Source organism: Pseudomonas gingeri (assembly GCF_013385425.1).
Taxonomy (GTDB): domain Bacteria; phylum Pseudomonadota; class Gammaproteobacteria; order Pseudomonadales; family Pseudomonadaceae; genus Aquipseudomonas; species Aquipseudomonas gingeri_D.
The window spans coordinates 55,610-103,455 of record NZ_JACAQA010000013.1; the positions used below are offsets into that span (position 1 = coordinate 55,610).

The 47,846-nt window shown below is 60.5% G+C and carries 40 protein-coding genes and 1 tRNA gene; 19 read left to right on the top strand and 22 right to left on the bottom strand.

All coding sequences use genetic code 11. The features are described 5' to 3' along the window. Positions 1–5: 5 nt before the first annotated feature. The 4 genes from HX830_RS17775 (at position 6) to HX830_RS17790 (ending at position 10,948) form a co-directional block, all read left to right on the top strand. Positions 6–326: a DUF883 family protein gene (locus HX830_RS17775; RefSeq protein ID WP_177101587.1), complete on the top strand. Its 321-nt coding sequence runs from the start codon at positions 6–8 to the stop codon at positions 324–326. A gap of 165 nt (positions 327–491) precedes the next feature. Next, positions 492–5,678 carry a hypothetical protein gene (locus HX830_RS17780; RefSeq protein ID WP_177101589.1) on the top strand — a complete coding sequence of 1,729 codons (5,187 nt, stop codon included), beginning with the start codon at positions 492–494 and terminating at the stop codon, positions 5,676–5,678. 102 nt (positions 5,679–5,780) lie between these two features. After that, positions 5,781–10,040, top strand: coding sequence for a dermonecrotic toxin domain-containing protein (locus tag HX830_RS17785; RefSeq protein WP_177101591.1), 4,260 nt, complete (start codon positions 5,781–5,783; stop codon positions 10,038–10,040). Positions 10,041–10,084: 44 nt separating this feature from the next. Next, positions 10,085–10,948, top strand: coding sequence for a hypothetical protein (locus tag HX830_RS17790; RefSeq protein ID WP_218171321.1), 864 nt, complete (start codon positions 10,085–10,087; stop codon positions 10,946–10,948). 48 nt (positions 10,949–10,996) lie between these two features. Here the strand turns inward: HX830_RS17790 and HX830_RS17795 are convergent, their stop codons facing one another. Both HX830_RS17795 and HX830_RS17800 read right to left on the bottom strand, forming a co-directional pair. Next, positions 10,997–12,025, bottom strand: a complete 1,029-nt coding sequence (locus HX830_RS17795; protein ID WP_177101595.1) for an Ldh family oxidoreductase — start codon at positions 12,023–12,025, stop codon at positions 10,997–10,999. A 72-nt stretch (positions 12,026–12,097) separates the two neighbouring features. Next, the gene (locus tag HX830_RS17800; RefSeq protein WP_152737053.1) at positions 12,098–13,048 is read right to left on the bottom strand and encodes a LysR family transcriptional regulator; all 951 of its coding nucleotides are present in this window, start codon (positions 13,046–13,048) and stop codon (positions 12,098–12,100) included. 138 nt (positions 13,049–13,186) lie between these two features. On the opposite strand from HX830_RS17800, the gene HX830_RS17805 reads away from it, so the two are divergent. Next, entirely contained in the window at positions 13,187–13,933 is a 747-nt protein-coding gene (locus HX830_RS17805) for a 3-oxoacyl-ACP reductase family protein (RefSeq protein ID WP_103497321.1), read from the top strand. On the opposite strand, the gene HX830_RS17810 is transcribed toward HX830_RS17805, so the two are convergent. Next, entirely contained in the window at positions 13,923–14,816 is an 894-nt protein-coding gene (locus HX830_RS17810) for a LysR family transcriptional regulator (RefSeq protein WP_177101597.1), read from the bottom strand. The two genes, HX830_RS17805 and HX830_RS17810, sit on opposite strands and share 11 nt — an antisense overlap. A 105-nt stretch (positions 14,817–14,921) precedes the next feature. Between HX830_RS17810 and HX830_RS17815 the strand changes: the two genes are divergently transcribed. Continuing rightward, positions 14,922–16,124 (top strand): MFS transporter, encoded by a 1,203-nt coding sequence (locus HX830_RS17815; RefSeq protein ID WP_152737055.1) that lies wholly within the window; start codon positions 14,922–14,924, stop codon positions 16,122–16,124. 12 nt (positions 16,125–16,136) lie between these two features. Here the strand turns inward: HX830_RS17815 and HX830_RS17820 are convergent, their stop codons facing one another. Continuing rightward, a complete protein-coding gene (locus tag HX830_RS17820; protein ID WP_103497324.1) occupies positions 16,137–16,838 on the bottom strand; it encodes an HAD-IA family hydrolase in 702 nt (233 codons plus the stop codon). Positions 16,839–16,994: 156 nt separating this feature from the next. Here HX830_RS17820 and HX830_RS17825 point away from each other — a divergent pair, with 156 nt between their 5' ends. Next, a complete protein-coding gene (locus tag HX830_RS17825) occupies positions 16,995–17,294 on the top strand; it encodes a DUF6388 family protein (protein ID WP_177101599.1) in 300 nt (99 codons plus the stop codon). Between the two features lie 270 nt (positions 17,295–17,564). On the opposite strand, the gene HX830_RS17830 is transcribed toward HX830_RS17825, so the two are convergent. Further along, positions 17,565–17,846, bottom strand: coding sequence for a DUF1652 domain-containing protein (locus HX830_RS17830; protein WP_177101601.1), 282 nt, complete (start codon positions 17,844–17,846; stop codon positions 17,565–17,567). Between the two features lie 224 nt (positions 17,847–18,070). Next, the gene (locus tag HX830_RS17835) at positions 18,071–18,589 is read right to left on the bottom strand and encodes a DUF4142 domain-containing protein (RefSeq protein WP_177101603.1); all 519 of its coding nucleotides are present in this window, start codon (positions 18,587–18,589) and stop codon (positions 18,071–18,073) included. A 289-nt stretch (positions 18,590–18,878) separates the two neighbouring features. Here HX830_RS17835 and HX830_RS17840 point away from each other — a divergent pair, with 289 nt between their 5' ends. After that, a complete protein-coding gene (locus HX830_RS17840) occupies positions 18,879–19,373 on the top strand; it encodes a DUF1543 domain-containing protein (RefSeq protein WP_177101605.1) in 495 nt (164 codons plus the stop codon). Positions 19,374–19,390: 17 nt separating this feature from the next. Here HX830_RS17840 and HX830_RS17845 read toward each other — a convergent pair whose 3' ends face one another. Continuing rightward, on the bottom strand, positions 19,391–20,308 hold the full coding sequence (locus HX830_RS17845; RefSeq protein ID WP_177101607.1) for a LysR substrate-binding domain-containing protein: 918 nt from the start codon (positions 20,306–20,308) through the stop codon (positions 19,391–19,393). Between the two features lie 115 nt (positions 20,309–20,423). Here HX830_RS17845 and HX830_RS17850 point away from each other — a divergent pair, with 115 nt between their 5' ends. Next, a complete protein-coding gene (locus HX830_RS17850) occupies positions 20,424–21,059 on the top strand; it encodes a LysE family translocator (protein WP_177101610.1) in 636 nt (211 codons plus the stop codon). A 96-nt stretch (positions 21,060–21,155) separates the two neighbouring features. Then, the gene (locus tag HX830_RS17855) at positions 21,156–22,124 is read left to right on the top strand and encodes an alpha/beta fold hydrolase (RefSeq protein ID WP_177101612.1); all 969 of its coding nucleotides are present in this window, start codon (positions 21,156–21,158) and stop codon (positions 22,122–22,124) included. Here HX830_RS17855 and HX830_RS17860 read toward each other — a convergent pair. Continuing rightward, positions 22,094–23,338, bottom strand: a complete 1,245-nt coding sequence (locus HX830_RS17860; protein ID WP_218171322.1) for an MFS transporter — start codon at positions 23,336–23,338, stop codon at positions 22,094–22,096. The genes HX830_RS17855 and HX830_RS17860 overlap by 31 nt on opposite strands. A gap of 414 nt (positions 23,339–23,752) precedes the next feature. Here HX830_RS17860 and HX830_RS17865 point away from each other — a divergent pair, with 414 nt between their 5' ends. The 5 genes from HX830_RS17865 to HX830_RS17885 all read left to right on the top strand — a co-directional run bounded on the left by HX830_RS17865 (position 23,753) and on the right by HX830_RS17885 (position 31,296). After that, entirely contained in the window at positions 23,753–27,682 is a 3,930-nt protein-coding gene (locus tag HX830_RS17865) for a response regulator (protein WP_177101616.1), read from the top strand. A gap of 2 nt (positions 27,683–27,684) precedes the next feature. Next, a complete protein-coding gene (locus HX830_RS17870; protein ID WP_177101624.1) occupies positions 27,685–28,626 on the top strand; it encodes a diguanylate cyclase domain-containing protein in 942 nt (313 codons plus the stop codon). A 308-nt stretch (positions 28,627–28,934) separates the two neighbouring features. Further along, the gene (locus HX830_RS17875; protein ID WP_152737063.1) at positions 28,935–30,176 is read left to right on the top strand and encodes a type II and III secretion system protein family protein; all 1,242 of its coding nucleotides are present in this window, start codon (positions 28,935–28,937) and stop codon (positions 30,174–30,176) included. A gap of 124 nt (positions 30,177–30,300) precedes the next feature. Next, on the top strand, positions 30,301–31,011 hold the full coding sequence (locus HX830_RS17880) for a tetratricopeptide repeat protein (protein ID WP_152737064.1): 711 nt from the start codon (positions 30,301–30,303) through the stop codon (positions 31,009–31,011). An 18-nt stretch (positions 31,012–31,029) separates the two neighbouring features. Beyond that, entirely contained in the window at positions 31,030–31,296 is a 267-nt protein-coding gene (locus HX830_RS17885) for a DUF3613 domain-containing protein (protein WP_152737065.1), read from the top strand. A gap of 29 nt (positions 31,297–31,325) precedes the next feature. Here HX830_RS17885 and HX830_RS17890 read toward each other — a convergent pair whose 3' ends face one another. The 12 genes from HX830_RS17890 to HX830_RS17945 form a co-directional block, all read right to left on the bottom strand. Continuing rightward, a complete protein-coding gene (locus tag HX830_RS17890; protein WP_152737066.1) occupies positions 31,326–32,294 on the bottom strand; it encodes a type II secretion system F family protein in 969 nt (322 codons plus the stop codon). Between the two features lie 29 nt (positions 32,295–32,323). After that, positions 32,324–33,310: a type II secretion system F family protein gene (locus tag HX830_RS17895; RefSeq protein ID WP_152737067.1), complete on the bottom strand. Its 987-nt coding sequence runs from the start codon at positions 33,308–33,310 to the stop codon at positions 32,324–32,326. Continuing rightward, positions 33,307–34,749: a CpaF family protein gene (locus tag HX830_RS17900; RefSeq protein ID WP_152737068.1), complete on the bottom strand. Its 1,443-nt coding sequence runs from the start codon at positions 34,747–34,749 to the stop codon at positions 33,307–33,309. The genes HX830_RS17895 and HX830_RS17900 overlap by 4 nt, the downstream gene beginning before the upstream one ends. A 3-nt stretch (positions 34,750–34,752) precedes the next feature. Continuing rightward, positions 34,753–35,973 carry an AAA family ATPase gene (locus HX830_RS17905; protein WP_152737069.1) on the bottom strand — a complete coding sequence of 407 codons (1,221 nt, stop codon included), beginning with the start codon at positions 35,971–35,973 and terminating at the stop codon, positions 34,753–34,755. After that, positions 35,967–36,461: a TadE/TadG family type IV pilus assembly protein gene (locus tag HX830_RS17910; RefSeq protein ID WP_152737070.1), complete on the bottom strand. Its 495-nt coding sequence runs from the start codon at positions 36,459–36,461 to the stop codon at positions 35,967–35,969. Before HX830_RS17910 ends, HX830_RS17905 begins: the two co-directional genes overlap by 7 nt. Beyond that, positions 36,461–36,940 carry a TadE/TadG family type IV pilus assembly protein gene (locus tag HX830_RS17915; protein ID WP_152737071.1) on the bottom strand — a complete coding sequence of 160 codons (480 nt, stop codon included), beginning with the start codon at positions 36,938–36,940 and terminating at the stop codon, positions 36,461–36,463. Before HX830_RS17915 ends, HX830_RS17910 begins: the two co-directional genes overlap by 1 nt. A gap of 8 nt (positions 36,941–36,948) precedes the next feature. Then, on the bottom strand, positions 36,949–38,298 hold the full coding sequence (locus tag HX830_RS17920; protein WP_152737072.1) for a TadE/TadG family type IV pilus assembly protein: 1,350 nt from the start codon (positions 38,296–38,298) through the stop codon (positions 36,949–36,951). A 56-nt stretch (positions 38,299–38,354) separates the two neighbouring features. Then, positions 38,355–39,161 (bottom strand): Flp pilus assembly protein CpaB, encoded by an 807-nt coding sequence (gene cpaB, locus HX830_RS17925; protein ID WP_152737073.1) that lies wholly within the window; start codon positions 39,159–39,161, stop codon positions 38,355–38,357. Between the two features lie 15 nt (positions 39,162–39,176). Continuing rightward, complete coding sequence (locus HX830_RS17930) at positions 39,177–40,505, bottom strand: AAA family ATPase (RefSeq protein WP_152737074.1); 1,329 nt, start codon at positions 40,503–40,505, stop codon at positions 39,177–39,179. 2 nt (positions 40,506–40,507) lie between these two features. Continuing rightward, positions 40,508–41,038 (bottom strand): A24 family peptidase, encoded by a 531-nt coding sequence (locus tag HX830_RS17935; RefSeq protein ID WP_152737075.1) that lies wholly within the window; start codon positions 41,036–41,038, stop codon positions 40,508–40,510. 28 nt (positions 41,039–41,066) lie between these two features. Continuing rightward, the gene (locus HX830_RS17940; RefSeq protein ID WP_152737076.1) at positions 41,067–41,261 is read right to left on the bottom strand and encodes a Flp family type IVb pilin; all 195 of its coding nucleotides are present in this window, start codon (positions 41,259–41,261) and stop codon (positions 41,067–41,069) included. 158 nt (positions 41,262–41,419) lie between these two features. Next, entirely contained in the window at positions 41,420–41,611 is a 192-nt protein-coding gene (locus HX830_RS17945) for a Flp family type IVb pilin (RefSeq protein ID WP_152737077.1), read from the bottom strand. Positions 41,612–42,025: 414 nt separating this feature from the next. Here HX830_RS17945 and HX830_RS17950 point away from each other — a divergent pair, with 414 nt between their 5' ends. After that, on the top strand, positions 42,026–42,895 hold the full coding sequence (locus HX830_RS17950) for a helix-turn-helix transcriptional regulator (RefSeq protein WP_152737078.1): 870 nt from the start codon (positions 42,026–42,028) through the stop codon (positions 42,893–42,895). A gap of 177 nt (positions 42,896–43,072) precedes the next feature. Here HX830_RS17950 and HX830_RS17955 read toward each other — a convergent pair whose 3' ends face one another. Then, complete coding sequence (locus HX830_RS17955; protein ID WP_177101627.1) at positions 43,073–44,701, bottom strand: methyl-accepting chemotaxis protein; 1,629 nt, start codon at positions 44,699–44,701, stop codon at positions 43,073–43,075. 710 nt (positions 44,702–45,411) lie between these two features. Here HX830_RS17955 and HX830_RS17960 point away from each other — a divergent pair. Together HX830_RS17960 and HX830_RS17965 are read left to right on the top strand one after the other, a co-directional pair. Continuing rightward, positions 45,412–45,879, top strand: a complete 468-nt coding sequence (locus HX830_RS17960) for a BRO-N domain-containing protein (protein WP_152737080.1) — start codon at positions 45,412–45,414, stop codon at positions 45,877–45,879. A gap of 353 nt (positions 45,880–46,232) precedes the next feature. Continuing rightward, positions 46,233–46,475: a CopG family ribbon-helix-helix protein gene (locus HX830_RS17965; protein WP_370868247.1), complete on the top strand. Its 243-nt coding sequence runs from the start codon at positions 46,233–46,235 to the stop codon at positions 46,473–46,475. A 214-nt stretch (positions 46,476–46,689) separates the two neighbouring features. Here HX830_RS17965 and HX830_RS17970 read toward each other — a convergent pair. Beyond that, positions 46,690–46,779, bottom strand: a tRNA-Ser gene (locus tag HX830_RS17970). Positions 46,780–47,099: 320 nt separating this feature from the next. On the opposite strand from HX830_RS17970, the gene HX830_RS17975 reads away from it, so the two are divergent. Beyond that, on the top strand, positions 47,100–47,789 hold the full coding sequence (locus tag HX830_RS17975) for a crotonase/enoyl-CoA hydratase family protein (protein ID WP_152737083.1): 690 nt from the start codon (positions 47,100–47,102) through the stop codon (positions 47,787–47,789). Positions 47,790–47,846 lie beyond the last annotated feature (57 nt).

Below are 47,846 nucleotides of genomic sequence, written 5' to 3' on the forward strand. Positions count from 1 at the left end.
TCATCATGGCCCGCAAATCCACCGTACAAGCCGCCGAAGACCAGATCAAGGACCAGGCCTTCAGCGAGCTGCAAGCGCTGATCCAGGACTCGGAAAAACTGCTGAAGGAAAGCGCCTCGCTGGTGGGCGAGGAAGGCGAGAACCTGCGTACCCAGATCAGCCACAAGCTCAAGCAGGCGCTGGACTCCGTGAGCCATGTGCGTGACAGCACCAAGCCGGTGGTCGAGGCGACCGAAACCTACATCGGCGGGCACCCATGGCAGACCGTGGCGATTTCCGCCGGCTTCGGCCTGGTGGTCGGCCTGCTGCTGGGCCGTCGTCACTGATCGGTCGCTGTTTGAACGCGCCCTTGCCGCCCGGCAAGGGACGCGGCCCCCGAAGCACTATCTACCACCTCATCTGCCCGCCACCCGATAGCGTTTTTGCCATTCTCCGCGAAGCCTGGCCTGCCAGCGCCCCGCGATTCGTCAGTACGTACGAAGGCAAACGCCATGACCCTCGATTCATATCCCTACGAGTTCTCCGAAGCCCTGGAAGCACGCGACGCACCCAATGAGCGGGAAAGCGCGCGCAACATCACCCAGGCCGACCGACTCTGGTTGAAGAACATCCTGCTTCCCAACCAGGACGCCCGCCAGGCGCTCGAAGATCCAATGACTGTCGAAAAAATCCTGCTCAGCGCCTACGGTGTGACACTGGTGGAGCTGGTGGGGGCCTTCCTGATGAGGCCCGGCACCCGGGACTGCGCGTATCTGTATACGCCGGGCTTCGGCCTGGAGCATTTCGACACACAAGCCGCCGCCCTCGACAGCGTGCTCGAGCGCCTGAGCGACAAGACCCGGCGCGACGAACTGCTGCGCTTCGTGTTCCTCGATATCAAGAGCCGAATCCAGTTCGGCGCTGATCTGCAAGTCAAGACAGAACCCATCAAAGGCGCGGTGTTCCTCGACCGGCGTCGCTCGATCGATCTCCATGAGAGGCTCAACCTGGAGGCCTTGGGCGAGGAATTGCTCAAGCTGCCCAGCCTCGCCGCGCTGCTCGACAAAATGCTCGGCGATGAACTGGATCGATGCTTTGCCAACGTCAACCTGGCGACCGTCAGGATGATCAGCTATGTGAGCGATGGCCGAAACGACAACGATGACGACAGCAAACCGAAACACCCGCCCGCCGCGACTCACTCGCTGAGCGATGCGCTGCTGGCGCACTATCGCGCCGGGGCCTGGCCCGCCGACCAGCGCCGCGCCTTCGTCGCCCCCGGCTACAACGCGGTGCCGGCGGATGTCGAGGCCTGGGAAGGGGCCCTCGCGAAAATCTCCGGCAGCCTGAGGATCCGCTTGCAAAACGAGCTGGAAAGCTACTGGAACGAGAAGATGGACAACGGCTACTCACGCCGATCTTTTTTTGCCGAGGTCATGGGCACCTGCTGGCGAACCGAACTGATCAAACAATTGCAATGGGACAGCATCGGTTCCCGAACGCAGTACTGGCTGGCCGGGCTCTATCCCCACAGGCCGGCCCGATTGCCACGGACCCAGATCAAGAGCCTCGGCTACAGAACCACCAAGCCTTCCCAGGCCGCACTCGCCAATGCGTTCCTGGTCAGCGACGGGGCCGTCAGCCCAGGCTCGCTGTTTGTCTATGCCTTCGGCCGGCTTGTCGAACTCAACGGCCAGAATGCCCTGGACAACTGGCTCCTGCATGAGCTGCGCGGCAGCCAACGCAGTGGCGAACTCTTGGAAACCCTTTCGCTGACGGAGTTCACCGATCTACAGCAATACCCCACGTTGACCACGGAACTGGACCCCCTCGCGCAGCCGCTCTTCGAAAACGGGTTGGAATCGATCATCGCCAAACAACGGGAAAACATCGAATACGTCCTGGCTCGCTACAACAGGAGCAACGGGCAACTGAATCTCCCCGCGGCCTTCGAGGCAGCCCTGGACATACGCGCGATGATCAACAGCAAACTGTTGTCGATCAATACCCGTGAGCGCTGGAGCATCCGCCTCGATCTGTCAGCGGACGCCCATGCCCAGCCGTCGACCCAGCCCCCGATCACGACGCCGGCCAGCGCCAGTGAACAGTGGCACACGCTCAACACCTTGAAATTCCGTCTCGCCAACGAACTGGCCAAACGTCCGGATCTCCTGACTTTTGCGCAAAGCTCGCTGCACGATGAGTTGCTCAACGCAAAGCGGACAGACCTGGACGCGACGAACATTTACCTCAACCAGTACGAGAGCGCCTCCGACCAGCAGCAGGCACTCCAGCCGAGCACCTCGATCAGCCTGGCCAAACATCTGCTGGAGCGCTCGGTCGGCCTGGTCCTGCCACTGACAGAGCGTATCGACAGCGGCCTGTTCAGTCGCGGCGAGGACGGTTATTGGTCAAGGATTGCCAACCTGGACATGGCCACCGCCAACGAGTTCGTCGACGCCGCGCTGGTGGATTTCCTGCCACGTTTCCTGCACCAGCATCGAGCGATCTATTCACAACTCAGCCCCCTGATCGGCAAGGCCCTGGAGCAGGGGCTGCGCCACGAAGCACGGCAACGGGTGCTGACTGGAACACTGGATGACAGCGCCCGGGAACTGCTTGAAACGGTCCTCGACAGCCCGGACAGCGCACGGCGCAAAGGCTTGCGGGGGTTTATCCCGGATGCTTTCGGTCTCACGCTGAAAACCACCGGGCAGTCGCTGCCGCCCCACACGCTGTTCAACTGTTTCCTGATCACCGAGCGTGGCGGGCTGGATCCGCTCAATTCCGGAAGAGCACTGTTCTGGACACCGGCCGGTGGACTCGAAGCATTCGACTCATTGCACAGGGCCGAAGCCGAGCTCAACCGACGCTTGCACGCCCCGGAGCAACGTCTGTCCCTGTTGGAAAACCTGATAGCCACCCCGCCCCCCGCGCCGCTCTCGGCGGATCATCAGCTCAATGGCATCAGCATCGGCTTCGAACGTACCCGCAACAACTTCCTGAACGACCGAATCCACTCCCTGGTCGAGAAGGCTCTGGGAGACATCGCCGTGGCGGCCTCAGCGCAACTGCCGGCCGCCGGACTGCAAGGCCACGTGCAATCCTGCCTGCTACGACACGCCTTGCTGGCGCCCCTGGAAAAAGCCCTCGCAGCGACACGGCACGCCCGCTTCCATAGCGCGCTGCCCGCCTGGCTGGCGAGTGCCCGAGCCGACGAGCAACTGGCCCTGGCCGAATTATTGGACCAGCACCGACAACACATCGATGCCCCTCTCGATTACCATCACGACATCCCCGACATCCGGCACTTCGCCCGGACAAAGATCGGCAGCCTGCTGATTCGCGACTTTCCGACATCAGGCTTGAGTCCGGATGACGTGCACCTCTCGGTACGCAGCAGCACGCAGACCCTGACGGACTACGCCCTGCGCCATTTCGACGAAATCGACGGGGCTTCGGCGACACTGATAGACGCCCACAAACTTCCGGATGATTTGACGGTTGCGCGCCTCAATGCCCTGATCAAGGAAGCGCAGATCGGCACGCATTACGCGGCGCTGCTGGAGTCCCATCTGTCCCACGGCGAGAACCGGGTGCCCGAGCGCCGAGCCCTGTTCACCCCGCACCTGATCTGGCAAAGCCTCGAACATGCCCTGCGCCAGTACCTGCAACGATCGATTTGCGCCCAGGCCCACGGCTTTATCACGCATCTGCTGGGCATGCCCGACGGCGTGGCCCGACTCCCCCTCGCCGGCAGCGATATCGTCGTACGCCCACTGGAACTGCTGCGCCAGGCCCGGGCGAGCGCGGACCGGGCCCTGGGCCTGTATCTGATCGGACGCTCCGATACCCAGGGGCCCCTGCTGCTCTTCAGCCCGTATGGCGAACAACCGGTCTTTCGCGAGTACGGCAACGAATCGCTGCTCATAAGCGAACTGGGTCGTCCCGGCCCCTTGCGACAACTCGTGCTCGGCAGGCTTTCCAGTAGCGTGCGCCCGCTCTACAGCGAACAGGTTTTCAGTACCCAGACCGTCAGCGCTACCTGGAACATCATCAAGGGTCATTTCCTCAACCAGTTATACAACGACATAACCGCCCTGTTGAAAGAGCAATTGGGACTACAAGGTACCCAGGGGCAGCAGTCGGCCTGGAGCACGGTGGTTCACCTGCTCGGGAATCAGTTGCACCAGGACACCCGCCTCATGCTCGGCCGCTTGCGCATGCCCTGGGTGATCTGGCAAACCCTGCCGCGCTTCAAGGACGCCATGGACAATGCCTGGCAAGGTCGCTGGGCATTGGCGATGGAAGAATTCACTGGCGCCCTGGCGCAACTGGCATTGTCCCGTAAAGCCCCGACTGCCAGCGCTCTCGTCGAATGGCCGAAACCCGCGCAGACACCCGCCCCGCCAGAAACCCCGGTCGAGTCAGCGTTTCCACACTGGCCTGCCTGGGGAGACATGCACCTGACCCGGGAACAGCAAAACCGCCTGCTCGGCTACGAAGCCCGGGATATTGCCTTGAGCGATCTGGAGCATGACGCCGCCCTGGGCATCTATACCGACCCAAGCACAAATCGCCGTTACGCAGCCGTACGCGGACGGGTGTTCCAGGTGCGGTCCGAGGACCGGCGCTGGCGGATCGTGACCGACCAGGAACCCGGACCGTGGCTGCGAAAAGACACCCAAGGCCAGTGGGAGATGGACCTCAAGGGGCGCTTGCTGGGAGGCGGGGATGGTAATCGCCTGCTGGACCGTATCACCACCCGGCAGACCGTGAACCGTGAAGTCAAGGTACTGGCGGCGGGCATGAAATCGATCAAACACCTTTATCCGGACAAGGCCCGACAAATCAAACAGGCCCATGCATTGGCCGTCACCTACCTGAGTAACGCCAGGCAACGCTTGAAATCGCTGGCATCCGGCACTCGACTCGACAGCCAGCGACAGCTTTACCTCCAGGAACTCTTCGGCCTCAAGAGCATCAGCCGGGGCCTGAACAACAGAATCATCAGAATGCTCGACAAGCTGCTTCTGGAGCTGCTGTCCCCGGAACGCTCCCCCGATCTCTCGGACCTCTATGTAGTCGGTGCCGCCCGGATACCTGAGCGCAGGTGCCCGGCCTTCGTGGTGACCTGCGACCGCACCCGTAAAATCTATTTGAATGAGCTGTTCTTCGAGCCCGAATTGAAGGTCTATGAGCCCATCCGACCCAGGACCTTCAACAGCGTGTTGCACAACATGGCGACCATCTTCCTTCATGAGTTCAGCCATATCGTCCTCAATACCGTGGACATCGCCTACCTGGATTCCTTCCGCCCCTTCCACGACCTGCTCGACAACAGCACAAGCGAGGCGCGTGAACGACTCCAGGAATTGAAGGAGTTGCAGGAAAAGGCACTCTCCGCACGCACACCCAGCGAGCACTTGTTCAGGGTTGAAGACCGGGTCACCGGCACATGGCACGATATCGAAGATGACCCGTACAAGCGGGTTCTGGAACTGACCCGCAGCCGCCATCTGCAAGACGCCCGGCGAAAATTCCAGGACGACGAAGCCCGGAGAATCGATGTCATCCTGGCCAACGCGGACTCCCTGGCGCTGCTTATCAGCTACCTGGGGCGCCCCACGGAGTTCTATCCGATTTTCACAGGGGCACCCCAGCCTGGGCAAGCGCCCACCCCCACCAGCACTATCTAATGCAGCCTGTCGGGCCGCCCCCTGTAGCGTTGATGTCCTTCAAGCGCGATGCCCCGCCCCGGCGGGCCTCGCCCCTCGTCAACACGAACGAAGGCACAGCCTATGTCCGACCATCCCCCTGTCTATTATTTGTCCCAGGCCATGGAACTGCGTGATACCCCCAGCGCGCTGGAAATATCCCTGCGGATCGGAACCACTGAGCGCAACTGGTTGCGCAACCTGTTCCTGGCCAGCCAGGATGCCCGCCAGGCACTCGATACCCCGATGTCCGTCGATAAACTCTTCATCGTCGCCCAAGGCTCTCCGGCGACCGAGCTGGCCGGAGCCTTTCTGGTCAGCGGCCCTCGGGGGCAGCGGGTGTTCCTCTGTACCCCGGGGTTCGGCCTGGAGCCCTTCGATCATCGCGAGCTGGCGCTGAAAAAACTGCTCGAACGCCTGGGCCTGCCCCCGCAGCGCGACGAACTGCTACGCTTCGTCGCACTCAGGATCAAGGCGGCCATTCGCTTCGAGCCGCCGCCCATCCTGGTCTCGGAACCGATCCGGGGTGTCGTACTGGTCGATCGACGCCAGTCCATCGAAACCTGCCTCGACTACAGCCTGAAGAATCTGCATGACGAATTGCTCAGGTTGCCGACACTCAAGTCCCTGCTCAACCGACTGTTCGAGAACCATCTGGGCCGGCACTTCCCCCACGTCAACCTGACGGCCCTGAGGGTGATCAGCTACGCCACCCCCCTCTCCGGCGACGGCACGGCGACGCTCCCCCTCCAACAGCTCTCCACACGACAGCTCAGCGAAACCTTGCTGGAACACTACAACCGGGGTGTCTGGCCCGAAGGGCAAAGCCGCGAATTCGTCGCCCCCGGCTACTCCTCCTCGGCGACGGATACCGTCGTTTGGGAAGCAGCACTGGCGAGTCTCTCCGGCCAGTTGTACAGCCATCTGGAAAGCACACTGCGAGACTTCTGGAAAGAGCCCCTCGACAACGGGCAACCACGCCAGGAACTGTTTATCGATGCCATGGGTACGCGCTTTCGGGCCGAGCTGCTCCAGCAGGAACAGGACTGGAATATCCTCAGTCCCGAGGACTACTACCCGCTGTGCGGGTTCTACCCCCTGGAGGCTTCAAGACTGCACGAACTGACGCCCTACACCCTGAGCGTGAAAACCAGCCGGCTCACCGGCGCATTGGCCAATGCCTTTGTCGTACGCAGCGACCGCCAGCAACACCCGGCTTTTTTCTGTTATGCCGCCGGTCGACTGTTGGCCTTCGAAAGCGAGAGTTCACTGCTGGCCTCGGTCAAGCCCCTGCTTCAAGACCCGGACCACGGCAATGACCTGCGTCATGGCCTGTCACTGCGCGAACGCGCCGACCTGAAGGATTCGCAGCCCCTCGATATCGCACTGACAGTGGGCAACCCGGAGGTCTTCGAGGCGCTGTTCAATAGCGTCGTCGCCAAACAACTGGATAACGTGGCGTATGTGCTCGCACGCTATCGCAGCAGCAACGGCGCGCTGGCCCTCGCCGCGGCGTTTGAACGGGCACTGGATGTCCGCGCCTTGATCGACCCGCGATTGGTTGCGCTCGCCCCCCTGGGTCGATGGAGCCATCGCCTGGATCTCTCTCCCAGCGAGAGGTTCGTCACACCGGGCTCGCGACGGGTATTGACGCCCGTGCTGGACACCGTCAGATACCAGCTGAAAACCCTGAGCGAACTCAAGGAGAGCATCGCCGAAGCCCTGAACAAGCGTCCGTCCCTCAAGGACTTCATCCAAAGCGAGCTGTCCAGGGAACTGAACCTCGTCCATCGAGGTAACCTGTCACCCGGCAATCTCCACATCAATCAGTATACGTCCGCCCTTCCGGCCCTCGGCGATACGACGCTGCTGCCGAGTAGCTCACAAAGCCTGGTGGAACACTTTCTCGAACGTCTGACCCAGCACTCCGGCGCGCTAGTAAAGACCGCCCACGGCGGACTGTTCAGCAAGGATAGCGAGGGTCACTGGGCACGGGTTTCAGACCTGGACATCACGCGGCTCAACACGATCGTCGAGAAGGTCCTGCCGGATTTTCTCGGGCACTATCTGCGCCAGCAGCGCTCGGTGTACAGCGAGCTGTCCGAACGCTTGAGCGAGGCCGTCACCAGTGGGTTGCGCCGCGAAGCGCAGTTCAAGGCGCTGCAGAATACCTTGAGAGAAACCGACCTGGAGGTGCTCGACAACCTGCTCGACAGCCATCGAAGGGACCAGCGTCCGGGCTTGCGCGGCTTCATTCCGGATGCCTTCGAGCTGACGCTCAAGACTGACGGGGCGGCCGCGCCGATCAAACTGCGCAACTGCTACCTGCTGACCGAACGCGGCGGCCTGGACAACGAGCATTCCGGGGCGGTGCAGCTATGGACCCCGGTTCAGGGGGCAGAAACCTTTCACTCCTTTCACGCCGCCGAAGTCGAACTGCAACGGCGCCTGCATGACCCCGTGGAACGTCTGTCCCTGCTGGAGAATATCGCCCGCAGCGAACAACCGGCCCATTTGCCCCTGCCCCAGAACCACCACACCAATCACCGGGCTTATCCGGCCCTGGGCTTTGAACTCATTCACAACGGTTTCCGCGGCAATCGACAAAACTCGCTGGTGGACAAGGCGATGGGCGATCTCGCGCATGCCGTGGCATCCCCTTACTCGGGCGAGCACTTTCACCAGCACCTGCAGTCCTGCCTTGATGCCCGCTCGACGGTTCCGACTCTTGAGAAGGCCATCCAGGCCGCGCAGAACGCCACCCTGCACCTGGCGCTGCCAACCTGGTTGGCGGACGCCAGCGACAGCCGGCAGTTCGCCCTGGCGAGCCTGCTCGACCGCTATCGCCAGGATGCCGCGACGACGGGGGACTACCACCAGGACATTCCCGATATCCGCGACAATGCCAGGACCAAGGTCATGAGCCTGCTGTCCCGGGACTTTCCGGCGGCCCGCCTCGACCCCGACAAGATCAACGTCTCGCTGACGCTACGCAATGCGACCGAGATCATCCGTGAATCGCTGACCGACTTCGCCCTGCGGCACTTCGACCACATCGACCAAAGCTCGATCGTCGCCAGCACTCCGACGGGCTGGCTGCCCGAGGGCCTGACCAGCGACCGCCTCAAGAGCCTGGTGAAAGAGGCCGCCGTGGGCAGCCACTATGCAAACCTGCTCGACTCCTATCTGTCGGCCAGCGAAAGTGGCAGCGCACAACGCCAGCGCGCTTTTCAAAAACACTTTTTCTGGCAAAGCCTGCTGCACGCCTTCACCCAGGTCATCGGCAACAGCCTGTCCGCCACCGCCCACGGCTACATCAAGCACCTGCTGGCGATGCCGGACGGTCTTGCCAGGAAACCCCTGAACGGACAGAGCATCGACGTTCGCCCGCTGGAATTGATCAGCGGCGCCCAGGCGAAAGCCGACCCCGTGCCCGGTTTCTATCTGATCGGTCCCAAATCCGCCGAACGCGGCCCGCGAATTCTGCTCAGCCCACAGGGGCCGCTGCCGATTTTCCAGGAATACACCGATGAAGCCGCCTTGCTGGCCGACCTCAAGGACTCGGACAGCCTGCAACAGCGAGTCCTTGAAAGACTGGCCCATGAGCGGCGCGCCCATTACGCGCAACAGGTGTTCGGCGCACAGCTTAGGCCCCTGGGGATCAGCGACAATCCGCTGCGCGGCAATTTCTTCCAGCGGCTCTATCAGGACACCACCGCGCTACTCAAGAACATGCTCGGCAGGCAGAACGTACAAGACCAGCACTCGGCCTGGAGCAATGTCCTGTCCTGGCTCAAGGCGGGGCTTTACCAGGGCGCGATGTTCATGCTCGGGCGGTTGCGCTTGCCACTGCTTATCTGGCAAACCCTCCCGCAGCTCAAGGATGCGACGCAAAAGGCCTGGCAGGGCCGCTGGGGCGAGGCGATCGAGGAGTTCGTCATCGGCCTGGCGCAACTGGCAGTGGCACGCCGCGGCTGGAGCCGATCGAGCCTGACCGGCCCCATGCCAACAGAAACCGAAGCGCTCATCGAATCGCCCTTTGCCGACCCGGCCTGGGGCGACGCCCGCCTGACGCCCGGACAAAAGGCCGCGATCCTCGGCCATGAAGCCCATGAGGTTGCCTTGGCGGACATGACCCCGGATCTGGCCACCGGCCTGTATCGGGATACCGCGACCGGCAAGACCTTCGCGGCGGTCGGCGGAAAAGTCTTTCAGGTCCAGGAAGACAATCGGCGCTGGCGCATCGTCAAGGAACAGGCTCGGGGCCCCTGGTTGCAACAGAACCCGTACAAACAGTGGTCATTCAACCTGCAAGAACACTGTCTGGAAGGGCTGTCGCAATGAAACTATTCGACTCTTGCCTGAACCGAAGAGCGATCCGCGAGGAAATGCGCGTGCAGGCGATCGGGATTGACAGCATTCGCCGGCTCTATCCCAACCGGGCACGTATGATCCGCCATGCCCATGAACAAGCAGTGGCCTATCTGGCAGATACCCAAAAAAACATGGACAGGCTTTTTTCCGAGGCGCCCCTGGATCGGAAACGCCGTCAGTTCGTGGAAAAATTCTTCGATATCGCTTCAGTGAGTGAAAGCACGATCCAGAAAATCAAATTCCGCGCGGACATGCTGCTCGGGGAACTGCTCAAGCCATCGCTCAACCCCGAGACCTCGTCACGCTATATCGTGGGCTCGGCCCTGCACCCGGAGCACGGTATCCAGGCATTCACCTTGCCCAAGGACGCGACCAGGAGAATCTATTTCACCGAGCGTTTCTTCGATCCCGGCTTCGAACCCTACCTGCCCCTGCGCTCCAGGGCCTTCGACATGCTGGGTCACAACATGGCCACGGTCCTGTTGCATGAAACCAGCCATCTGGTGCTCGACACGATCGACCTCGCCTATCTGGAGTCGAGCCGGCCCTTCGTCGATCTGCTGGATACCCGATCGCTGCTGGGAAGGCTTCGTCATGACGACCTGGAACACATCCAGCAGCATGCGTTCTCCAACCGCACTCCCTCCAACGAATTATTCAGGGAGCGCGACGATTACGACCTGCACTGGTACGACGTGGTGGGCAAACCTTTCCAGCGGGTGTTGCAACTCACCGGGACGCAAAACCTGGATGAGGCCCGCAGAGTGTTCTTCTCGGACGAGAACAAAAGAATGGATGTCATGCTGAACAACGCCGACTCACTGGCATTGTTGCTCGCTCACCTGGGCAGACCGCCCGAGTACCATCCTCAGTACTAGACGGGGGTCCACCCCGTACCTGGAGTGTTCCCATCCCAGGCGCAACGCTTACTGCTCGGCCAGCTCACGCAACTGTTGCAGATCGCCCTCGGCCAGGACGATCCCGTCGCGTAGCGACTCGGCCCGCTGCTGGTGCCGTCGGTCACCCGGCAGGCGTTGCAGGCCGACACCCTGCATCTGGCTGACCAGCGTCCGGGCGCGCTCGGCGAAGTCCTGCCCTGCCGATTTGGCCGGGTCGATGACAATGATCAACTGCCCGGTCCAGGGAGTCTTGGCGCCGGGATGTTTCGACCAGTCGAACTCGAAGGAAAAATTGCCGCCGGTCAGGGCCGCCGCCAGCAGTTCGACCATCATCGACAACGCCGACCCCTTGTGGCCACCGAACGGCAGCAGCGCGCCGCCGTCGAGGATCGCCTTGGGGTCGCAGGTCGGCTGACCGTCGCGGTCCACGCCCATGCCGGGCGGCAGGCTGCGGCCCTCGCGGGCGGCAATCTGCACATCGCCATGGGCCATGGCGCTGGTGGCGAGGTCAAAGACGATCGGATCGCCACCGGCCCGCGGCGCGGCGAAGGCGATCGGGTTGGTCCCGAACAGCGGGCGCTCGGCGCCATGGGGCACCACGCAGGTCATGCTGTTGACCACGCTCAGGGCCACCAGCCCCTCGTAGGCAAAGGGCTCGACATCCGGCCAAAGCGCGGCGAAGTGATGGGAATTGCGGATCGCCAGCACGGCGATCCCGGCACTGCGGGCCTTCTCCAGCAACAACCCGCGGGCGGCGGCCAGGGCCGGCTGGGCGAAACCGTTGGCGGCATCGACCCGGACAAAGCCGGAGGCGACATCTTCGACCCGGGGAATGGCCTTGCCATCCACCCAGCCGCTGGCGAGGGTGGAGACATACCCGGGAATCCGGAAGATACCGTGACTGTGGGCGCCATCGCGCTCGGCGCTGGCGCAGTTCTCGGCCAGGACCCGGGCGACTTCCGCCGAGGTGCCATGGCGCTGAAAGACCTGGGCAAGCAATGCCACCAGATCGCTGTAGGAAATCGTTTGAGTAGCCGTCTCGCTGGGTACAGACATCCGAAGCTCCGATTCCGATTTATTTATTATTGGATCGATGAGAGAAAAGCAGTGCTTGGGCAGGCGTCCAGACTATCCGGCGACAGGGGACTCCTTGTCAAACAGGGCATCGAAGCGGCTGGCCAACTGCTGCTCGGCGAACTGCTCGCGGATGAAGTCGACAAAGGCCCGGGTCTTGCCCGGGAGCAGCTTGTGTTCGGCGTAGTAGATCGAGATATGGCCGTCGTCGACGTACCAGTCGGGCAGCACCCGCTGCAAGGTCCCGGCCTGCAACCAGGGCACCGCGAACGGCATGCTCACCAGCGCCACGCCCAGGCCCTGGGCCGCCACGGCGCAGGCGGCTTCCGAATCGCTCATGGTCATGCGCGGGCTCAGGTTCAGCGGCTGATGTTCGCCGTTGCGCGCGGTCAATTGCCAGGAACGCACGCGGCCAGTCTGCGGCGAACGGATCAGGATGCCGTCGCAGCGGCGCAGATCCTCGGGGGTGCTGACCCCAGGCTGGCGTGCCAGGTAATCCGCCGACGCCACCAGCACCCGATGGGCCACCGTCAGCTTGCGCGCCACCACCCCCTGGGGCAGTTCGAAACCGCCACCGATGGCCGCGTCGAAACCCTGGCCGATCAGGTCCACCTGGCGGTTATCAAAATGCCAGTCCGGGCGGATATCCGGAAAACGCCGCAGGAACTCGCCGAGCAGCGGCACCACATAAAGACGCCCGAACACCGTGCCGACGCTGACCTTGAGGGTGCCGGCCGGACGGCCTTCGGCACTGGCCAGGTTGGCGACGGCATTCTGGATGGTGTGCAGGCTGGCGCTGACCTCACCGAGGAACACCTGGCCGGCCTCGGTCAGGCTCAGGCTGCGGGTGCTGCGCTGGAACAGCCGTACCCCCAGCCGCGCCTCCAGCTTGGCGACACTTTTACCGACCGCCGCCGGGGTCAGGCTCAGGCGCCGCGCCGCCTCGGCAAAGCTGCCGACTTCGGCGCTGCGGACAAAACATTCGATACTGCTGAAGGTTTCCATGCTCACCACTATAAACTTTTGGTTTACACAGACTGTAGCAATTACCGTCTACACAGTCAGCAATCCGAGGTCGATACTCGGCTCCAACAACAAGGCCACCTCCCCACCCTTCCACGGCCTTGAACTTTGGAGAACGACATGACCGAACACAATCTGACTGGCAAAGTAGCTTTGATCCAAGGTGGCTCGCGCGGCATCGGTGCCGCCATCGTCAAGCGCCTGGCGGCCCAGGGCGCAACAGTAGCCTTCACCTACGTCAGTTCCGACGCCAAGGCCAGGGAATTGCAGGACAGCGTGATCGCCGACGGCGGCAAGGCCCTGGCGATCAAGGCCGACAGCGCCGATGCCGTCGCCATTCGTCATGCGGTCAGCAGCACCGTCGAAGCCTTTGGCCGAATCGACATCCTGGTCAACAATGCCGGCGTGCTGGCCATGGGACCACTTGACGAGTTCAAGCTGGAAGATTTCGACCGGACCCTGGCAGTCAACGTGCGCAGTGTCTTTATTGCCACCCAGGAAGCCGCCCGGCATATGGGCGAAGGCGGTCGGGTGATCAATATCGGCAGCACCAACGCCGAACGCATGCCGTTCGCCGGCGGCGCCGCGTACGCCATGAGCAAGTCCGCGCTGGTGGGCCTGACCAAGGGCCTGGCGCGGGATCTCGGGCCACGGGGCATCACCGTCAACAATGTGCAGCCCGGCCCGGTGGACACCGATATGAACCCGGCCGACAGCGATTTTGCCGGCAGCCTGATCAGCCTCATGGCCGGTGGCCGTTATGGCCGGGTCGAGGAGATCGCCAGCTTCGTCGCCTATCTGGCAGGGCCGGAAGCCGGCTACATCACCGGGGCCAGCCTGACCATCGATGGCGGGTTCAGCGCGTAACACGCGGTTGCAGTGCCAACGCCTGCTCCAGCAACAGCAGAAATGCTGCGGCCGCAGGCGTCGGCGTATGCGACCACACCGCGTACAGGTACCGCGACGGCGCGTCGGACACCGGCAGCGTCACCACCCCTTCGAAGCCCTCGGCGATTTTCTTCGGCACCAGGCCCAACGCCAACCCCCGGCGTACGAACTCCCCCACCAGCATCACATTGCCCGCCTCGAACTGCACCCGATGGCGCAAGCCCGCCGCGGCAAAGGCCTCATCGGTCTGCCGGCGCCCCGCCGTGCCGGCCTGGAAATCCACCAGCGGCTGGTTCTCCAACTCCGCCAACGGCAGACGCTTGAAGCGGGTCAGCGGATGCCCCAGCGGCAGCACCGCCACCAACTCCTCCTCCGCCAGCAGCCGCTGCGCCAGGCCCTCGATCTTTTCCCCCGGCCATAAACCGACAAACGCCAGGTCCAGCCGCCGTTCGCGCACATCGAGCATCAGCGACTCGCTCTTGCTCATATTCAGGTGAATGTCCACCTGTGGATAAAGTCCGTGGAAACGCGCGAGCAAGCCCACCAGGTCGACTTCGGTCAGGGACGAGATCTTGCCGATGGACAGGCTGCCGCGCACCTCCCCGGAAGCCGCCGCCACTTCGGCGACAATCCGTCGGGTCGCCTCCAGCGCCGGCCGGGCGCTGCGGACAAAGGCCTCGCCGGCCGCGGTCAGGCGCACCTTGCGCGAACTGCGCTCGAACAGCGCCGCGCCCAGATCCTCTTCCAGACGGGCGATCTGATGACTGAGGGCCGACTGCACCACATGGCAGCGCTCGGCCGCACGGGTGAAGCTGCCCTCATCCGCCACCGCCAGGGCGTACTCGATCTGCTTGAGGTTCATCGGCTGTATCTCGTTTCAAGATGGATAGAATGAAAACAATGCATTGGTGTCATGCTAAGACATTCCAGATAATTCGTGCATCGAATTCACACAACGAGACAGTCAATGTCCGACACCAACGCTATACACAAACCTTTGAGTTCTGCCCTGATCCTGCTGATGTCGATTGCCACCGGCCTCGCGGTTGCCAGTAACTACTACGCCCAGCCGCTGCTGCACACCATCGCCCAGCACCTGGGCCTGAGCACCGGTACCGCCGGCACCATCGTCATCACCGCGCAACTGAGTTACGGCGCCGGACTGTTGCTGCTGGTGCCGCTGGGGGACCTGTTCGAACAACGCCGGCTGATTTTCATCATGACCCTGCTCAGTGCCCTCGGACTGCTGATCAGCGCGTTCTCGCCAAGCCTGCCCTGGCTGCTGTTCGGCACCGCGCTGGCCGGCCTGTTCTCGGTGGTGGCCCAGGTGCTGGTGCCGATGGCCGCCAGCCTGACCGCACCGGAACAACGCGGGCGGGTGGTCGGCACGCTGATGAGCGGCCTGTTGCTTGGCATTCTCCTGGCGCGCACGGCGGCGGGCCTGCTGTCCGACCTTGGCGACTGGCGCAGCATCTACCTGCTGGCGGCCGGCCTGATGTTTATCTGTGCCTTCGCCCTGCTGCGTGCCCTGCCGGAAAACCACCAGCATGCAGGGCTGAGTTACCCGGCCTTGCTCGGCTCTGTGTTTCGCCTGTTCGTCGAGGAGCCGGTGCTGCGGCTGCGCGCCGTCATGGGCCTGCTGACCTTCTGCCTGTTCGCGTTGTTCTGGACGCCCCTGGCCTTCCTGCTGGCGAGCCCGCCCTATGGCTATTCGGATGGGGTGATCGGCCTGTTCGGCCTGGCCGGTGCCGTCGGTGCCATGGCGGCGAACCTCGGCGGGCGCATGGCCGATCGGGGCAAGGGCGAGTTCGCCACCACCCTGGGCCTGCTGGCGTTGCTGTTGTCATGGCTGCCGCTGGGCTTTGCCGGACATTCACTGGCGGCGCTGCTGATCGGCGTGCTGGTGCTGGACTTTGCCGTGCAGCTGATTCACGTCAGCAACCAGAACGCCGTGTTCAAGATCCGCCCCCAAGCGCGCAATCGTCTGAATGCCGGTTATATCACCTGCTATTTCATCGGCGGCGCGCTGGGCTCGCTGCTCGGGGCGCAGTTGTACGGGCCCTATGGCTGGAACGGCATCGTCACCGCCGGCGGCTTGATTTCCGCCCTGGCGCTGGGCATCTGGGTGGTGATGCAGCGCCGCAGCGGACTGTCGGTGTCCGCTGCCTGAAAGACCACGCCGTCAGACAAGGTCCCAGTCAATCGTCGGTAGCCCGACCGGCGCCAGCGGGAAATGCTTGAGCGACTGCACGATCCGATCCGCATGGTGGTATTTCTCCGCCGCCATCGCCGGATCGGGCACCGCCACCGCATACATGCCCGCCGCCTTGGCCGCCGTCACGCCAAACGGCGAGTCCTCGAACACCAGGCAGTCCTCGGCCGCCACTCCCAGGCGCTTGGCCGCCAGCAGGAAAATATCCGGCGCCGGCTTGGCTTCGCCGACTTCGGGGTCGTCGGCGGTGACAATGGTATCGAACAGCGCAAACCATTCCCGGTGCAGGGTGGTCTTCAACTCGAACGAGCCCCGCGAAGAACTGGTGCCCACCGCAATCGGAATCCCGTGGGCCGACAGATGCCGCACCAGCGCCTCGGCGCCGGACATGGAACCGGCCTTGGGGAAACGCTCGCGCATCAGCGGCTCGCGCACCTCCAGGAACTCCTGGGGGCTGATCGGCAACTCCATCGCCTCGACCACGTAACGGGCCAGGTCTCCGGCACCACGACCGATGATGTGCTGCTTGTGATCCCAGCCGAAGGTCCGGCCGTAGCGACCGACGATAAGCTGCGTCACTTCGGAATAGATGCCCTCGGTGTCGAGCAGCAAACCGTCCATATCGAAAATCACGGCCTTTACCGGGCCCGGGGTAGAGAGTGCTGCGGTCATCGCATCCGCCGTATACAGGGTTGAAAGCCTGCTAGCGTCGCAGAGCCGGGCGATTCTTTCCATCCGAGAGTGAAGCCGCTAGCATGGCCGCAGTATTTTCCAGGCCCACGGGCCCGCCGACGGCTTGCCGCCCGGCCATCCGACAGAGACGCCAGCATGATTGCCAAAGAATCCCGAACCGAGGCCGCCCTTGCCAGGTTCCTCGACGCCCACCCGCACCTGCGCGAAGAAACCCGCGACCTGAGCCCGAAGGAACAGCAGCAACAGTTCCAGTGGGCCTTCGAGGACGAAGCCGAAAACCAGGGGCTCGAACCCTGGGAACTGACCTTGCAACTGGTGGCTGAAACGCCTGAGGAGCTCAAGGCCATGCGCCTGGAAGTCCACCGCGAAGTGGCCGAGGCCCTGGGCATGGATTGGGACGAGTATTGCTCGTTCAACGAGATCAGCGAGGACTGAGCCGTTCGTCGCGCCAACGGCACTCGAGCCGGCGGCTGGGGACCGATATCAGGTAAGGACTCTTTAATCGACAAGGAGACTCACCATGAATCCGTCCCCCCTCGCGCGGCCCGACCGATCCGCTCGAAAGCCCGCAGCAAGCCCGGTGGCTCCCGCAGTTCCGGCGGCACCGAAAACAACCTTCCAGGTCTCGGCAGCGGTTCCCCACAGAAATGACCTGGAGTGAGAAGGGCCGGTTCAAGTCCTTGAGCCGGCCCTTCTGACAGGCGCCTAGAGCTTGGCGGGTATTTGCCTCGCCAGTTGTCCCCCTCCAATGAAGAACGCCTGTTGATTGGCCACCAGTTCGGAACGCAATTCGCCCACGAGGTTGGAAATGGCCCTGGCACTGGTCAAGCGGACCGTGGAAATCCCCGTCACCAGCAAATCCACCCTCCCCGAATCCGGGTCGAAGACCTTCACCGTCAGCGAGCTGTCATGGCTCACCGTGCATTGGCAACGAAGGGGTAAAAAGCCGAGTTCAATGATGTTGCGCAGTTCAAGAATGGAAATCACATCAATACGTCCCTATAGAGTGATGGAAAAGCAACCGCGCAAGGCAATCCGTGGGTTCTTGTCGGCACCAGGAGCCTCGCGCTTCTGGCGCCGGCCTTCGATAGAGGCCCTGGCAGACATCGTAGCTATGTGACGCCACTTAGTCGTCAGCACCGATCACTTTTCCTTACGTACGCCATCTCTTACACCGACTCCATCATTCCGACAGCGCCCAGGGCACTCGCTCAATTGCCCTTGTGATGGCTCATTTCCAACTTCCTCGCCATGTCCAGATGCATCTGCAACTTGGGCAGGGTTTGTATGGCGAAGGCCTTCAACTCCGGGGACGCGGAATGTTCAGCTTCATCCTTGAACAGCTGGATCGCGTCCTCATGGGCCTTGATCTGGTTGGCCACATAGGCGATATCGAAGGATTCACCTTCCTGCACCTGCAACATCAGCTTGCGCGCCCGGTCGAGGATTTCCGCCTCCGGGGCCATGGGCAGGTCGTGATGGGCGGCGATGGCCTTCAGGTCGCGGTTGGCGTCGGTGTGGTCCTTGATCATTTCCACGGCAAAGCTGTTGATGTCCGTGGACGTGGTTTTCTGGATCGCCAGGCGGCTGGTCTCGATCTCGGCGATCCCGGACGCCGAGGCCGTATCGATGAACTGCGCGGGGGTACCGGCATTGACCGGCCCGGCGAGGCTCGCACCCAGCAGCAGGACAAGAGAGGTGAGACGTAACAGGGGGGTCTTCCGGCTCATGGGCGTTCTCCAGCACTTTAAAAAAAACAGGTGGGCTGAAGGGTTGGAAATAATCGGGCGGGCAAGGTTTAGAAAAAAACCGCGGGACTGACGAACGGTGATCGGCACAGCAGGTATCCTGCAGACTTGCGCCCCCCCATGACCCGCTCAATTCACAGGCAAAAAAAAGCCCGCGGGAGGGCGGGCAAGGGAAGCTTTTGAACGAGCGCGATTACTATAGACGCTGCTTGGCAAGCGAATTATGAAACATTTTTCATCTGCGCTCGGCGGCTGACAGAAAGGAACAGGCATGCTTTGGGTGGTCATGCTCGGCGGAAAACATCCCCGGGCGAAAATAGAAGTGCACGATGTGGCCTTTGTACTGGCCGACAACCTGGAGGCCACCTATCCGCAACTGCGCCAGGCGTGGTTCGGCAGCCCCGCCGGCCTGCATATCGATGCCTGGATGCAGGTCGACGGCGTCGACGGTTGGAAGGTCGAACTGAGCAACCTGGCGCCCGCCCCCGGCTCGCCGCGCCTGTACTTTATCAACCTGGGCGGCTACGAAGCCCGGGCCTTCGGCGAAGCGCATCATTACCTGCTGGTGGTGGCCCGCGACAAGGCCGAGGCCAAGCGCCTGGGCATGCGGCAGATGCTGGCAGGCTGGGAGCAGGCGCACACCGATGCCCTGCTGGATATCGACGACTGCCTGCCCATCGACCTGGTCGGCGGGCGTTATATCGAGCTGGTGCAGGCGCCGAATCGCGGCATTGTGCAGGGTAATGACTATATCGTCCTGCCCTGAGCATCACCTGATCCCGATCAACGAAACTCGATGCCCGGCAGATCCATTTCGGGCACGTCGCCCAACAGGAAATCGCGAAAGGCCAGAATGCGTTCCTTGCGCAGGCTGCTTTTCAGCCAGACCAGGTAGTAAGCCTCGCCCGAGCCGACGGCGGTCTTGAACGGCAGCCCGAGCAAACCGCCACGGACATCCTCGAGGATCAGGTACAGGTCACCGATCGAAACGCCGTGCCCGCGCATGGCGGCCGAGATCCCCTGGTCCAGGGTACTGAACAGCTTGCCACGCTCCACCCTCGCCCGCCCTTCCCAGCCCATACCCGCCAACCAGCGCCGCCAGTCGCGCCGGTCCGTGGACGAGTGGATCAGTTCGTGCTGCTCCAGGGTGTCGAGACTCCAGGGTCCGGCCCCCAGAAGCTGACTCGAACAGATCGGAATCAGCCACTCGTCGAAGAGCTTGCAGCACTCGACCTGGGCACCAAAACGCCCGTCGCCGAGCAGAATTGCACAGTCATAGGGTTCGGTGTGGAGGTCGACGGTGTCGATATCCATCCACACGCTGGACAGTTGCACCGGCAAGTCAGGGTTCACCTGCTTGAGGTTTTCCAGCGACTGCAACAGCCAGCGCATGGTCAGGCTCGACGGCGCCTTCAGCCGTAGCTGCTCGGCATTGGCGCGAAAAGGCAGACAGGCCTCCTCGATCACCTTGAACCCGGTTTTCAAGCCATGGGCCAGGCGTTGCCCGGCTTCGGTCAATTGCAGCTTCGGGCCATTGCGCTCGAACAGATGACAGCCGAACAGCGCCTCCAGATTGCGAATATGTCGACTGATGGCGCTCTGGGTCAGCGACAGTTCCTCGGCGGCGCGGGTAAACGAAGAGGACCGGGCCGCCACCTCGAAAGCACGCAGGGCATAGAGCGGTGGGATACGTTCGGCCATGGGCTCGCCTCACTATGATTAATAATCATAGTGAGGCACAGATTTATCCATTTTTCAAACCCGCGGCACTCCCTCAGGCTTGCCGGACTCGATTCTCCCGCGCAGGCGCTCCTCCATGAACCTCTCGTTGCTACTGCTTTACCTGCTGAGCATTTCCCTGCTGATCGTGACACCCGGCCCGGTGGTCGCGCTGCTAGTCAACACCAGCCTGGGGGCCGGCAGTGGCCGGGCGCTGCTGACGATGCTCGGCACCAATGGGGCGTCGCTGGTACTGGCGCTGCTGGCGGCGCTGATCCTGAGCGGCGGCCTTTCGCTCAACCTGCAATGGATCAATGTCGTCAGCCTGAGCGGCTGTCTGTTTATCGGTTACCTGGGGGTAAAGAGCCTTCAGGAAGCCCTCTCGACAGCTGTCGACGACGGTGTGCAAGCCACCAGGAGCGAGCGCCGCACCGGTTTCGTCAATGGCTTCCTGGTGGGTATTTCCAATCCCAAGGAGATCATCTTTTTCGTCTCCTTCTTCCCCCAATTCATCCAGGTCACGCCGTCCTTCGGCCATAGCGTGGCGTTGCTCGCGGTGCTCTGGGCGGTGATCGACCTGGCGGCCATGACCTTCTATATCCTGCTCGCCCGCCAGGCTTTTGCGGTCAGGCACAAGGCCAAGATCACCTTCGCTTCCGGCACCCTGCTGCTGATGATGGCGATATTCGGAGTGCTGTACGCCGCCCGCGCGCTGCTCTCAAGCCTGAATTGAATGGCGTGTTTTAGTCATGATTCGGTCAATGAATGATGATTAGCAGCGCGCCGCCGTTCTGCTAGGGTCTTTTACCTGGGTCAGGGAGAGCGGCGGATGAACGAATTCGAACAACAGATCTTGTCGGTCAATGGGATCGAACTGAGCGTGCATGTGGCGGGGCCGCTTGACGGCCGGCCGGTGTGGCTTCTCCACGGCTTCCCGGAATGCTGGCATTCCTGGCGTAACCAGGTGCCGGCGCTGGTGCAGGCGGGTTATCGGGTGTTTGTCCCGGAGATGCGCGGCTACGGGCGCAGCAGTGCCCCCGCCGATGTGAACGCGTACGACCTGCTGACACTCTGCGCCGATATCCAGGCCGCCATGGATGCCTTCGGGCACACGCAAGCCTGCATCGTCGGCCACGACTGGGGCGCGCCGGTGGCCTGGCACCTGGCGTTACTGGAGCCGCAGCGGGTCAAGGCGCTGGTCACCTTGTCGGTGCCTTTTGGCGGACGCCCCAAGCGCCCGGCGACCGAACTGATGCGCGAGCACTATGCCGATCGCTTCAACTACATCCTCTATTTCCAGGAACCCGGGATCGCCGAACAAGAACTCGATGCGGATATCGACCGGAGCTTGCGGGCGTTTATGGGCGACACCGAAGTCTTCCTGCAAACCAAGGCGGTCGATGCACGTTTGTTTGACGGCGTGGCAGTAGCCACGGAGTTACCCGATTGGTGTGCGCCCGCGGATTACGAAATCTACCGGCAGACCTTTGCCGGCCAGGGCTTTCGTGGCGCGCTGAACTGGTATCGCAACTTCGAACGCAACTGGCAGCGCACGGAGTTTCTGGCAGGTTTGCAGGTCCGGCAGCCGACATTGTTCCTGATCGGCGATCGCGACCCGGTGGGTGTGCTGGAAGCCCACACCATCAAACGCATGCCGGGGCTGGTGCCGCAACTCGAACAGCAGCTGATCGAGGATTGCGGGCACTGGATACAGAGTGAGAAAGCCGAGGCCGTGAATGCGGCAATGCTCGGGTTTCTTGGGCGGGTTTATGCCGAGGGGGCCGGAACAGCGAGCTGAGACAACGGGCGACTGGCAATCAGGATAAACAGCACCGACAGCAGCGCACAAAGCGCTCCCAGCAGAATCGAAGCCACGTAGCTCTGATAAAGGTCAAACAGCAGCCCCGCGACACTCCCGCCGATCAGGGCAGCGACCCCGACGGACATGTACAGGGCACCCAGAATGGCGCCCAGGTTCGCCGTGCCGAACCAGTTGGCCGCCACCGCCGGGTAGAGGGAAATGCAGCCCCCATTGGCCACGCCGAAACACACGGCGAACAGCGCCAGCGTGGTGAAGGTATGGGCACCGAGCCACAGCAGATTGAGCAACACCAGCGCGAAGGTCAGCAGCATCAGCAAGCGCCGTGCGCCCATCCGGTCACCGAGGCTGCCCAGGAACAAGCGGCCGGCGACGTTGCCGACGCCGATAAGGCCGATCAGCAAATTGGCTTGGGTAGCGGAAATACCAAACTGGCGCGCGTAGGGATTGATGTGCACCAGCGCAAGAAACAGACCGACCGATCCAAAGAAAATCGCCCCGAAATACCACCAGAATCGCGCCGTTCCCGCGGCTTCGGCCAAGCCCATGCCGTTGGCGGCCACATGATGCTGGGGGCTTGAGGAAGAAGGCACGAGACCATCCGGAAAAAGACCCAGCTCCTGTGGATGACTCCTGACCAGCGAAGCCACCAACAGACCGACCACAAGAATGGCCCCGGCAAAGATCTGCAGGGTCGACTCCCAGGAGAAATACTGCATCAGCAATCCGGCGACCGAGGGGCCGACAAAGGTCCCGACCCCGGTGCCCGCCAGCGCAATACCCGAAGCCTGGCTGCGGTTCTTCACAAACCAGCGCTGCACCGCCGTCACCGTCGGCACATACACCAGACCGACACCCAATCCGACCAGCACACAGAAGCACACCAGGAACCACTGCAAAGAGTCGGAGGCCAGGCTGCTGAGGAAAAAACCCAGCGCCAGCAAGACGATGCCAAGGCCGATCACGACCCGGGCCGAGATGCGATCGGCCAGAGAACCGGAGAAGACCCCGACCGAGTAATAGATCAGGGCCGTCAGCGAAAACACCGAGGCCACGGAAAAACGTCCCACCTCGAAGTTGGACTGGATCTGTGAGAGGAACGCCCCGAAGGAGTAGGCACCGCCAAAGATAAGGGCCAGCAACACATGCGCCGCGAACACGACGTACCATCCCGGGAATACCTTGGTTTTCATCACAGTCAGCTCTCGGATCCTGCTTATGGTTAAGCGCAACATCCATTTCAGGTCCGGTCATGGCTGCCGCATGCTCTTGTATATACATGAATATGCAACTTTACAGCCAACCTGCATCCGCGCGTATCAAAAACCCCATAAAAAACGTAATACATTGAATTTTATATAAAAAATATAAAACCACAGACCCGGTCGGCTTTTTTCGGCCGCCGCGTTCGGAATTCTTTTGCCGCACGACGATACATTCAGTAACGGCCTGTCTAGGCTTGGAACAACGTCGTTCGGATGGGCATCATTTCTTCCCAAGGACAAGTTGCCGCACCATCAGGTTTAATCCAGACTGCTTGATCAATAGTTGTTCCACTACTTCTCGGGAAGGCAAACGTGGCATACCGGTTTTCGCTCACATCCCGAATGACGCTGCTCATTGTCATCATGTGCACAGTGCTCGTTGGCTCCGATATCTGGCGCAGCTTTACTGCTCGCTCGGTACAACTGGGCGAAGTGACAACCGCCACCGCGAACCTTTCCCGCGCGATGGCTCAACATGCCGACGACACGTTCAAGGAAGCCGACCTGGTACTGAGCGGAGTTGTCGAGCGTGTCCAACGCGACGGCACCACCGCACCGGCACTGGAGCGCTTGCACCAGCTCTTTGTCTCGCGACTCAGCGAACTCTCGCAACTCGATGGCCTCTATCTGTTCGACCGCAATGGCGAGTTGCTGGTCAGTTCGTTACCCGGGCCTTTGCGCAGCTACAACAACTCTGATCGTGAGTATTTCATCTTTCATCAAAATCACCCTGATCAGGGCGTGCGGATATGGCCTCCGCTGCGCAGCCGCTCTACGGGAAAGTGGACGATTCCGGTGTCGCGACGCATTGACAATCCAGACGGCAGCTTTGCCGGTATCGCCGCCGCCACGATCGATCTTGATTTTTTCTCGCAGTTTTATAATCGCCTCGAGATCGGGCAGGAAGGAGCCGTTGCCCTGGAATTTGACTCAGGCGTCATGGCCGTCCGGCGTCCATTCGAAGAACGCCTGATCGGCGCAGACGTGACCACTACCCGGCTTTTCCAGGAGCACAAACTACAACCGCAAGGCGGTACCTTTTCCATTGCCTCGGCTCAGGACGGCGTGGTCCGCCTGAATAGCTATCGCAGCCTGAATGACTATCCGCTGTTCGTCGCCGCGGCCCTCTCGAAGGATGAAAACCTCGCCGCCTGGTGGTCGGATACGCTGTGGCATGCCGCGGGAGTGGGGTTGCTGGTCTGCGTGCTGATCATTTTCGGCCTGCGCCTGATTCGCCAGGTAAACCTGCAAAGCAAAACCGAAAAAGAGCTGGCCGCGAGCCTGGAAACCACCCGGGCGATCCTGGAGACAGCCGCCAACCCGATTATCACGGTCGATGGCGCAGGCAAGGTACGATCACTCAACCCAGCCGGCCAACGGGCGTTCGGCTACGACACAGAGGAAATACTCGGGCGCAATATCAGGACGCTTGTCCCGGAATCTCACCTCGCGGCGTACAACGCTTATACCGCAGAATTCTCACAGCAGAGCTTCACTGAAACCGGTAGCAGCGTGGAATTGTCCGGCTTGCGCAAGGACGGGTCGACCTTTCCACTCTACGCCTCCACCAGTTCAATGAAAGGCACCGACGAACGCTGCTTCGTCTGTGTCATGACCGATATCACCGAACAGAAGAAACACCGCAGCGATCTTGCCGCCACCCGTGACCACCTCCTGTTGGCCGCCGATATCGCCGAGCTCGGCATTTGGTCATGGAACCTGTGCGACGGTACGCTGCATTGGAATGATCGTATGTTCGAGATCTATGGCTACTCACAGGCGCTGGTCGAGAATGGCCTGAACTTCGAACATTGGCGCTCGCGTTTTCACCCGGATGACCTGGAGATAGTCATCGCCGCACTCAACGCGGTGATCGATGATCGCGAACAGCGCCTGCCATCGTTCCGGATCGTCCTGCCCGACGGGCGAGTGCGCTACCTGGAAACCCGCGTCCGGGTCGAACGTGATGCCAGCGGTACACCGACCCTCATGACCGGGATCAATCATGACGTGACGGCCCAACATGAAATGGAAGTGAGCCTGCGCCATGCCAAGGAGCAGGCCGATGCGGCGAGCGCAGCCAAATCATCCTTCCTGGCGAACATGAGCCATGAAATCCGCACGCCCATGAACGCCGTATTGGGGATGTTGCATCTGGTGCAGTTCACGCCGCTGAACCTGCGTCAGCGCGACTATGTGAGCAAGGCCCAGACAGCCGCCCAGTCGCTGCTTGGGCTGCTCAATGACATTCTCGATTATTCGAAGATCGAGGCGGGCAAGCTCCAGCTGGATCCGCATCCATTCGACTTCGAACCCTTGATGCAGGACCTGGGTGTCGTATTGGCCGGCAACCAGGGCCAGAAGGATATCGAAGTGTTGTTCGATATCGATCCGGCCCTCCCCAGTGGCCTGATCGGCGACAGCCTGCGCTTGCAGCAGGTCTTGATCAATCTCGCCGGCAATGCCCTCAAATTCACCTTGAAAGGACAGGTCATCGTCAGTCTTGAGCTCCTGGAGCGCACGGCCTCCAAGGTCCAGGTCCGAATTGCCGTAACGGACAGCGGCATCGGCATGAGCCCCGAACAGATAGAACATATCTTTGAAGGTTTCAATCAGGCCGAAGCCTCGACCTCACGCCGCTTCGGCGGCTCGGGTCTCGGCCTGGTCATCTGCAAGCGCCTGGTCAAACTGATGGGGGGCGATCTGCTGGTGGAAAGCCGCCCTGATGTGGGCAGCCGGTTCTGGTTCGATGTCTGGCTGAAGGTGGACGCAGGCGCAACGACAAGGACCCTCCCCGCCAACCATTCAATGCGGGTGCTGGTGGTCGACGACAACCCGATTGCCGCCGAGTTGCTGATGCGCACGGTGGCCGCCCTGGAATGGCAGGCCGACCTCGTCTCCTCGGGTGTCGAGGCCGTGAACAAGATAAGCAAGGCCCTCCATGAGGGAGAGCGTTATGACGTGGTCCTGATGGATTGGCGGATGCCGGATTTGAATGGCATGAGCGCGGCCAAGTTGATTCGCGAACTGAAAGGACGGCTACCGCCGCCCGTGGTCGTCATGATCACCGCCTATGGGCGCGAAGTCCTCGCCGAGAGCCATGATCGCGGCGATGCCCCTTTTGCCGGGTTCATTACCAAGCCCGTGACGCCCCGACAGCTGACCGAGGTCATTTTGCGGGCGTTGCAAGGCATCGACACACCGACTGAGACTCCAGCGCTTGAGCACAAACCTTCAAGGCGTCTTGCGGGTCTCAACTTCCTGGTGGTGGAAGACAACGCCTTGAACCGTCAGGTCATCGAGGAGCTGCTGAAATCGGAGGGCGCCTCCGTGCAATTGGCCGAAGGCGGTTTTGAGGGGGTCAACTGCGTGATAACGGGGAACACGTCCTTCGATGCCGTGCTGATGGATGTGCAGATGCCTGACATCGATGGCTACGAAGCGACCCGGAGAATTCGCGCCAACCCCCGCTTTACCACGCTGCCCATCATTGCGATTACCGCCAATGCGTCCTCTTCCGATCGGCAGGCCTGTTTGCAGGCGGGGATGAACGGGCATGTCGGCAAACCGATCGATATCGAGCATCTGGTTTCGGTGCTGCGGGCACAACTGGAGGGAAAAGAGCCCCCGGCGCCAGTCGCGCGCCCTGTCGCAAATGATCCGGTCATGGAACAAGACGAACTTATTGAAGACCATGCTTCGATCGTCAAGCGGCTGGATGGAAACCTGAACCTGATACGCAGTGTCCTGAAGATCTTTGGTGCCGAGACGGAAAAGCAACTCCAGAACCTGGACGAGCAGATAGCGCAAAAAAACCGGGTGGGCGCCGCCAGTGTATTGCATGCCATCAAGGGCAGCGCCGGCACCATGGGTGCCCTCGCGCTTTCAAGAAGAGCCGGCCAGCTTGAGCAGGCGCTGAACGCTGGTGCGGCATCGGCAGCCGACGATCCTCTGGTCAATGGCTGCAGTGCTGAACTGCGGCAATTGATGCAGGCCAGCCTTGAGCAATTGACCATAGCGTTCGCCGAGCCCGCGGGTCCGGTTGAGCCGGCTGGAGAGGCGTTGCCTTTGACTGAATGGCGGCTGCATTTAAACGAAATACTCACGCTGCTGAATGCTTCGAACCTGCAAGCCATTGCGGCGGCGGAAGCACTTCTTGCCCAAACGCCGGCGGAACGACTGGCCCGATTCAATCCGTTTATCAAACAGGTCAGGGCATTGGACTTTACGGCCGCCGCACTGAGTGCCTATGAAATGCTGGAGCAAGCCTGACCATGGAGCGAATTCTCGAAGATTGGCTGCTTCATACAAACCGACGTCCCAAGATTCTGATTGCTGACGATCAGCCCACTAATATCCGGGTGTTGTACGAACTGTTTTCCGCACAGTGCGACATCTTCATGGCGGCCAATGGCGAGCAGGCGCTGAAGATATGCCGGGCCGAGTTGCCCGACCTGATTCTGCTCGACGTGGTGATGGAGGATATCGATGGCCACGAGGTGTGCCGCCGACTCAAGGCCGATCCGTTGACAAGCACGATACCGGTCATCTTCATCACCGCGCAGAACCAGGCCGCGGATGAAGTGATTGCGCTGGGGCTCGGAGCGGTCGACTTCATCATAAAACCCATCAATTCGGTCATCGTGCGGGCCCGGGTCCAAACGCACCTGACCTTGAAGTTGCAGGGCGACTTGTTGCGTGCGAGTGCCTTTCTGGATGGTTTGACCGGAGTGGGCAATCGACGCAAGTTCGACGACGACTTGCTCACCAACTGGCGCCAGTGCTTGCGCGACAAGGTGCCCATCTCCCTTATCTTGCTGGATATCGACTACTTCAAGCGTTACAACGACCGCTATGGCCATCAGAGTGGGGACAGCTGCCTGAAGTTGGTCGCCAAGACGCTTTGCGAGTCGCTCCGGCGTCCCCATGACAAGGTGGCGAGGTATGGCGGCGAGGAGTTTGCCTGCATTTTGCCGAAAACGAAGCTTGAAGACGCGGCCAGGATAGCCGAGGCCATGCAGGAGCGTATCCGGGCGCTGGATATCGAGCATCTCGGCTCGGAGGTTGATCGGGTGGTCACCACCTCCTCGGGTGTGGCGACGCTGCTGCCTGCACTCGGTGGCAGTCCGGAGGCACTGTTGGCGGCGGCGGATGTGCAGCTTTATGAGGCGAAGCGTGGCGGCCGGGCGCGGGTTTGTGCGGCTGGAGATGAGTGATGGCCAATCGACGAGCCATCGTCGAACATTCCTCCGGTAATCAGATTGCGCTGTCGCACGCATATTTACATTCAACGCTTTCTTTTATGGCGCTTTGCCTTGATTGAACTACCGTCAAACAAAGAACAAGCCATACCGGCTTGAATTACCCACGTAGTGTTCAGCGATCAGATAACGGAGCAGTCAGACCAGCGTCTGACGTCTGGTCGTGCGCGGTATCAAGGATATTGCGCAATCCATTGGTGGTTGGGCTGGCCTGGGGCACCCTGGTTCAACCCACAGACGGCCTGTTCGGCGAGGATGAAGTTATGCACGATCGTACCCTGCCCGCTCTGAAAACAATGACTCATGGCCTGTTGCTGCTGGTCCTTGGCATGGACGCAGCTCACGCCGCCGCAGGCAACTGCTCGCAATTGGCCAGTTTGCCCAGCGTGTTCGAGGTCGGCCAGGGACTTCAGGATGAACTGCGCATGCCGGTCGCGATTACCCAACTGGCAGTGGGCGACCCGAAAATTGCCGACGTGCAAACCAGCGGCGGTAGTGCCTTTATCCTCACCGGCGTCACTCCGGGAACCACCAGCCTGATGGTCTGGACCAGCTGTTCGCCGACACCTCGCCAAAGCATGGTGTTCGTCAAGGGCAAGGCCACTTCGGCACTGACCAGCCTGTCGACGATGCCTTCCGAAGACCCGCTGCTGCCGAGCCAGGTGCAAACCGACATTCGCTTCGTCGAAGTCAGTCGTACCAAATTGAAAGAGGCCAGCACGTCGATCTTCGGCAAAAGCGGCAACTTTCTGTTCGGCTCGCCGGGCACTGTGCCCGGGGTCACTGTGACCCCGGGCCGCATTGGTAGCCTGGCGCCAAACATCCCGCTGAATAACGGCACTTTCAATATCGGCTTTGGCGGCGGCAATGTGCTGGGGATGATCAATGCCCTGGAAGGCAGTGGCTTTGCCTACACCCTGGCACGGCCAAGCCTGGTGGCCCTCAGCGGCCAGAGTGCGAGTTTTCTTGCCGGTGGCGAAGTACCGATTCCGGTGCCCAGCTCAAGCAGCAACAACATCTCCATCGAGTACAAGGAGTTCGGTGTCCGCCTGACCCTGACCCCGACCATCATCGGAAAAAATCGCATTGCCCTGAAAGTGGCCCCCGAGGTGAGCGAGCTGGACTTCACCAACGCCGTGCAGATCGCCGGTACCGTGGTCCCGGCGCTGACCGTGCGACGTACCGACACCAGCATTTCCCTGGCCGACGGCGAAAGTTTCGTCATCAGCGGCCTGATCAGCACCAACAACAGCTCCCAGGTGAACAAGTTTCCCGGGTTGGGCGATATTCCGATTCTCGGCGCATTCTTCCGCAATAACACCATTAACCGTGAAGAGCGCGAACTGTTGATGATCGTCACCCCGCACCTGGTCCAGCCACTGGCCGCCAACGCGCAACTCCCATCGTTGCCCGGCGAGCAACTGCGCAACTACGACCCGAACTTCTACCGTATGTACTTCCTCGATAGCGGCGACTTCGACAATCGCATGGGACTCTCGCAATGAGCCCGAAACTGAACCCGAGCTGGCGTGCCATCACTCGTCACGCCAATGATCTTGAGCGTTTCTCCCCGGCCAGATTGGTTGCCATTGGCCAAGCGTTCACCCTGTTGTAGCCGGAGGAGGCTCTATGAAAGCGCTCGTAGCCATAGCGGCGACAGTGATGCTCGCAGGTTGTGCCAGCAATGGCCTGTCTTCAAGACCAAGTAGCTGCGCCAGTCCCAGCTCGGATCAGCAGTTGAGCCTGAACCTGGCCGACGACATGACCAACGATGGCCGGTTGTATGCCAGCCTGGCGAACCTGGAAGGACTGCCTGACAACCTGGTTCAGGTGCGCCTGCGCAAGGCACGAATACTGCGCCTGCTTGGGCGTAACGACGCCGAACCGTTGTATCAGGGCCTGCTCGGCACTTGTCTGGCCGCTGAAGGCGAGCATGGCCTGGGCCAGTTGGCCGCGGCCAGGAACGATAACGCGGCCGCCATGGAGCACCTTGAGCGGGCGAAGAAGATGGCGCCCACCGACGAAAAAATCCGCAATGACCTGGGGGTGGTCTACCTCAATCAGCAACGGATCAATGAAGCACGTTTCGAGTTTCTGACCGCCATGGAGCTCAAGCAGTCCGATTCACTGGCGGCACTGAATATGGTGACACTGCTGATCTATCAGGATAACTGGAAGCAGGCTGCCGAACTGGCGAACCGCGCCAACCTGAGCCCCAAGCAGGTCACCGACGCTCAAACTCGCGCAGCAAGACTCAAGACCCCAGGCAAGAAAGCGCTGGTTTCCGAGGGCAGTCGCACGGCCGAGGTAGTCGATGCCTCAACCAATGCGATCAAGTAGGAAAAACGAGGAATCGAGATGAATACCAAGAGGCTGTTGATAGTCTGCATGGCTTGCCTGTCCACGACCGCCTGGGCGATTGAGCCCGGCCCCTCTTCAGCACCGCAACAAGGCACTGAACAGTGGATGCAACTACAGATTCGCGGTGTGGTGGCCTCGCCGCGACTGCAAAGCGTTTCGGCCACCGAACGTGATCTGGCCATGCAGCGCTGGCTCAATAGCTTCACCTATCCGATTCCCGAGCATTTTGATCAAAAGGCATCGGGAAATATGAGCAGCAAATGAGTCACCTCCGTGACTGAGTCGCGCTGACCTCACGGCATCCCGAAAGCGTTGAGCACCCCGATCATGGCCGGGCCGATCGCGATCAGGAAGAAACTCGGCCATAGACAGAAAATCAGCGGGAAGATCAGCTTGGTACCGATTTTCGCGCCCATTTCTTCGGCGGCCTGCGTACGCCGATCGCGGAACTCATCGGCGTAGATACGCAGGGTATCGGCCACGCTGGTGCCGAAGCGGATGCTCTGCCCCAAGAGACTGACCAAGCCTTGCACATCTTCCAGCCCGGTACGCACGGCCAGTTGCTTCAGCGCCTCGGTACTGCTGATGCCGGCACGGATTTGCGCATTGACCAGGGCCAGCTCCTCGGCCAGTTCGACCTGACTGACCGACATCTCTTCAGCCACCCGTTCGATGGTCGTCGGCAAGGCCAGACCCGACTCCACGCAGACCACCATCAGATCCAGCGCATCCGGAAAGGCCGCGCGCAGCCTGCCTTGTCGCAGCTGCTTGCGCTTGCTGACATACAGTCCAGGCAGCAACCAGCCGATGCCCGCTACCAGGATCAACAGCAACAGGCCCGGGGCCAGGGAAAGCCTGGGAATCAGTGGTAACACCAGCAGCGCAAGACCGACCAATACCAGCGGCAGCAGCAAGCGCACCGCCCAGTACATCTGCGCCGCCGAAGACGAACGGTATCCCGCGTGTATCAACAGCAACTGGGTTGCCGACGCCTGGGCGGCTTCGGTTGAACCAAAGCGCTGACCGACCCTTTCCAGCAACAGTTGCAGATTACCGGGGGCATCGGCTCCCACCGTGCTGCCGAAATGCCCGCGCTTGATCAGTGCAAGACGCCGCCGCATTGGATCCTGAAGCCCCAGGAACAATAACATCAGGGTAACCACCGCCAACACCGCACTCATACCGATCGCACTGACGAACAACAGGCGTGCCAGCGCCTCATTACTCGTCACCCGACTGAACAACCCGAGTAGATAGTCCATGACCCGCACCTCCGCGTAGCGAAAACCACTTAAACCTGGATCCGGATGATTTTGCGGATCCAGAGAATCCCGACCAGCATTGCGCAGAATGCCCCGATGATCAGCTTATGGCCGAGGGGGTCATTGCTCAGTACCGGCAGGTAGCTGGGGGTCGTGACCAGGATCGCCGTTGCCAGTACAAAAGGAATGGACACCAGCACCCAGGCCGACATACGTCCTTCAGCCGACAAGGTCTTGACCTTGCGCTGAAAGCGGAAGCGCCCGCGGATCAGCCGACTCAAACGCTCCAGCACCTCGGTCAGATTGCCGCCGGTCTCGCGATGAATGAGGATCGACGTCACCAGCATCATCACCGTCATGCTCGGCATACGTTCCAGCAGACCGAGCATGGCCCGGCGTACATCATTGCCATAGTTGATATCGGCGAAGGTCAGGCCAAACTCATGAGCCACCGGCCCCTTGTGTTCTTCGGCAACCAAACGCAGGGTTTCGTTGAATGGATGACCGGCGCGCAGCGCCCGGCACATGGCATCCAGCGCATCCGGCAAGCCTTCTTCGAACGCCGCAAAGCGTTTGTTACGGTCGCGGAAGATTTTCAGCAGCGGCAGCCAGGCCAGCACCACGGCAACCGCCAGCGCCATCCACCAGGGTGAGGCCAGCAGCAAGACCAGCGCCGCGCCCCCGCCTCCCAAGGCGATCCCGAGCAATAGCAGCCGATAGGCCCGATAGTCATGTCCGGACTGCTCAATCAACTGTGTCAGATTGGCCATGAGCGGCAGTTGCTCAAGCATGGCCTCCAGTGGCGACAAGCGGGTCAGGTATTTCTGCCGCAGCACGGTCTGCATATTCGGCAGGTTGTTGGCTTTCTCCAGCACGTGCAGGCGACCGCGAATGCGCTTGCGCATCTTGCCCGCCTCCCCGAACACCGGCACCGTCACGCCCTGGGCCAGGAGAAAGACGGCAATAAACACCATGCCGAGAAAGATCAGAATGAATTCACCCGAGATAGCGTTCATGACTGCCGTCCCTCCATCCATTCAGGCCTGAACAGGGCGAGCGGCAACTCGATGCCACGCTTGGCCAGCACGTCGCGAAAGGCCGGAATCATGCCGCTGGGCCGATACTCGCCGAGCACTTCGCCCTGTTCGCCCATGCCACTGCGGGCAAAGGAAAAAATTTCGGTCATGGTGATGATCTCGCCTTCCATGCCGTTGACCTCCTGCACGCTGACCAGGCGCCGTTTGCCATCCTCCTGACGCTCCAGCTGGATCACCACATCGATGGCCGATGCAATCTGCTGACGCATGGCCTTGATCGGGAAAGTCGCCCCGGTCATCGACACCATGTTCTCGATTCGCCCCAATGCATCGCGCGCGGTATTGGCGTGGATCGTGGTCAACGAGCCGTCGTGGCCGGTGTTCATCGCCGTCAGCATGTCCAGCGCCTCGGCGCCACGCACTTCGCCGATCACAATGCGGTCCGGGCGCATCCGCAGACTGTTGCGCACCAATTCGCGCTGGCTCACCTCGCCACGCCCCTCGATATTCGAAGGACGGGTTTCCAGACGCACTACATGCGGCTGCTGCAGTTGCAACTCGGCCGAGTCTTCAATGGTGACGATCCGCTCGTTTTGCGGAATAAAACTGGACAGCACATTGAGCATGGTGGTCTTGCCGCTGCCGGTACCACCGGAGATCAAGACGTTCAAACGTCCACGCACAATCGCCTTGAGCAGCAAAGCAATGCCCGGGGTCAAGGTCCCGACCTGGATCAGGCTGTCGGTGTTGAGCAGGTCCACGGCAAAGCGGCGAATCGACATGCTCGGGCCGTCGATGGCCAATGGCGGGATAATCGCGTTGACCCGCGAACCATCCTTGAGCCGCGCATCCACCAAAGGCGAAGACTCGTCGATACGCCGCCCCAGGCTGGAAACGATACGGTCGATGATGTTCAGCAAATGCTGATCGTCGCGAAAGCGCACATCGGTCCGCTGCAACTTGCCGAAGCGCTCGACATAGACCGAGGCATGGCCGTTGACCAGGATATCGGACACGCTTTGATCCGCCAGCAACGGTTCCAACGGGCCAAGACCGAGCACCTCGTCGGTAATCTGCTTGATGATCAACTGGCGGCTGACCGAACTGACCGGTGCTGAATGCTCATCCAGCAGACGCTGGCAAATATCACGAATCTGCCGGGTCGCTTCGGCCTGCTCAAGCGAGTCGAGCAAGGACAGGTCCATGACTTTAAGCAATTGCTGATAGATCTTTTCCCGCCACTCGGCCTCCACCGGAGTGACCTGGCTCTTGGTCTCATAAAGAATGTCCGGCGCTGCACGCTCCCACGCCATCAACTCCTCGGCAGGATCCGGCAGGTCATCGCCCTGCTGACCCAGCAACGATACGGCGGGTTTGCCGGACTGTTTGCGCAAGCGGTTACGAAAGTCGCTGATCATGGGTTATCCCCTGAAAAAACGGTTGAAGACGCGTTTGAACACGCTTTTGTCCCCGGTCATCCGGTTACCGGCCAACTGCTCGGTCATCTCGCGCATGGCGACGGTGATTGCAGCCCGCGGCGCTTGTAGCCCCAACGGCACACCTGAGTTCTGGCTCTGGCTGACCAGATTGAAGTCGTTGGGCAAATGCAGCAGATTCGCGCAACGCAGCGCCTCGCCGATATCCTTGAGACTGATCGCTGCCGCTTTGTCATAGCGATTGACCACCACCTGCAATTGATCGCCGCGCACGCCGAGGTCTTCGCGAAGAATCCGCAACAGGGAGCTGGCATCACGAAGATGGCTGACGCTCTGTTGCACCACGACATAGACCCGATCCGCCTGCTCCAGCACGGAGCTGGTCAGGTGGTCGATCTGTCGCGGCAGGTCGACCACCACCCAGTCATAGCTTGAGCGGGCCAACTGCAACAAGGTATCGAGTTGTTCGGACTGGGCATCCTGCGGCAGGTACAGCTCGCCGGCCCGGCCACCAAGCACATGCAAGGTCGGGCTGAAGTGGCTGCAAAATCCGCGCAATGCGACCCCGTCCATCTCCTCGACCTGCTGCAATACCTCCAGATGGCTATGCGACTGCGCCACATCCAGGTAATGCGTCACGCTGCCAAATTGCAGATCCATATCCAGCAACAGGGTATTGCCGCCCTTGACGCTGAGCTGATGGGCCAGATTGCAAGCCAGCAAGGTAGCGCCGGAGCCGCCCTTGGCGCTCATCACGGCGATCAGTTTGCCTTCGACCCCACTGCTGACCCGGACCTCCACGACCAGACGATTCAAGGCGGCCACCAATTCCGTCTCGGCAATCGGCTCCGGCAAGACATCACGAGCGCCGGCCTGCATTGCCAGGCGCATACCCTCCTGATCACTCAGCGAGCCGCACACCAACAGCGGCGGACGCTCATGGGCCGGACGCTGGAGCAGTGCCGCCAGTTCCTCGCGCCACAGGTGGCTGACGCGTACCAACAACAGATCGGGCATCCGCTCCAGACCATAGAGCGGGTCGACATGCCCATTGCTCACCAGGCGAGTGCTCACTTCCAGGCTCGCTACGCGCTGGCAAACGCTTTGCAGATCACGCAACGCCGTGGCATCACGGCTGCTGATCAGCAATCGCAGCCCGGGTTTGCCGGTCGCGAGGGTTAACGGAGTTTCCTTTGTATTCAGCATGGAGTGACCTCCCCTGATTCGGAATGATGTCCAAGGGCTTCGCGTGGCAAGGTCGCCCTGAAGGTGGGCAAGGTAATAGGTACGCCAAACCCGGGAATGAATAAATTGAACACGTAGCCCTGCAGGCTCAGCTGGACATAACGGATGGCACGGAAGCCCGTGGAACTGGTGGTGTCGGTGGGGTTGGCCACCACGGCACCGTTGCTGTCCAGATAGGTCAGCGTCAGGTTGCCGGTGTTCAGATTGCTGATCAGCGGGCTCGAACCTGTGTTGCCCGCAGCGTTGAAGATCGCCCGCTGCAAGACGATCGGATCGCTGATATTGCACACCGCCGCCAGGCGCGCGCCGCGCCGTACGGATTCATCAAGGGCATTCACGGTGAAGTACAGGCGGCCCATTTCCAGCACGCCAAACAACAGAATGAACACCAGCAAGCCGATGAAGGCGAACTCCACCACATACACCCCGCGCATCTGTCTGCGATTCATCACAGGACCCTCATGACAGTCGTGGCGACCAGCGGAATACTCAGCGCAATCGGCGTGGGAAACAGCCCTCTGATCGAGCCGGTACAATTGCCTGCGCCGATCACCGGGCAGAAGGTATAGGTAATGGTGACCTGCACATGGTCGGTGCCCAGCACGGAGACCGCCACATTTGCGCTCGTCAACCCCGACACCACCGCTGTCCCGGTGCTGGCAGGCACACCATAGACCGCCACGTTTTTCGTCTGGGTCAGCAGCGTGCTGCTCAAGGCAACAGTACCGAGCGTCGAGTTCCAGGCCTGGCTGGCCACGTAACGGCCGGCATCGCGGCTGGCCTGTAACAGGGTGTTGTACTGAAACAGCATTCGGCCGAACTCACCGAGGGCCAGTAACAGCAGCAACAGCAACGGCAAGACCAGAGTGAATTCCACCAAGGCCACTCCTTGTTGGCCCCTTGGTTGTTTAAACGTGTGAGGTCCCATGACGCCCCCTACGAGTCGTTGCTCGGAGTGCTGCTGCCATTGATATAGGTTTTGTAGAGCTGAATGATCTGCGGGCCGGAATCACCCGAAGGATTGGGACCCGGCACGTTATCGCCTTCGCACTCCTGGACGAACTGGCCGAAGATCTCCGAAGTACTTCCGCCGCTGGCGGCCGGCTGGACCACGAAATAACAGCCAAAACCCAGGACGGGAATCGAGGTGGCACCGTTGTTTTGCCCGGTGCAGTTGCCAATCACGACTTTCAGCATCCGTCGTTCGAAGACTCCACCGCTCTGGCACCCCGTGCCTGAACCGGCAACACACCCGGCGGAACTCGCCAGCCAGTCGTTGTAGCCCAGGAGCGCCGTACCACCAGCGGAGAGATTGCCATTACTCGACGTGACAGGCTGGCCCTTGTACTCCGCCCGTGGAGGTGTACTGGAGCTGTTCCAGGTGATCGCGGGCGTGCTGTAGCTGACGATCAGGTCTGGCGGATACTGCGCGGCACTGATCCCTCCTCCGGAGTACTGACCGAAGCGGGTGTTCAATCCTTGGGACGTAGGGCCAACTTTGTTGCCTGGTGCGGTCGTGACATTTTGCCCAACGCTGCGACACACCAGGCCGCCTCCGGCCAGATCATCCCTGACCGTACTGCCACCCGAACCGAAATCGAGCAGTTGAAAGTTGCCTGGGCCAATCGCGGACGAAGAGCCAGAGCCCGTTTTCAAATCCTGCAAATCACCGAAGTGATAACCCCAGAACACCCCGGCGCTCGGGTTGTATTGGTTTGGGTCACCACAGACCATCAGTGGTGCGAGATCACAGGGGCTGGTGGGGCTGGGTCCAGCGGTGGCCATCGCCGCCACCGCCTTGCTGCCCAGACCGCCAGCGCCGAATAACTGGGCGAATTTCCAGAAAAAACCGTTCAGGTGATAGTTCGCTACCGTTACCCGAACATAAGTGGCATTCGCCGGCCCCGGATAGGAGAACGGCCCGTAGACGCTGTTGGCCAGTTCGACCACCGCGAAGGTGCCGGCGCTGCCACCGATGGCCGTGGCCAGTTCGCTGTTGCCGGTGGCATTGGCATTCAACGTCAGCGTATTCAGCGCGGCAGTGCGCGTGGTGCTGGCGATCCCGATACCCCCGGTGACCTGGCTCAGGGTTTTGGCGCCACTCAGGGCCGCGGCGTCCACCGCATTTTGCAGGCGGGTCTTGTTCAGCAGCAGGTGGCCGCCGTCCAGCGCCAATGCAGCCATGATGCCGATCGCCGCCAACGCGATCACCATCAGTACGGTCACCGATCCCCGCTGGCGCCTTGGCGTTACCGAAAACGGCTGTTGAATTCGAGGACACATCATAAATCCCTCACCTGCCGATAACATCGCCTGGCTGTCCAGGCACCTATTGCGTCCTGTCAGTGCACATTGACTACATGGGCTTCGGTGCCACGAATAACGGTTATAGCCCCACCGCCACCGCCGCTACGGTGCACCACGCGCCTTGGCGCCGTTTCGCTGGCCATTGCCACGGCCTGCACAACAGGCGCGACGGTCGCGGGCTTTTTCTCGCTGTTCAGCGGATTGCGCAGGGCCAGTTGCAACTTGCCTTCGGTCTGCGCCGTGACCAGGGCCTCCGCCTCGGCGGCGGTCATTTCCAGTGTCACTGCACGCACCACCACCGGCTGTGTCTTATCGGTGCCCGCGGTCTGATCCACCGCCAACACCCTCAAGTTCTCGAGGATGGTTCTGGATACGGCATTGTTGCCGTTGCCATCGGCGTGTTTGGTGGCCAGCACATCGACCCGGTTACCAGGCAACAGGAACCCGCCGACGCCGACCACATCGTCCACCCGTACCGAAATGGCACGTTTGTCGGGTGCAATCAGCGAGGCCAAGGTGCTGCCCCCCAGGTGTTCGCTCAAGCGTGCACCGCGTACGATGTCCCCGCGCAGAATGTCGAACGTGGCGATCTTGCCCACGGCTTTGTCGCTGGAATCGAAGGCATCGTCCGGGATCGTATCCATAGGCATGCGGACGGTCGTGACCTGCTGGGCCTCGACCATCTGCCCGAAAGGAATCTCGACCGTGGCGACCACCACGCTGCGCAGGTGATCATCCGGGCTGGCATTGAGCCGTGCGCTCAGCCAGGAGTTGGCCATCCAGGCGGCGCCCAGGCCCATGACCAGGGAAACACCAATCAGGGTTGCGGTACGAGAGCTCATATCGGTATCTCCTACTCAAAGAAAGTCGAGCTGGACGAAGTAGTTGCGCCAGGCCCATTCCAGTTCCTGCGGCGACAGTGGCCCGGAACCGCCCTGGTAACGCTGACGATCGAGCGCCATGCTCAGGAGATCACGGGGATGGCAAGGCACCAGGGGCATGCCTTCAACGGCGTAAAGTTTCTGCAGGGCATAGCGCACCAGCGTCGGGTCATAGCGAATGCCCAGGCGCTCGGACTCCTGTTGCCAGATCCGTTCGTACTCATCGGGCTTCAGGTAACCGAATTGCAGCTTGTAGCCAATCCGCCGCAAGAAGGCCTCGTCGGCCAACTCCAGGGGATTGAGGTTGGTTGAGAACACCAGAATCAGATCGAACGGCAGCTCGCAATGCCGGCCGCCGCCGAGGTTGAGGAAGTCGCGCTTTTCCTCCATCGGGACGATCCAGCGATTCAACAGTTCGGCGGGAGCCATGCGCTGGCGGCCCATGTCATCGATGATGAACAGGCCATTGCTGGCCTTGAGCTGCAAGGCGGCCTGGTACTGACGGGTGAAGGGGTCATAACGCACGTCCAGCTGTTCCATGCTCAACTCACCGCCGGTGATGACGATCGGGCGTTTGCAGCAAAGCAGGCGACGGTCGATCCCTTCGTTGAGCATCAGATTGTTCTGTTGACCGTGATCATCCAGGCGCTGATGCACCTGAGGGTCATAAATCTCGATCACCGACTCATTGATCACGATGGCCTGGGGCACCCAGATGGCCTCGTCAAACAGGCGAATCAAGCGACTGCTGACATAGGTCTTGCCGGTACCCGCCGGACCATAAATCATGATCGCGCGCCCGGAGTTCAGCGCCACGCCCAGTTGATCAAGCATCCCCTCGGAGAGCACCATACCGCTCAGCGCCGTGTGCATATCGTGAGCATTGATATGTCCGTGGTGAATGGTCTGCACCTTGAGCAGGGAGCGGTAGGTACTCACCGGGAACGGTGCCGCACCGATATAGCCGCTACGCGACAGGGCATCGCGGGCAGCACCACGACCGCGTTCAGTCAAGCCATAACGCAGCGATTGCCCGCCCGTTTGTGCGCCGAACTGACCCAGCACCTCGACCCGCCCATCCTTGCGTAAAAACGTCAGGACCTCTTCCATGACCGCACCGGTCAGCGCCAGGCGTTCTACCAGCCGCGACATGTCCAGCACGCCGGCGTCGTACAAGTGCTTGCACACCAACTCGCCGAGAAAACTATCCGTCAGGCCCGTCTCGCTGATAGAGCACGGCTGGGGGGCCAGTCGCTGCACCGCTTCTCGCTCACTGTGGCAGGCATCACTCTCGACGACGTGCATGACTAACCTCCCAACCCATTGGCAAAGAGTTGCCAATGGACGGTGTTTAACGTACCGAGCAAAATGGCAATCGAATAAGGGAACGGCTTGCCGGCCACTTCATCTGAAGTCGGCGCCAGGTAGGCCTGCGCCCTCAGAATCAGCCAATAGCGCCCCAGGGTCTTAAACAATTGACCGCGAACCAGCACTATCAGCAAACCGCACACGCCACCGGCGATCAGGCTGAATAGCGCGGCCCATATCGCGTAATGGAAGGGTAAAAAACCGCCAACCACAGCCATCAATTTGACATCACCGGCAGCCATGCCACCGAGCGCGTACATGGGCAGGAACAGCGCAAAACAGATCAAGATGCCTAACAGGCTGCCGCCCAATCCGCTTACACCTCCTGCATACATCTGACCGACCAATCCCAAGGCAAGTCCCAACAGGACCAAGGTATTGGGAATACGGTGGTGCAGCAGATCGCTCACCACCGCCACGCCCAACAGTCCTATCAGCAAAACAGTCGAAACCAGCATTTCCGTGGACATGGGGCTTCTCCCTGCAAGGGATTAATCGTCAGCACGCAACGTTGTTATTGACGATTTGGCACAGTGCCGTGATCTTGGCACTGACACTGCCGCCCAGTAGTGTGAAGGCGACAGCCACAGCGACCGTAATCAATCCACCCGCCACCGCATATTCCACAATGGTCAGGCCATCTTCATCTTTGGCGAACTTGCGTAGCGAAGTTCCTATTGTTTGCAGCATCATGTTTCTCTCCCACTCCAGCGGTAAAACCGCTTAGAACATACGTTGGTAGAGGTCGAGCGAAGTCCATTGAGAAAGTTGCCCGGCAGCCTCATCAGCAAGGATAAAAAACAGCTGCCTGTTCCATGGGCATCGCCGTGTCACCCAACGGCAATTGCCTATCAGCAGGCCGCACCTTTGACCGCTGCGCACAGCGCCGTGATTTGGGTATTCACCGCGCCCCCCAACTTCACGAATATGGCTGCGACAGCCACTGTGATTAACCCACCGGCCACCGCGTATTCGACGATGGTCAGGCCGTTTTCATCTTTGGCGAACTTCATTACCGAAGTTTTGATTGTTTGCAGAGTCATTTTGTACACCTCATTTCGATAGTTGCTCTTCCGGGGAAAGCAGCTCTTTTTGCACTGCTTGTGGCTACCTTAGTCAGGGCAACACCAAGAGGGTTAGGAGGATTTTGCGTATCGCTAGGACTTTTTTGCGGACATGGCCAACAAGCGGGTTATTGGCCCCTGGGGAAGGAAAAGCAAAGGTTGAAACGAGGCGTGACTCGCCAATAGCACGCCCTTCATTCACAAGAGACGAACGGCTAATCCTGGGTGCAACGCCAACAGGCCAATAAACAACTGCCCGGTCCTGACCACCAGGCAAGATATGGATCGTATAGAACTAAAATAAGATCTCCTTAGCAGGATTTAGTCTGAAAAATGATATCAAATTGACAATACTACTCAGTGGATGGCGGCACGCACCTCAGAGCCCAGCACATGACGTCTAACGTGACCAGGAAACCATCACTACTGTGGTTCGATCGGACCCACGATCACTCCACAAGCGAGCTCATCACGCAGTTTGAGCACGCCTGCGACTGCAAACTGGCGAAAGAGTCGGTGTTCTCCAGCCAGATGCAGGCCGACATGATCTGCATCCATTTCGATCGCCCGGACACACCGGGCCTGAGGATGTTGCTGGAGACCAAACGCAGCGCCCCCACCATCCCCATCACCATGTTCACCGTGCAGCACTCCGAAGAGCTGGCTGTATGGGCCATGCGTTCCTGTGTCTGGGAATACCTGGTGTTGCCCCTTTCAGTCTCCGAGAGGAATCGCTACCTGGCGGCTGTAGCCCAGCTCCACAAGCTGCGTCGTCATGTCAAAGACCAGCGCAAGACACCGCAGATCGACCATTCCCCGACCCTGCCGGGCAGTATCCGGATGACCCCGGGCCACCAGAAACACCAGGCGCTCAGCAATGTACTGCTGTATATCGACCAGCATTTCCGGGACAGTATCGACCAGAAGGAACTGGCCCAGCGCTGCGGCATGACCGCCTTTCGCTTCAGCCGCCTGTTCAAGGAAGCCTACGGGCTCGGCTTCACGGATTACATCTTGAACAAGCGCATGAACTTCGCCAAGGAACTGCTCGACAACAGCCAGATGCCCATTACCAGCATCGGCTATGAAGCCGGCTTCAAGGATCCGTCCTACTTCGCCCGCGCCTTCAAGCAGTTCGCCAACTGTACGCCCAGCGAATACCGCCTGATGCGCCAGCGTGAAGTGCCTGTAGTCGCGCAACCGATACAGGACACTGCGACCATTGAAATGCTCGATAACCTGGTTCAGAGCCTCGGTGGCTGAAACGTTTGCGATTCCCGCGCACTGGCGAGGCCCTAGCGAATGGATAACCTCGAGGCAGGACCGGAACCCGCCGCGGTTCACTACACGGGCGGGTCATTCAGTCAGTCGGCGGCATGGGCTGAGCGAGGCGTGGGTTGGCTGGCGGGATAAACCGGTCCCCCACTCCACCTTGCTCCGTCAAACCTTGAAATGGCTGACCATCATCTGCAACTGGTTGCCCAAGCGGGCCAGCTCGACGCTGGAGGCGGCGGTTTCGTCGCTGGCGGCGGCGGTCTGCTCGGAAATGTCGCGGACGTTGATGATGCTACGGCTGATCTCATCGGCCACGGTGCTTTGTTGCTCGGCGGCGGCGGCGATCTGCTGGTTCATCGACTGGATGTCAGACACTGTGCGGGTGATATTTCCCAGTGAGACACCGGCCTTGCGCGTCAGCGCAACGCTGTTATCGGTCAGGCTACGGCTGTTGCTCATGACGTTGGCCACCTGCTGGGTACCGCTCTGCAAGCCGGCGACCAGGCCTTCGATTTCCTCGGTAGACTTCTGGGTGCGCTGGGCCAGGCTGCGAACTTCGTCGGCGACCACGGCAAAACCACGACCGGCCTCACCGGCACGGGCGGCTTCGATGGCGGCATTGAGCGCCAACAGGTTGGTCTGCTCGGCCACGGCCGACAGTTCCTCGGCGGCACTGGCGATCTGCGTGACACCATCGCGAATACCGCTGATCAGGTTGCGCAGGGTCTCGCCCATGAGCTGGATGCCTTGTTGCAGCGTGCCCAGTTCATCACGGCGAGTGACCACCTGGTTGTGAGTGAGGTCGCCACCGGCAATGCGCTCGACGACGCCGAGGGTTTCGCGGATCGGTCGGGTAATCTGGCGGGTGATGATGACCGCGGCCAGGATGCCGAACAGCAAGCTCAACAGGGTGCTGCCCAATTGCATCATGCGCGTCTGGCTGACCTCGCTATCGCGGCTGTCCACCTGCCCCTGGTAGAGGGCCTCGCTGCGAGCCGATATCTCCACCACTTGGTCGGCCAGTTCCTTGCCCGTCTGGGTAACGACATCATTGGCCGTTTTGTAGCCCAGAAAGGCGGTTCGGTAATTGCCCAGGGCGGTTTCCAGCTGGCGCAATGCATCCGGCAGGGGCGAGCCGAAATGTTCGCCAAGCTGTTTCAGGCTGCCAATGGCTCCATTTAATTGGTTGATGGCCTTCTGCTCGGTATCCGCGTTAGCCCCGGCAATGTAACCGCGTACTTCGAAACGGCTGAGCAGGAACTGCTCCCTGGTCTGGGCGACGGCCTGGAAGCGTTCGATACGCTCTGCGTCGCCTGGAGGCATTTGCAGCACGCTACTACTGACCGCATCGATCAGCTTCAAGGCCGCCGCGCCGTTATCGCTGAAGGTTTGTCGGGCACTGTTGCGGGCGCGATAGGCGTCATGCATTTTATTCAGCGACTGCTGGAATTTGCCGATAATGACCGCCTGTTCTCCAAGCAGTTTCACAAAATCCGGGTTCTTGAACGTCTGGGTCAGTTTTTGATCCTGGGTGCTGAATGCGTCCAGGGCGGACTGCACGTTCTGGGACGCTGCTTCATCGCCATTGCTCAGCATGTACTGCAGGCGAGCCACGCGCACCTTGTTCAGCAAGGTATTTAACAAGGTGATATCGCCCATCCGATCACTGCGCCAGATCAACTTGTCCAGGCTGGTCCAGCTGGTCAGGGCAAGGACAGTGGTCAGTGCCAGTACCAGGCCGAAGCCCAGGGCCAGCTTGAGGTTGACGCTGATATTGCCGAACCATTTGTTCATTCAATCCTCCACAATGCATGCGGTTTTTGGTTTTCGGGGCAACAGGGAGCTGTCCCCGGGGACCACCGGTGATCTTTCCATGGCAGGTACAGGCGCGATATGGCTTCGAAGGAACGTTTTTATTGGTTTTTTCTCGATGTTATCCACAGCTGTTTGATGGCAATAAGAGCAGCCGTTACTTTCCTCAACATATCCATACGGATGGAATGGCTGAGGCGAGTTATTCGAGGTTCTCGGAAACCACTCTTGGATAGATCGAGATCAAGGCAAGCCCCGCTGGGATAAGGACTTTTGCTCAGGATACTCAGAACCGGAGCCGGATGATAGCGCTAGGCCACTATCACCGAAAAGGTTTCACGCGAATCAGGGATCCCGGAGTCAGTCAGCGAGTCCGCCGGTTGGCTACAGGCCATTGCGCTCCTGCAACTCCCCTCGTCCAGCATATGGCATGGCACATCCCTGGCATCGCTGCTGACCAGCGGAGAGTGCGTGGTGAGAATTTTACAGGCTCGTCCATGAGTGGACCTGCACTTGTTGATCCGTCCGCCAATTAAAACAACGCCTTTTCTTACAAAATCCAGCGCTATTTCCCCTTTCCCAGCTATCCGTTCGGCGTTAGGGTTCATTCATCACTGTACATTCAGCGATACAGGATTGGCGTCCTGTGAATACGAGGCGGCTCCAGTTAATAACTACTCGGACACCTCAACATGAACGAACACTTCGAAACCACGCGCTTCCCTCGTCATAATCGTTTTATCCATGCCCTGATGCTGGAATCACAAGCCTGGTTCAGCCTGACTGACCTTGGTCGCCTGATGGGCCGTCCACTGGACGAGCGTCTGGCTCGCAAGCTCGACAGCGATCAGCGCCGCATGCTCTGGCTGAACTACCATGGAAAAATCCAGGAAACCCTGATGGTCAGTGAGTCGGGCGTCTACGCCTTGATGGTTCACCATCACATCCCGGAAAACCAGAGTCTGCGGCAATGGCTGACACATGAAGTCATTCCTGCATTGAGAAATATCCAGACAAGCATCCCCAATCAAGGTCCTAGCCTTAGTTCGCTACACTGGGCAGGTCATGCGGTCAGTCTGCTGCATTGGCAGAACGAGGCGTGGGTCAGGTGGCGAGATATGCCAGGGCTAATACAGCCGACGGAAAGAATGCCGCTCTAGTTGAAACTGGTAATAAGCCGCATCACCGAAGAGAAACGATGATGCGGCTTACTTCAAAAACAATCCTCTCTGGCGTGATGACTTGACTGCATTGCATAAGGCGGGCGTGATCGACAAACAGTCAGTCGACATCGTCATTACGATGCAAAAAAAATGACAAAACAGCGGTGACTGCTGCAAGGAAATGCCAATGGCAATCAAAAGCGACATCTTCGGCTGCGTTGAGCTGAGTGATAACGACGCTACGCGTTTTGTTCAGCACATGCGTGAAGACAAGCCCAATGCACAAGCCAAAGCCTCGTATGCACGCGGCCGTACTCTCATCAGCCAGGTCTCAGACAGGCTTGGACATTATTCGCGACGGACTGCTAGCGCACCTCCCCGACAAGATGGCTGACACCCTCGCCAACCAGGCAAAAGCGACTGGTCGTAGTAAATCTGCCATTGCCATCGACGCCCTACGCGACTACCTAGCTCGTAAAACGTGGCAAATCGCCGAGATTCAGCGTGCTGTAGAAGAAGCTGATATGAGCGACTTCGCCACGGATGAGGAAGTGGAAGCCACCTTCAGGAAGTGGGGTGCCGACGCGCGTTGAGTGGCTGAAAACCGCAATCAAGAATCTGGATGACGCAGCCGCCTATATCGCGGCTCGGACAACCCACAAGCAGCTCAAGCCTTCATGATTGAGGTCCGTGCCAGCGCTCAACGGCTGGCGCAGCTTCCCGCGATATAACGCCCTTTTTCAGACGCCAAAAACCACAAACCCCCGACTTTCTCTAGGAAAATCAGGGGTTTGTGTTTGCAGAATGTGGCGGTGAAGGAGAGATTCGAACTCTCGATACAGTTTCCTGTATACACACTTTCCAGGCGTGCTCCTTAAGCCACTCGGACACTTCACCGTATCTCGTCAAACCTATTCAGTCTGTCGAGGCGCGCTAATGTAGTCGAAAGCTTTTCCGATGGCAAAGGTTTTTTTCAGAATTTTCATGCGGTTAAGTCGATCAGTCGCACTCCCCCAGCCCCTCGGCCCGCGGAGCAGGGCAAAACCGCCAATCTCCGGCCCGGCGCGTAGCGCTCTATCCTCTCCACAGCAGGCCCGCCGCAAGCCGTCCACCCGGCCCACGGGCGGAAAAGCCTGACTCACCAGTCAGTCACGGCGCTTTACCTGACCCCAACGGCTGGGTAACGTCTGCCCCACTTCTATATAAGGAATTGCGTCATGAGTGAATTGATCTCTTACCACCTCGACGACGGTATCGCGACCCTGACCTTGAGCAATGGCAAGGTCAATGCCATTTCCCCGGACGTGATTGCCGCGTTCAACGCCGCCCTGGACCAGGCCACCGCCGACCGCGCTATCGTGATCATCACCGGCCAGCCCGGTATCCTGTCCGGCGGCTACGACCTGAAAGTGATGACCGCCGGTCCCAGGGAAGCCGTCAGCCTGGTGACCGCCGGTTCCACCCTCGCCCGCCGCCTGCTGTCCCACCCTTTCCCGGTGATCGTCGCCTGCCCGGGGCACGCGGTGGCCAAGGGTGCTTTCCTGTTGCTCTCGGCCGACTATCGCATCGGCGTCGAAGGGCCGTTCAGCATCGGCCTGAATGAAGTGCAGATCGGCATGACCATGCACCACGCCGGGATCGAACTGGCCCGCGATCGCCTGCGTCGTTCGGCATTCCACCGCTCGGTGATCAATGGCGAGATGTTCAACCCGCAGGATGCCGTGGATGCCGGCTTCCTCGACAAGGTGGTAGCCGCCGATGCGCTGAAGGACACCGCACTCGCCGCCGCCCAGGCGCTGAAGAAGATCAATATGACCGCCCACAAGAACACCAAGCTGAAAGTGCGCAAGGCGCTGCTGGACACCCTGGATAACGCGATCATTCTCGATCAGGAACATATGGGCTAAGCCTCGGGTGTAGGCCTTCAGCGCACAGGCACGCTCAAGGCCGTCAAAAGCTTCGCG

Coding starts and splice junctions, on each gene's coding strand:
- HX830_RS17870 (WP_177101624.1), top strand. CDS start 27,685: ATGGAGCGAATTCTCGAAGATTGGCTGCTTCATACAAACCGACGTCCC.
- HX830_RS17805 (WP_103497321.1), top strand. CDS start 13,187: ATGACCGAACACAATCTGACTGGCAAAGTAGCTTTGATCCAAGGTGGC.
- HX830_RS17910 (WP_152737070.1), bottom strand. CDS start 36,461: ATGAATCGCAGACAGATGCGCGGGGTGTATGTGGTGGAGTTCGCCTTC.
- HX830_RS17880 (WP_152737064.1), top strand. CDS start 30,301: ATGAAAGCGCTCGTAGCCATAGCGGCGACAGTGATGCTCGCAGGTTGT.
- HX830_RS17935 (WP_152737075.1), bottom strand. CDS start 41,038: ATGTCCACGGAAATGCTGGTTTCGACTGTTTTGCTGATAGGACTGTTG.
- HX830_RS17855 (WP_177101612.1), top strand. CDS start 21,156: ATGAACGAATTCGAACAACAGATCTTGTCGGTCAATGGGATCGAACTG.
- HX830_RS17820 (WP_103497324.1), bottom strand. CDS start 16,838: ATGACCGCAGCACTCTCTACCCCGGGCCCGGTAAAGGCCGTGATTTTC.
- HX830_RS17890 (WP_152737066.1), bottom strand. CDS start 32,294: ATGGACTATCTACTCGGGTTGTTCAGTCGGGTGACGAGTAATGAGGCG.
- HX830_RS17790 (WP_218171321.1), top strand. CDS start 10,085: ATGCGCGTGCAGGCGATCGGGATTGACAGCATTCGCCGGCTCTATCCC.
- HX830_RS17840 (WP_177101605.1), top strand. CDS start 18,879: ATGCTTTGGGTGGTCATGCTCGGCGGAAAACATCCCCGGGCGAAAATA.
- cpaB (WP_152737073.1), bottom strand. CDS start 39,161: ATGAGCTCTCGTACCGCAACCCTGATTGGTGTTTCCCTGGTCATGGGC.
- HX830_RS17940 (WP_152737076.1), bottom strand. CDS start 41,261: ATGATGCTGCAAACAATAGGAACTTCGCTACGCAAGTTCGCCAAAGAT.
- HX830_RS17885 (WP_152737065.1), top strand. CDS start 31,030: ATGAATACCAAGAGGCTGTTGATAGTCTGCATGGCTTGCCTGTCCACG.
- HX830_RS17815 (WP_152737055.1), top strand. CDS start 14,922: ATGTCCGACACCAACGCTATACACAAACCTTTGAGTTCTGCCCTGATC.
- HX830_RS17775 (WP_177101587.1), top strand. CDS start 6: ATGGCCCGCAAATCCACCGTACAAGCCGCCGAAGACCAGATCAAGGAC.
- HX830_RS17800 (WP_152737053.1), bottom strand. CDS start 13,048: ATGGAAACCTTCAGCAGTATCGAATGTTTTGTCCGCAGCGCCGAAGTC.
- HX830_RS17960 (WP_152737080.1), top strand. CDS start 45,412: ATGAACGAACACTTCGAAACCACGCGCTTCCCTCGTCATAATCGTTTT.
- HX830_RS17920 (WP_152737072.1), bottom strand. CDS start 38,298: ATGATGTGTCCTCGAATTCAACAGCCGTTTTCGGTAACGCCAAGGCGC.
- HX830_RS17825 (WP_177101599.1), top strand. CDS start 16,995: ATGATTGCCAAAGAATCCCGAACCGAGGCCGCCCTTGCCAGGTTCCTC.
- HX830_RS17835 (WP_177101603.1), bottom strand. CDS start 18,589: ATGAGCCGGAAGACCCCCCTGTTACGTCTCACCTCTCTTGTCCTGCTG.
- HX830_RS17945 (WP_152737077.1), bottom strand. CDS start 41,611: ATGACTCTGCAAACAATCAAAACTTCGGTAATGAAGTTCGCCAAAGAT.
- HX830_RS17955 (WP_177101627.1), bottom strand. CDS start 44,701: ATGAACAAATGGTTCGGCAATATCAGCGTCAACCTCAAGCTGGCCCTG.
- HX830_RS17810 (WP_177101597.1), bottom strand. CDS start 14,816: ATGAACCTCAAGCAGATCGAGTACGCCCTGGCGGTGGCGGATGAGGGC.
- HX830_RS17895 (WP_152737067.1), bottom strand. CDS start 33,310: ATGAACGCTATCTCGGGTGAATTCATTCTGATCTTTCTCGGCATGGTG.
- HX830_RS17780 (WP_177101589.1), top strand. CDS start 492: ATGACCCTCGATTCATATCCCTACGAGTTCTCCGAAGCCCTGGAAGCA.
- HX830_RS17930 (WP_152737074.1), bottom strand. CDS start 40,505: ATGCACGTCGTCGAGAGTGATGCCTGCCACAGTGAGCGAGAAGCGGTG.
- HX830_RS17915 (WP_152737071.1), bottom strand. CDS start 36,940: ATGGGACCTCACACGTTTAAACAACCAAGGGGCCAACAAGGAGTGGCC.
- HX830_RS17900 (WP_152737068.1), bottom strand. CDS start 34,749: ATGATCAGCGACTTTCGTAACCGCTTGCGCAAACAGTCCGGCAAACCC.
- HX830_RS17875 (WP_152737063.1), top strand. CDS start 28,935: ATGCACGATCGTACCCTGCCCGCTCTGAAAACAATGACTCATGGCCTG.
- HX830_RS17950 (WP_152737078.1), top strand. CDS start 42,026: ATGACGTCTAACGTGACCAGGAAACCATCACTACTGTGGTTCGATCGG.
- HX830_RS17975 (WP_152737083.1), top strand. CDS start 47,100: ATGAGTGAATTGATCTCTTACCACCTCGACGACGGTATCGCGACCCTG.
- HX830_RS17850 (WP_177101610.1), top strand. CDS start 20,424: ATGAACCTCTCGTTGCTACTGCTTTACCTGCTGAGCATTTCCCTGCTG.
- HX830_RS17860 (WP_218171322.1), bottom strand. CDS start 23,338: ATGAAAACCAAGGTATTCCCGGGATGGTACGTCGTGTTCGCGGCGCAT.
- HX830_RS17865 (WP_177101616.1), top strand. CDS start 23,753: ATGACGCTGCTCATTGTCATCATGTGCACAGTGCTCGTTGGCTCCGAT.
- HX830_RS17845 (WP_177101607.1), bottom strand. CDS start 20,308: ATGGCCGAACGTATCCCACCGCTCTATGCCCTGCGTGCTTTCGAGGTG.
- HX830_RS17905 (WP_152737069.1), bottom strand. CDS start 35,973: ATGCTGAATACAAAGGAAACTCCGTTAACCCTCGCGACCGGCAAACCC.
- HX830_RS17785 (WP_177101591.1), top strand. CDS start 5,781: ATGTCCGACCATCCCCCTGTCTATTATTTGTCCCAGGCCATGGAACTG.
- HX830_RS17795 (WP_177101595.1), bottom strand. CDS start 12,025: ATGTCTGTACCCAGCGAGACGGCTACTCAAACGATTTCCTACAGCGAT.